A 52,564-nucleotide genomic window follows, 5' to 3' on the forward strand; every position below is an offset into this window, starting at 1 on the left:
AAAGAATGAATAATACTGCTGATTTCCGTTTCAGGTGGACGCGTTCCGCGGGGTGAGCGATGAGCCATCACCGTCGCTTGCGCGTCGCTGTGATGTCTCATCTGTCTCCCTCATCCCGCTGGAGTCGCCACCTTTCACTCCAATCAATTAAGTGAGTAGTACTCGATAAGAAGATTAGCAGAGCTTATCGCTAAGACGATAAGAGTAGACAAAGTTAATATAGGGATAAAATCGACTATTGAATAAATTAGGAAGAAATGAGATCTTCTTTTATATAGTGGTAAAAAGAGAATTAGTAAGTGTTTACTAAATAAAGAAGCGAAATAGCGAACGAAATTGCATCTTCAGGCCCGCACGATGCGGGTCAGGCAGTCGTTGCGAAATGTTTTTTTATTTTGCGACGAGCTTTGCGCAGGAGCACCACGATGTCGCGTACTTAGACTGTCATTAGGATAGTATCTTTTCTCTAGTTACCCAAAAATGAACTAACCCGTTTTTAAAAGTTGTAGAAGGGCGACGGACAGTTAATAGCCATAAGATTACCGAGAAAAAAAGATGCTGGTCGTGACTTCAGTCACGACCAGCATCATTAAAAAATCAAATGGTAATTATATAGCAATAAATCTGTACAAAGCCATTCGAAAACAGTAGAAAAAGGTTTAGATCCTAGAGGAACGGGCGTTTTTTTGCCTGGTTTTTCTGAAGGGATATATACCAATGGATTTACAGGATAGAATGAAGGTATATGTTAAGATTAAGCAATTGGTAAGGTAACTAGACGATCAACAGAAATTATTGAAAAAAAAGGTCGAGAAAGGATATGCAATGAACTTTTCGATGAATGAATCAAAGATGAAAAAATTATGTGGGGTAACAGCCTATAAAAAAGGAAAATCCTATTATCAAGCAGGAAAAGTAAAGGTAAATTCTTTTCAACCAGATGATTCGGTTATAAAAGCGACTGTGCATGCCGTTGAGGATGTTGAGGTTATGATCGTAGCAGATTCTGATGGAAAGTTTGGAGCTACATGTACTTGCCCACCTATAGGATTTGTCAAAACGTATTGTCAGCATATTGCAGCAGTATTATTTGTAGTGGAAGAAAAGGAAACAGAGGAACGTCTGGCAACAAGAATGCTTGATTTATTTGAAAATAGATCTGTACATCCAACTGCTAAGCAACTACATTTCGATAAAAGACAAACGCTACAGGTGGAATTTATATGCCGTCCAGTACCCCTAGAAAAAGGGGAATACGGATTTGGAATTCAGTTAAATGTCGGTCCAAATGTATTGCATAGTATTTCTAACGCAAAGAATTTTCTACAGAGTATGGAAAAAAAGGAACCATTTGAATATGCTCCAGGACAGTTCTATGTGCAGGAAATTTATAGCTTTGCAAAAGAAACGGATGCAGTTCTTCAACTATTAAAAAAAGGGAAGCATGAGCAGGGGGGACAGGTGGATACTTTACTCATTTCTGCATCCGATTGGGATCAGCTACTTCCATTATTGACGACAGTGCCACTAGTGAAATTCATGCACGAAGATAAAACGTATATAGGATTGCAGTTTGGCAAAGAATTGCCCCTACGTTTTGCATTTGATGAAGCAAATACGACGAATTACCAGCTGAATGTGGAAGGGTTGGACAAAATTATTGTATTTAAAGGCTATGGCTATACATTTTCACAAGGTGTTCTGTATAAGCTTCCTCCAGAAGAGTGTAAAAGACTAGCAGAATTAAAGGAAATGCTCGATCAATCTGGCAAGCATGAACTAGTTATTTCAGAGAGTCAAATCGATCAATTTATGGAAAGAACTATACCGGGTTTCATGAAACTAGGTCATGTTCATATAGCGGATTCCATTTCAAAAAGAATGGGAGAAACTCCACTTCGAGTTAAGCTATTTTTAGACCGAGTCAAGCACCGAATACTTGCAGGTCTTGAATTTCAATATGGACATCTTGTTCTTAACCCTTGTGAGGAGATAGAGCAAGAAGTTATGCATTATCCGGGTATGAGACGTCAGCTCAGTAAGGAACAGCAAATCATTGATGTACTTTTGGAGAATGGATTTACCCAAACGCCGGGTGGATTCTACTTATTCGACGAAGAGGCAGAGTATCACTTTTTATATCATGTATTATCAAAAATGGATAAACGGGTTCAAATTTACGCCTCTACAGCTGTTAAAATGCGTGTACAAAGAGGATATATTGGTCCGAGGATAAGAGTGGAAGTAAAAGAGCGAACAGATTGGCTAGAGTTTAAGTTTGATCTGAAAGAAATTCCGGAAAAGGAAATCAAGCGGTTGATGGCTGCCATCGAAGAAAAACGAAAATTTTACCGTATTCCAGGAGGCAATTTAGTTTCACTTGAGACTCCTGAATACCAAGCGTTATCTAGCTTTATCATTGATATGGGAATTACGACAGATACGTTTGATGATGAAATCCATGTTCCGTTAATAAAAGGAATGCAAATGATTGACTCTTTAGAGCAAAGCGACCTGGTGGAGCCGGGAGAGCAATTTGCTAAACTTATGAAAACCCTACACGACCCTGAAAACCTAGTGTTGGATGGTCCGATCCCTTTAGAAGGAATACTTAGAGAATATCAACAAGTAGGATTCCGTTGGTTCCAATTATTAGCGAAATATAAATTTGGTGGTATTCTAGCTGATGACATGGGACTTGGTAAGACGCTCCAAAGTATTGCCTTCATTGAATCTGTACTTCCAGATGTTCGTGCACGAAATTTACCAGTGCTAATAGTATGCCCTGCCTCACTCTTATACAATTGGAGGAATGAGCTAAAGAAATTCACGCCACATATTCAAGCACAGATAATAGATGGTGATAAAACGAAAAGAAGTGATTTGTGGAAACAGACTTCATCTGTAGATGTAATAATTACTTCGTATCCAACGCTTCGAATGGACATTGAGCTATACCGAAACCGACTTTTTCATACGCTGTTTGTAGACGAAGCGCAAGCCTTTAAAAACCCAGTTACCAAAACAGCAAAAGCGGTGAAGATGATCCAAGCAGAATACCGATTTGCCTTAACAGGTACGCCAATCGAGAACGCATTAGACGAGCTTTGGTCCATATTCCACGTTGTATTTCCAGAGTTATTGCCTGGTAGAAGAGCCTTTAGTGAATTAAGCCGTGAAAATATTGCAAAACGAGTTCGTCCATTTATCTTGCGTAGGATGAAACAGGATGTACTTAAAGAATTACCAGAGAAAACAGAAACGATGCTGTATTCGGAATTGCAGATGGAGCAAAAAACGTTATATGCAGCTTATTTGGCAGAACTTAAACAGGATGCATTGAAGCATCTGAAAAAAGGAAATCTCCAAAGAAATCGTATTAGAATTTTGGCCGGATTAACAAGACTTCGCCAGCTATGTTGTCATCCAGCTCTTTTCGTAGAGGGATATAAGGGAAGCTCAGCTAAATTCGAACAGTTGATGGAGCTCTTAAAGGAATGCCGAACATCAGGTAGACGAGTGCTCATCTTTTCACAGTTCACACAAATGATAGGTATTATTAGAGGACAACTCATACGAGCGGGGACCCCTTATTTCTACTTAGATGGCCAAACTCCATCTGAGGATCGAGTAGAGTTGTGTGATCGCTTTAATGACGGAGAAGGGAATTTATTTCTTATTTCGTTAAAAGCAGGGGGGACTGGGTTAAATCTGACTGGTGCAGATACAGTTATTCTTTATGATCTGTGGTGGAATCCGGCGGTGGAACAGCAAGCGGCAGACCGAGCTCATCGAATGGGTCAAGAAAACGAAGTACACGTCATTCGTTTAATAGCGAAGGGCACGATCGAAGAAAAAATTACTCAGCTGCAGCACAAGAAGAAAAGCCTTATTGATAAAGTCATTCACTCTGGTCAGGACACGCTGTCTACTATGACAGAAGAGGATATTAAAGAAATATTAATGATTGAATAAAAATATTAATCCAAGTTAAGCATACATTGCTTTTCTTGGATTTTTTGGTTTCTAATGAATGGAAGCTTTATTTTTAGAAGTTTATTGATATACCCTGTAATTCCAGCTTTAAATAAGGCCTTCTAGTGCCTTTCTACTTAAATATCTAGCAACTGATAGGTCTTAGATGGTTTATGCCTTAAAACGTGGTTTAAATGCAAATGGGAGCATATGGGTAACTAAACGCAAGTGATTGTCCTCTATATATCTAAATGAAAGGAAAGTGTTCTTGAGTGTATACAAGTATACGAAAAGTAAACGTTTTGTGTACAAGATAGCATACTTGTACACAAAAGAGTGTACAAGGCGTCGTATAGGGATGTACACAATAAAGATTACAAGTAAACAATTTAAGAATATTTGTATACGATAATAGGTCGAATGTTTACAGTTTGAATACAACTTTAGGTGGATTGACCAAGCTTTACCTGTAAGATAACCTTATAATGGTAGAACATATAGATGAAGGGATGATTTGATGAACACTTCAAGAATTTGTGCAATTGATGTAGGGAACGACTCCGTTAAGGCTATATTTGGAAAATTAGAGTATGAACTAAATATTCCTAATGTAATAGCAGTATCAACAGAAGATAGACCGGTTATAGGAATAGAGGATTTGAATGATAAAGATCCACTTGAAGGAATTCATATTAAAGTACACTCCCCTGCCCTTAATGAAAACAATATAATTTATCGTGTAGGTAGCTTAGCAACGAAAAGTGATAATGCAACTGAATTAGATCCTGGTAGCAACAAATCAGAGGAAGATCAAACACTAGTAATGTTATTTGCTTCATTAGCGTTAGATGCAGTTAGAAAAGAAAACGCAGAAGTATTTAAAAAGAATAATAATGTAATCGATGCAAACTATACGCTTGGTACAGGTCTACCACTTCGCGAAGTAAAAGAAGGAAAAGATGTAGGCTATCGTTCGCAGCTATTAGGATCGGTTCACCAAGTAGAATTTTTAGTAACACCTAAATACCAAGGGTTAAAAGTAAATATTAAATTTGATGAAGTGAAAATATATCCAGAGGGATTTGCAGCGTATATTAACCTAGTAATGGATAATGATTTAAACATTATTAATAGAGAGTTAGTAGACAAAAGTATCCTGATTCAAGATATTGGTGGTCTATCAACGGATGTTGCAGTCATTAAGAATCGTAATGTAGACGACGATAAAGCGCAGGGGTTCAATTTAGGGGTTTCTGAAGCACTAGAGTCCATTCGAGAAGAAATTAGATTGAAGCATGGTGTGGAATTAGATAGTCGTAGAGACGTTGTAGATATCATCACTAGAAAAAATGACCGAAATCATATTATGGTTAACGGTAGCCGTACAAGCGTTCATGATATTACTGACCGAATTCTTTTAGACTTAGCGAAGAAAGAATATCGTCACTTACGTAATGTTTGGCAAAAAAATTCGCAAACAGAAATCTGCTATTTTGTAGGTGGCGGAGCAATCGTATTAAAAGAGTATTTAAAAACACTAAATAACAACCTAAATGGCTATAATATTGAATTCTTTGAAGATGAAAAAGAGAGCATTTGGATGATGGCAAATGCTTATCATAAGTTAATCTCTGATTTTGTTAGAAAGAATAAAAAAGAAGTAAAAAGTAATGAAGTAATAAAACAAAAAGTATAAAAATAGGGTGATTTCGTGGAAAAATCGGGGAATTCCGGGATTCAAAGGGGGCAAGCTATTACATTTCGTCTCCCTTCTGACACTCCTGATCACATTATAAAGCAAATGCAAAAGTTAAAAGAAACTGAGCGCAGAAACTTTTCAAGTAAAATGGCGGAGTTTGTTTTGGATGGGGTAAGTAACTCTTTATCCAAGGATAGAGAAACTATCACCATTCCTATGCCGAAACAGTTAAGTAAGGAACAGCGTAACTGGCTTAAACACGCACATTCAGAAGCTATGCTGGGCAATATTGTCTATCAATTGTTGTCAGATCCTGTTCGTGCAATGTCTATTCTTGCCTCTCTTAACAGCAATGCCTTAGATATTGACCAAGCCCTATATTTACAAGCTGAGCCAACCGAAAAAGTAGAGGATGCGTATAATACCAATTCTGATATTTCGGCTGAACCAGAGGGGATTCAATCAGAATTGCCAACTGATGAACTGGAAGATGATTTGATGAACTTTAACTGGGAACAAGCAAAACAGGAACATGCTACTACGGAAGAAGATTCCGAACAGCATGTCGAAACTGAAACCTTAGATGATTTACTTGGAGATTTTCTTTCAAGAATGAATAAATAATACTAGTAGAATGTGTAGTAATACTTCTAATCTATTAAAGAAATTAGAATCTTCTTTGAACAAGTAAAAAGTGATTTAGATTAACATCTACTAAATAACGAGATAATTTTTAAATATACTTTATTAGTTTCGTGAGATTAGAAACCCCAAATAGTGGGCACTTAAAAAAGTGCTTTTACTTGGGGTTTTTTCGTTTTGTCCCTGTGTAAGAAACATTCATGTTACTTGAAACAAACTTGAATGTTAATACTTTCATGTTTGTTTGTTACACAAGGAATTTTTTTAAAGTGAGTGTTTTATTGCCCGTTAATGCAGGATAAATTTTGTTACATCTTTTTTTGCTTTTTTAATTATACTTCCTTATCAAGGTGAATTACTAAAATATGTAATGCCTAGTTTGCGTATAGAACAATATCTTTTAAGAAAAACTATTGTTTCGCATCCTAAGAAATCCTATTACTTAATAAATTCATAAATTTGGTATATTTGTCCATGCTATAAAACTATCTTTAGCATAATCTATAATATTATAATTGAAAGGAGGGTTATTATGGGAATTATTATGCCATGTAATTGTTTATCTGAATTAGCGTATATTTACAACTTAGATGCTCAAACGGTTGCGATAGAGGCGGATGTTAATTTTAGTACAAATGGTTTTCTGACGCCTGGAATTACGCATGCTTCTGGATCACCTTCGATTCTCGTCGCTACTGCGGGTATTTACGAGGTTACTTTTTCCGTGTCAGGTACAGAACCGAACCAATTTGCTCTTTTTCTAAATGGCAACCTAGTTCCGGGAACGATATATGCTTCCGGTGCCGGGACGCAGCAAAACAATGGTCAAGCAATATTCACAATAGGAGCCGGAGATGTTCTTACTCTTCGAAATCATTCTTCTGCAGCAGCAGTTGGCCTTGCTACTCCAATTGGAGGCACACAAGCGAGCGTAAACGCTTCTATTACTCTAAAAAAATTAGATTAATATGAAGGATATGGGAACTTCATAAAATAAAGTGAAGTTTTAAAGAAGTCTTCAACAATAGAAACCCTGATTTTAGCCGAAAAAGGCCGATTTCAGGGTTTTTACTTGTAACTAGACAAATAATTAGTGTTTTGTCCCTGTGTAAGAAACATTCAAGTTAATTCAAACAAACGTGATTGTTTATATTTTCATGTTTGTTTGTTACACAGGGTAATTTTTAATGTCTATTCTTGCTTCTCTTAACAGCAATGCCTTAGATATCGACCAAGCCCTATATTTACAAGCGGAGCCAACTGAAAAAGTAGAAGATGGGTTTAATACTAGTACTAACACTCATATTTCGAATGAACCAGAAGAAAATCAACAAGAATTATCAACTGACGAATTAGAAGATGATTTGATGAACTTTGACTGGGAGCAAGCAAAACATGAGCATGTCGCTACAGAAGAAGATTCAGAGGAACATGTCGAAACTGAAAGCTTAGATGATTTACTTGGGGATTTCCTTTCAAGAATGAATAAGTAATAGTAGTAGGATGCGTAGCAGTAATTTCAATCTATTAAAGAAATAAGAATCTCCCTAAAGCCAGTAACACCTGGTTTTAGGGAGATTTTTGTTTTAAGAAGATGAATTTATGAAATTTAACCAATTTAAGAATATTTATAATAATTTAAATTATATTTATATAAAATTCCCAAAATTTACCTCGCAATATAATTATTACCGAAAAAGTGCGGCTATTTGATTTGAAGAAGATAGGAATTATATTAACTGCATCTGCTTTATCGATGGTATATTTTCATCTGCAGCCAGTGCAGCGAGTACAGTAGAGGTACAGCCAGTAAAGGTGCCAGCTCAGGTGGCTGCCGCAGAGGAGTTTGTTACTAAGGAGGACTTGCTTAAAAAATTTAAAACTGCTTTTCCTGGGATTTTTGACTTTGTGAATGCGAGTGAATTTCATATGAGTTCCTATAATTTTCCGGAGGATACTGTATTATGGGTATTAATCTTTGCAATCGCAGCAGGGCTAGGGAGTGAAGCTGCCGTTCTTGGAATGCTATTTCACTCAATTGCTTATTTAGTAAAAGCAATTTCAGAGGCTTTTGAAGAAGTAGATAAGGGGATATTAGAGGCACTTACAGCAACTGTTGCTAATTGGTGGCATATTGTAACCCATGCTGTCTTACCTTCGACGTTCACATATTTACTATCTTGGACATTTTTGCGATTTGAAATTAATTTCTCTGTAGCTGTTGCAATGGGTGCAGCAGCAGGTGCAGGTGGTATCGGATTCGAATTGTTTATGGCTTCTGGATTCTATTTTGACATGCGAGAGGTCGGTTTAATCACTTACATGATCTTAATTCTAGCGATAGTCTTGGAATTAACATCTACCAAATTAAAAAGTCGTTATTTCCCAGCTACATCTACTAACTAATACGTTTATGTTTGCTTATGACGCAAGGTCACAAAAACCCCAAATAGTGTGCACTTTAAAAGTGCTACTATTTGGGTTTTTGTCATGAATCTTACTTTTTTGATTTTTAGGGAATTAGTAGCGAAATTCGAATAAAGTTGATTTCCACTTCAACGCACTTACCTGTTTCGAAGCTAGAACAGCGATGCAGAACAGGTAACCGATTTTCGTGGGCTTGTTCTCAATCACCGCGGGTCAAGGTTTTATCCGTTTGCTTCTTACACAGACGAATACGAATCTATACAAAAAAATATTTCTCTAATATTAAAAAAATATTTCATTATTTTTAATATTTTATAGTATAATATTTTAAAAGGTTAAATTAACAGATATTTTAGAATTTTCTGGGGGTGGGAAATGCTAGAGGATTATATACAAGGATTTGTTGATAACAAGAAAATTCCAGGTGCTATCATCCACGTTCAACGGGGGGAGGAAATTTTATTTAAACATAGCTGCGGTGGATATACGGCTAAAGATGGTTGTTATCGTTATATTACGGAAGATACTATTTTCGATGTCGCTTCTTTAACAAAGATAATAGCAACCTTACCTTCTGTCTTGTTGTTATTGTCAAAAGGGGATATAGCCTTAGAGGATCCGGTCCAGAAATTTTTACCTGATTTCCGATACGATTCGGTAACCGTTCAGCATCTTCTTCAACACAATAGTGGTTTACAGGCAGATCTAACACCGCCGGTTCAACGACATGAGAATAGAAACATACTGACTGAAGTTTACCAATCAAAACTAGGATATGTTACAGGGAAAGCAGTAGTCTATAGCGATTTAGGTATGATTTTACTAGGGGAAATCATACAAAAAGTATCTGGTAGATCTTTAGATAGATTTGCAGAAATGGAAATCTTTCGACCGTGGAAGATGCATCATACGAGCTTCAATCCACCAATGGAAGACTTACCCAATATTGCCTCTACTGAAATGGTTGATGAGCAATATGTTCAAGGAGAGGTCCACGATGAAAAGGCACTGTTATTATCAGGAGTTTCCGGAAGTGCAGGACTATTTTCAGATGTAAAGGACTTAGTGCTGTACGCAAAATACTGGCTAGGAATTTCAGATCAGTCAGTCATAAAGTCTGAATGGATGGATTTATGTCATACTCTATTATTCCAACATCGAGGCTTGGGCTTTGAGGTTTGGTCTGGTATTGAACCAGTCTTACCATGTGGTAGGAGGTGGAGGGTAGGCTCTTTTGGGCATACAGGATTTACAGGTACATCTATATGGCTAGAGCCAAAGGAGAAGTTATTTGTAGTTTTGTTAACAAATGCAGTTCATTACGGAAGGCACACTCATGTAAGAGAGCTAAGGCAAGGGGTTCATGATTTAGTTTATGAAATGTACAATTCAAATTAAAAGGGGCGTATTAAAAATGAGAAAAATGACAAGATATTTAATTCTATTTTTATTTGCAATGCTAGTTACAATTGTTTTAGCAGCTTGTTCAGATAGTGGCGATGAAACAGCAACAGATGCTAAAGACGGTAATAGTGAAAAAGAGGTGACGAGTTCAGAAGAAAAAGTAGAAGAAAAAGTAAAACTTACAATTGGTAGTTGGCGTACAGAAGATGGACCAAAATACGAAAAAGTAATTGCTTTATTCAACGAAACAAATCCTAATATTCAAGTTGAGTTTAGCCCAACTAAAAATACAGAATACAACACCATTTTAAATACTGCTTTACAAGCTGGAGAAGGTCCGGATATCTTCCACTTACGTCCATATGCAGCTGGGCTGAAGCTAGCTGATGCAGGGTTTGTTGAGCCGATTTCTGACATTGATGGATTGGATCAATATTCAGAGAATTATTTAGCAGCTTCTAAAGGAGCGGATGGAGAGCAGTATGGTGTTCCTTTAAACATTAGTTCAACTCAATTTTTCTATAACAAAAAAATATTTGCAGATCAAGGACTTGAAGTACCAGCAACATGGGATGAATTTATCGAAGTGAATGAAAAACTATTGGACGCAGGTATTACGCCAATTGCCATGGGAACTAAAGAAGGCTGGTTACTATCTTTAACACACGGAATAGTAGGGTCAGGTGTGTTAGATGGTAATGTCTTTGCAGATAAACTGGTTACTGGTGAAACTGACTTTTCAGATCCAGCGTTTGTTGAATCGATAGAAGCAATGAATGATTTGAAAAAATATTTCCCTGCAAATTCAGAAGGACTAGGAATGGATGATATTCGTACAATATTTGCGATGGAACAAGCAGCGATGTTCCCACTTGGAAGCTGGGAAATCCCGGTTGTGAGTGAATTAAATCCTGATTTAGATTTCGGCTTTTTCCCAATGCCATCTAAAAACGGTAATCAAAGCGTTACAACTTGGGTAGATGGATCATTTGCTATTAATGCAAAATCTAAAAACATTGAAGCAGCAAAAACATTCTTAGAATTTTTAACAACAAAAGAGTTTGGCGAACTATTTGTTGATGAGTTCAAAATGATCAGTGCAATTCCAGGAATAACATCAGATGATGAGCTTCTTGGCGAGTTAAGTAAAACAGTGGAATCTAGTTCAACACCATATTACTGGGTTGTTAACTTTGTTAGTGGAGATCCAACAACGAAAACAGTGCTAGAAACAGAATTACAAGGGATGTATTTAGGTGAGGTAACACCAGCAGAGGTAGCTCAAAAAGTGCAGGGAAATGCAGAAATTTCATTTGAGCCTTTTAAATAACAAAAAAGGAGGCTGTGAATGATGACGACTGTGCAAACAGCTTCAAAAAAGAAGGGAAGAAAAATAGGGAAAAGCTGGACTATCCACCTTTTCCCCATCCCTGCATTAATTATTTATGGTTTGTTCGTGCTATATCCTATATTAGCTGCATTATCCTATAGCTTTTATTCGTTCAATGGCTTTTCACGAGAGTCTTTTGTCGGTTTTGACAATTTCGTTACATTATTTACGACGGAGCCTTATGGATCTATGTTTATAAATGCTTTCAAGCATAACGTTCTTTACTTTGGACTTCAAATGGTAGCTATGAATGGATTGGCATTTATACTTGCTTTTATCATTTATAAAAAAGTGAAGGGTGCTGAGTTTTTCAAAATTGCCTTTTTCTTGCCTCGTTTATTATCCGTAATTGTTGTTGGTTTTTTATGGAAGCTTATCTTAAATCCTAATTTTGGTACGTTGAATATTCTGCTAGGCAGATTAGGACTCGAGGAATTACAAAGAGCTTGGCTTGGAGATCCAAATACAGCGCTTGTTTCCATCATTTTGGTAAATTGTTGGTTCGGTTTAGGATTCGGGGTCCTAATTTTTTTAGCAGGTTTTCAAAGTATTCCGGGTGAACTAATAGAAGCTGCTAGATTAGATGGTGCAAAAGGAATGACAATGCTTCGCAAAATTTATTTACCTTTAATGGTTCCTTCTATTATGATCATGACAGTATTAACGTTCATACAGTCTTTCGAGGCATTTGAACTCGTATATGCTATGCAAGGATCAATGGGAGAGCCGTATTATTCAACCGACACTCTAGCGGTATTCTTTTATCGTTTAGCGTTTGGTAGCTCCACATCTGGAAGTTCTGATGCTTTAGGAGTAGGTTCTGCTTTAGCGGCAGTATTATTTTTCTTTATCTTGATATGTACAATGATATTTCTGAAGTTTACCAACAAAAAAGAAGTAGAAATGTAAGGGTGAGTATATGAAGAATAGTTCAATGTGGTCGAAACCATTTTATTATGTCATTGTATTCGCTGTAGCGACTATCAGTTTGTACCCCATATTTTTAATGTTTTTGTCGTCGTTTAAAACAAGTGCCGAAATATTCAAGGATCCTTTAGGCTTACCTACTAAATTTACCTTAGACACGTATAGAACATTAATGGGCAAAGTTCCGTTCGATCAATATTTTATGAACAGTGTAATTGTTAGTGTGACGTCGGTTGTGCTGGTAGTCGTTTTTTGTTCGTTAGCAGCTTATTATATTGCACGCTTTAAATTTAGCTGGAACAATGCCATTTTCTTTATATTTTTATTGGGAATGATGATTCCGATTAAATTAGGGATAGTACCATTATTTATATTAATGCGTGATTTAGGTCTAATCAATTCTCTTTGGTCACTTATTTTTATGAATATCGCAACAGGTACTCCATTAACAATACTTATATTAACAGGATTTTTTAAAACGATGCCTATAGAGCTAGAGGAAGCAGCAAGAATGGACGGAGCAGGAAACTTACGTGTTCTTTGGAGTGTACTTCTTCCATTAATGAGACCAGCACTAGGTACCGTTGTAATTGTAAACTTTATCTCTGCATGGAATGATTTTTTCTTTCCATTAATATTTATAACAGAGAAAGCAAAGATGACAATACCAGTTGGCATGTTGTCGCTATTTGGTGAACATTCTGCAGATTGGGGCTCCTTATTCGCCGGGTTGACACTTGCTTCTTTACCAATGATGATCTTATTCTTTATTGCATCAAAACAATTTATGGAGGGACTGACTGCAGGTGCAGTTAAGTAAGAATTATTTTATCGGTGTAGATGGTGGAGGCACGAAAACAAGCTGTGTTATTGGCGATAGTACTGGTAGAATAATTGGCACAGTTGTAGGGGAAGGGTCAAATATAAAATCTACGAAACCTGAAAAGGTACGTATACAAATGTTTGAATTATTAAATAAACTAATAAAGACGTCTGGAATAAAAAAAGAACAAGTTTCCGGCCTATTTATCGGAACTGCAGGTGGTGATCGAGAATCAGATAAAAAAACCTGGTATGACTGGATGAAGAGCTACTTTTCACCACACCTATGTCCTATTCAGATTACAAATGATGCGCTCCCAGCTTTAGTTAGTGGAACCTTTAGCTTGAATGGGCTAGTCGTTATTGCAGGAACGGGCTCCATTGCTTATTTAGTGCAAGATAATGGAGGTAGAACTACACGTTCTGGAGGTTGGGGATATCTATTTGGTGATAATGGTAGTGGGTATTATATCGGAAACGAAGCACTTCGCTTTGTCACAAAGTATTATGACCAGCAAGGTGAGCTTGTTCAAGTGGAAAGGTTAACGCAAGCGGTTTTACAGCATTACAATCTACAAAATACCTCTGATATTATTACTGCGGTTTATGAACAAGAGAATCCGCGTACATCGATTGCTTCATTAGCTATGTCTGTACTAGATTTAGCTGAACGAAAGTATGAACCAGCAGTTGAAATAATCCATCAGGCGGTTAGCGCATTAGTCGAACTTCTTACTACCATTTTTAATAGAGAAAAGAATGCTAGAGAGTTACCTATCGTGCTTTGTGGAGGGTTATTTTCCAATGAACTATTTTTCGCGACATTTAAAGATGCGATGGGTAAGTTTGATAATGAATTGTATATACCTTCCCTACCTCCAGTTGTGGGCTCGTATTTATATGCACTAGCAAGTGAAGGCATAGCACTCACTCCAAAACTAAGAATAGAAGTTACTAAGTCATGGGCAAAAGTTATGGATGAACATAACCTCTGAAAGGTATGATATAAATGAACGAATTGGAAAAACTGGGAACTGAGAGTATCAACCCTAAAACAAAAAACCTAGATATCATGACGGTGAAAGAAATAATTAGCACGATGAACGAAGAAGATCAAACAGTTGCACTAGCCGTTCAGAAGGCTTTACCACAGATTGAGGAAGCGATTCATATTGTGCACAAAATGCTCTCAAATGATGGTAGATTGCTTTATATAGGAGCAGGGACTAGTGGTCGGATTGGGTTACTAGATGCAGTAGAGTGCCCTCCAACTTTTAGTACATCACCACAAATGGTGCAGGCTGTGCTAGCGGGTGGCTATGGTGCGGTTATGATTGCTGTGGAAGGTGCAGAGGACGATCACGAGCTGGGTAAACATGATTTAATGAAATTAGATCTTACATCTAGTGATGTGGTGATTGGAATTGCTGCTAGTGGGAGAACTCCCTACGTTATTGGTGCTTTATCATATGCGCAATCAGTAGGTGCTAAAACAATTAGTCTATCAAGCAATCTACAATCTGCTATTAGCCGATATGCCGATGTAGCTATTGAAGTAGAAACTGGTCCTGAAATATTGACTGGTTCTACCCGTTTAAAAGCTGCCACAGCGCATAAAATGGTTGTTAACATGATTTCTACTGCATCGATGATACAAATTGGTAAGGTATATAAAAATTTAATGGTAGATGTGCATGCTAGTAATTACAAATTAAAAGAACGGGCAAAAATGATTGTTTGTGAAGCAACAAATATTACATATGAAGAAGCAGAGAAAGTGCTTGTTGAAACTGAATTTAATGTAAAGCAAGCGATAGTAATAATTTTAACTGGTGCGTCAGCTAATGAAGGTGCAGATTTATTGGAAAAAGCAAATGGAAAAGTCCGCATGGCAATTGGAGAAAAGGCAAAGAAATAAAGATGTAGAGGTGTGAAATGACACAAAAAGTGAATGCGGGATTATCAATAATGGAAGAAATGATTGATCGTCTGCCTCGTTCAGAAAGAAAAATCGCTGATTATATATTAAAGTTTCCAAAGGAGTCTATTAATTTAACGGCTGTAGAATTAGGTAAAGTAAGTGGTACGAGTAGTGCCGCTGTTATCAGGCTTTGTAAGTCACTTCAAGTAAATAGCTTTCAAGATTTAAAGCTAAGGATTGCTGGTGACTTGCAGAATGAGCGTCAGGACCTACGGGATATTGAACCAAATGAAGCGTTTGAATCGATGGTTGAAAAAATCACACTTCAAAGTATAAGGTCAATACGAGAAACAACCAATATGCTCGATATGGTGCAATTAACAAAGGCTGTTGAAGCTATTTTGCAGGCATCTCATATTTATATTTTTGGCGTTGGTGCATCAGGCATTGCGGCAATGGATGTACAACAAAAATTTATGCGTATTAACAAGCATTGCTCCTATTACCCGGATGTACATTTAGCAGCAACCGCAGTTGCCAATGCGTCGAAAGAGGATGTAATTCTTGGTATTTCCTCTTCAGGTAATACACATGAAGTTGCAAAAATATTAGAAATTGGAATGCAAACTGGTGCTAAGACCATTAGTTTAACACGTTATGGTAATTCTCTAGTAGCAGATTTAGCAGAAATCAATTTGTTTACTGCAAGCTCTTTAGAACCTACATTTCGAAGTGGTGCGACATCTTCCAGACTGGCACAGCTACATGTAATTGATATGCTCTTTATGTGTATTGCAACGAATACATTCGAGCAAACAATTGGCTACTTGGATACAACAAGAATGGCAATAGACACATTGCATCAAAAAGTGCAGAAAAGAAAAGCTGTATATGAACAGGAACTAAGTGAATAAATTCTTATTATAGAAGATAAAAAAATAAAATGGTTATACGGAGCGCAATGGCTTATCTCAGCCTTTTAAGATTAGTTCATATTAGGAAAAATTTAATAAAAAACTTTGGATATAATTTTCATTACTCTGCTAAAAGTGAGAAGTAGTCCGAATAATGAACGACATAAAACACATCCTATCCCTGTGTATAGGAGGTGAATTTATGGCTAATCAAGGAAATAATCAAAATCAAAGAAATAACAAAAGTGTCGCAAAGAGCATTAAAAACACAGCAGGATCTGCATTTGAAACCGCGCATAATGCATTAGAAGCTACAGAAAATGTTGCAATGAACGCTGTTGATGCAACAAAAAACGCTGCAAACAATTTAACAGGTAACAACAAAAAATAGTTAGACAAAGAAATGTGCGACTCTTTATACATTGTAGGGTGGCTTCCTAGGCATACAAAAAAGCAGGTGTAGAAAAAGACATCTTTTTCTACACCTGCTTTAATTTAGGGCCAGTGTTTCATATATCTGCAATTTTTTTAAAATCATTCCCGGTTGGATTCTGGAACAATTGAATTCCAAACTCCGGTGCTACGGCAAAAAGATGGTCAAAGATATCTGCTTGAACCGTTTCATATACATCCCATTGTATATCATTTGTAAATGCATATATTTCTAATGGTAACCCGTTTTCGGTTGGCGCTAACTGTCTAACCATTAAGGTCATTTCCTGATGGATTCCAGAATGATGTTGAAGATAGGTGGTAATATAAGCTCTAAATACACCAATATTCGTAAGAGCTCTACCATTCACTCGATTGCTTTGATTAATTTTATTGCTCGTATTGTATTCTTCAATTTCACGTTCCCTATCCGTTACATAGTCGGAAAGATAGTCGATATTTTTATAGTTATTGATCATTTCCTCCGTACAAAATGAAATACTGTTTGTATCAATAAATAATGAACGCTTAATACGTCGTCCTCCAGATTTTTGCATCCCTCGCCAATTTATAAAAGAATCGGATATGAGGGCATAGCTAGGAATCATCGTAATTGTTTTATCAAAGTTTTGTACCTTCACTGTATTAAGGGAGATATCAATAATGTCTCCGTCTGCGCCATATTTTGGCATTTCAACCCAGTCCCCAACCTGAACCATATCATTGGTCGACAACTGAATCCCCGCAACAAGACCTAATAACGAATCTTTAAAAACCAACAAGAATACAGCGGAGAGAGCCCCAATTCCACTTAGAAGAATAAGTGGGCTCTTCCCGATTAGGTTCGCAATCAGTAGGATAATCCCAAGCGTTATGATAATAATTTTAAGGACCTGAATATATCCTTTAATAGGCTTAGTCCTAGATACTTCATAGGTTTGATAAATATCATTCATTGCATTTAAAGAGCTATTGATAATTACTAGCCCCATAATTATTAAATACGCAATTGCCCCATTTTCTATCAACTGTTGAATGGGTGATGGAAAAGTGAAAGCAAAATAATAAATAATAATCGCTGGAACTATATGTGATAGCTTATGAAAAACTTTCCTTTCTAAAAGAAGTTCATCCCAACGAAACTTAGTGTTTTTCACGACTTTAGAGATTATCCTGATTACTACCTTTTTAGTAATAAAATTAGCTACAAGACAGAGGGTCAATATTAAAAGAGTCATGGTAATAATGGAAAGATACCCGACTAAGATAGCATCCATGCCAAAACTTAAAAGCAGGTTACGAATGTAATTCATCTATTTCACCTCATTGTATGTATTATAGTTATTATCATTGTATGCAACTCATTTTTGTTATAAGTGTAATGAGGTAATAACCATTGTATCAGAAAAAACTGATCTTCACTTTCTATGACACTTCGCTAGGTAGTATTCTAAGAAATAAACAAATATAGAAATGGATAGAGGAGATAGCTATGGGTAATTGAAGAAGATTGCAGGTTGAACTTTTTGATGAATGAAACAAGAATAAATTAATTGAGCAGTAATGGGTTTAAAAACGTGTCTGAAAGTATATTATGTGGTATTTCAAACAAGAATCCCCCTGGAACAAGTAACACATGTTCCAGGGGGATTCTGATGTTTTATGAAACTGAATAATTGACTCATCTTAATTTGCCTTTATTACTAACGTCAAATACAAAACAATTAGTTCTCCTGAACGACTTTACTTTTTACTAAAGCTGCTTGATTGTTCTTTTTCTCTAATCTTAATTTATAGAACAGGAAACAGGCGATGAAAAAGCCTACACCATAGTACAGACCAACTCGCTGTGTCGGATCAAACGCTAAAAATACTAAGATCAGTAAACAAAACGCAATACAGAATAGCGGAACAAACGGATAGAAGGGAACTTTATAACCCAAATCTTCCAGTTTACCGCCATTCTTTATATATTGGCGACGAAACATTAATTGGGAAGCCGCAATTCCCATCCATGAAATAGTGACAGAAATCCCTGCGATCGACATTAACAATACGAATACTGTGTCGGCCTCCATTACACTTGTCAATAATGATAGTAAAGAAAAAGCCATTGTGAATAGTAAAGCAGTAAGTGGAACTTTTCGTTTAGATAGACGACCGAACACTTTCGGCGCCATGCCTTCTTTTGCCATCGACCACAATAAACGAGTGGATGCATACAAACATGAATTTCCCACGGACAAAATGGCAGTTAAAATAACAAAATTCATAATACTACCAGCGTACGGTATTCCAGCTAAATTCATTAACGTAACAAACGGACTTTCAAGCAATCCAAGTTCAGATGCTGGGAAAATAGCTGATAGTACAATAATAGATGCAATATAAAATACGACAATTCTAATAATAATAGTACGAATAGCTTTTGGAATATTCTTTTCCGGGTTTTCTGTTTCTCCCGCTGCAATACCAACTAACTCAGATCCTTGGTAGGAGAAAATAACATTCATCATTGTGAGAAAAACAATAACAATTCCAGCTGGGAACAACCCTGAAGGTGCTAAATTGGTCGCAAGTGGTGCCGCTCTTTCTTCCATTGGTATAATTCCAAAAATCGCTGCAGCGCCAATGATAATAAACAGAACTACCGCGACGACCTTAATACCTGCAAACCAAAACTCGGCCTCTGCAAAAGCTTTTGTTGTAAGCGCATTCAAAGCGAATAATAAAACCATGAAAATCGCACACCATATCCAGATTGGAATGTCAGGGAACCAATGCTGCATTAGTATTCCGGCAGCCGTAAATTCCACTCCAGCTGTTGCAGCCGAACCTACAAAATACATCCATCCTAGTGAAAATCCTGCAGATGGACTAATATATCGAGTCGCATAAGTCTGAAAAGAACCTGTTACCGGCATATGAACAGCAAGTTCTCCAAGACATACCATCACCATATATAAGATTAAACCACCGAATAAGTAACCAAGAATAGCCCCTCCCGGACCTGCCTGATTAATCGTATAACCTGCATTTAAAAATAATCCCGTCCCAATTACCCCACCAAGTGATAGCATAAACAAATGACGACTTTTCATCGAGCGATTTAATAGATTTTCTTGTGTTGAATCCCCAATATTAGACATAATATTCCCTCCCTTATGCAATTATTTAGCTAAACCAATGCTACTTCTCTGCTTTTCGATTAGTACGAAATCATTACGGATGCAGGCACCTGTAGTGATTCTAATTTTTTTTGTTAAGCTCTTAATGATAGGCAACTTAGACCACCGTCTTGTTTACGAACCTCTGACATATCCAACTCAATAGTTTCATAGCCTGCTTCTTTGAATTTTCGTTTCGTTTCGCTATATCCTTGTGGAATGATTACATAATCATTCACACGAATACAGTTTGCTGAATATTCATCCTCATCAGATATAACAATTTTGTCATAAGAATCAAATGCAGGGTGATCAACAAATTCACCTGCAACGACCATTTTGTTGTTTCCTAAATAAGCAATACCTGTTTTCAAATGGAAAAACTTTTGTAACGGGATGATTGTTACTTCAAATCCTTCGCTTTCTAGAATTTCTTTTAACTGCAGTGCTCCTTCTTCATTTGTGCGTTCAGAAATTCCAATATAAAAATTGTTATCTGCTTGTAAAATATCTCCACCATCAAGTGTTCCTGGTGATTTAATGTAATGTAACTTTTTATAAAAATCTTTTAAAACTCTTTCAATTTCAATAATTTCTCCATTTCGAGATTCCGCTCCCGGATTTGTAATTACGGCAAATTCTGATGTCAGCACGGCAGCATCTTCAACGAACGTTGAATCTGGAAATTCTTCGCTTGCTGGTAGTAGTGTTACTTCAACTCCACACTTTTTTAATGCTTCCACATATGCCTCATGCTGAACTAATAGTTTTTCATAATCCGGTTTCCCAAGATCTGAGGTTGTTAATCCTTCTACATAGCTCTTACCCGGTGTTTTTGCGATTACTTTTGTAAATTTACTCATTTTTATTTCCCCCTTAATTTCTAATGACTGGACTTGTTAGACATGTTGGACCACCGGTACCTAATATACTGATTTCTCGTCCTTTGTATTCATAAACCGTTGCTCCTGCATCCAGCAATTGTTGTTTCGTCGTTTCATTTCCTTCGATCATTACACACACACGTGGTGCAAGCGCTAGTACATTACATCCGAGATTATCGTACTCTGTCTTTAGAACTTCTATTAATTGAATACCATGCTTTATCAGTAACTGACGGAAAAATACTGGCATCAATTGTGAATGAACCACCGCCAAATCTTTATCAACCATGCTTATAAAAGACATCAAGTGTAAGCATTCCGCTTCTCCTTGATCATGCGGAAGCTGTACAACGATGAACTCCTCTACATACGGAGCTGTTATTTCTTTGAGTTGGCGAATTGCTTCGTCGTTTGTACGGTATCCTCGGCCGACAACAATTGTATGATCATCTAACCAGATGATATCTCCACCATCTGATACTGCTTCTCCAGTTAACTCTCCAATAATAGGAATCTCTTTTTCTTTGAGAAACTCTTTATAAACGGATGCCTCTGGCTGTCTTAATTTCTTACCTGATTTTAAAATAATGGCCCCAGCTGGCGTAAATTTCACCGGGTCATGCGCATAGATAGAATCTAATCCTACTTCGTCAGATACTGGAAGGTAGTCAATTTGCGGTACATGCTTTTCTAAAATCTCAATGAATTTTTTATATTCACGAACTGCTTCTTCAAAATTTGGTTTTTCTAGATAATTGAATACTTTCCATTCATCGGATAAGTGTTCTTGACTAATAAAGGCATCGTTTGGATGCTTTACAATTACTCGCTCTAACTTTTTATACATAGATGAGTTATAATCCATTTATATTCCTCCTTTTCCGCTCACCGGAAAACGTTTCCGTTTAACGGAAATATTATATTTAAAATATATGTGTTTTATGATAAACTGTCAATATATTTAGAATGTTAAATAATATTATTTTAGACTAATAAAAAAGGGGTGACTTACATGCAATCTATTATTCGTGCAATGACTGTTGCTAAAGTATTAGCAATTCATACCAATGAAAAAGGAGTAAGTATATCCGAGCTTTCTAAACAATGTGAGCTGCCACTTAGCACGATGCATAGATTACTACAAGCCATGATTAAACAGAGCATGGTGGAGCAAGATGAACACTCTAAGTTGTACCGTCTTGGCGTAGTTTGGCTAGAGTATGGTTTAAAGGTGTACGATACAATCGACTATGTGAGTAAAATTAGACCAGAGCTGGAACGCTTATCTAGAGAGGTAGAGGAGAGTGTCTATTTAAGTAAGCCTATTGGTGCAGAAGCGATGATTGTAGAAAGAATTGATAGCGAAAATAACCCAATCCGAATTTACGATCAACTAGGATTGCGTATTCCAATACATATTGGAGCAGCCAATAGGTCAATGCTTGCAGCTATGCCTAGATCCCAATCGGAAAGTATTTTGTCACAGCAATTGCCACCCGACAAAATACCAAAGTTTCTACAAACACTCGACCAAATTTCGAAGCAAGGCTATGCAACTAGCCACTCTGAGCGAACGGAAGGCACATCATCTATCGCGGTTTCTATCAAAGACAGTCTGGGTCAAATCATTGGGGCTGTCAGCATTGGCGTTGTCAGTTTCAACCTAACGGAAGAACGTCTCGCATTCCTAACAAGTAAAGTAATCGAGACCGGTAATAATATATCTTTGAGACTAAGATCTAATAGCTGAAACAGCTAATGAAAAATGTTGCTTGCCCTTGGATAGGGATTTAATTGCTTTTGATTTTTGTGATTTTAGATTTCAAGGTTATTACTGTATTAATTTCATTCAAATAGAAACCCGTTGGAACGAGTAACACTTGTTCCAACGGGTTTCTATTAGTTTCATGAAAACAAGTTTCTTCTTTTCTTCAACTAGGGATGTAGGTTTATTAGCTTATCTGATAATAATAGCCAGTCATTAAGAATACATTGTATGAAAGGGAGTTGGTTTTCCTAATATGTGCGAGTTTACAATGTTTTACATTATAGAGGGGGACAAGCATTGAAGAAGAAACTAATTTTGACCATCATTACTTTAATTATCTTGAGTATTGTTGCAGGTTGCGGCTTTGGGGGAGGAAAAGTACTAGATCGAATGGAAAAATCAGAAGTGCTGAATGTTGCATTTGAGGGTACGTATCCACCATTTAACTATTTAGATGACAATGATGAATTAACCGGATTTGATGTAGATATTTCAAATGAAATTGCGAAAAGATTAGGAGTGAAGGCTAATTTTGTAACATCTAAGTGGGAAGGTTTAATAGGCGGTTTAAAGGCGGATAAATTCGATATTATTATTGGGCAGATGACTGTAACAGAGGAAAGGAAAAAAAGTGTAGATTTCACTGATCCATATGTTATTACAGGCTCGGTGTTAATCACACGTGAAGAAACAAATGATATTAGTAAACTGGAAGATATTAAAGGGAAAAAAGTTGGTGTTGGTGGTGGAACTACCTTTGAAGAAATTGCAAACAGTGTGGAAGGTGCTGACGTCAAGTTATATAAAGCATTTAGTGATTATCTAGAGGATCTTAAAAATGAAAGATTAGATGTCATTATTAACGACCAACTGTTAGTAAGCTATAACATTAAAGAAAATAATCTGCCGATAAAAGTTGCGAGTGATATTCTTCAAGTAGATGAGATCGGAATGGCAGTTAACAAAGGTAACGAAGACTTTATTGAAAAGGTAAATGAGGCTCTAAGTGACATGAAAGCCGATGGAACCTATAAAGAAATATATATAAAATGGTTTGGATCAGACCCTGTTGAACAATAAATGAACAAAAGTATCAACATGATAAGGAGGGAAGGAAACCTTGCATATTGTCGTTTTAGGTACAGGGATGATTGGCACAACGGTCGTATGTGAACTTGCTAAATTTACGGAAATAGACTTAATCACTGCTGTGGATGTGAGACAAGAGAGTATTGATAAATGTTTAGAAATCTCCAATAGTCCTAAAGTTATTGGGAAAGTTGCTTCATTAGAAACGAAAGAAGATATAGCTGAAGTGTTGAAGGGTATCGATGTGGCGGTTGCTTGCCTTCCTCATTCTTTAAGTCTCGTTGCTATAAAAGCAGCAATAGAATCCAAATGCCATTTGGTAGATCTAGTAGGATCTATGTTCAAAGAAAAAATAGAATTACATGAATCTGCGAGGGATGCAGGGGTAATTATCGTTCCAGGCTGTGGAGTAGCTCCTGGAATAACGAACTTTTTGGCGGCTCAAGGAATTGAGATGCTAGATGAAGCAGAAGAAGCGATTATGATTTGTGGGGGAATTCCAAGACATCCAGTTCCTCCATTATGGTATCAAGTTGTTTTTCGACTAGAAAGTGTGCTGGGTCTTTATACAAAACCCGCTATTGCAGTTGAAAATGGGAAACTTGTAGAATTATCTCCTTTATCAGGTTTAGAAAAGATGACATTCCCTCTACCCGTAGGTAACTGTGAAGCTGTTATTACAGATGCTCATAGCACGGCTTATATACTAAAAGATAAAGTGAAAAACCTATACGAAAAAACAGTTAGGTATCCTGGACATTGGGGCAAGATGGATGTTTTGGGAGAACTGGGATTTCTCGATAATAATCCTATTGAAATAGAGGGAGTTACGATAACGCCACGAGCTTTTGCAGAACGAGTTCTGGCACCGAAAATGATTGGAGCCTCTAATGAAGATGTAACCGTGCTAAGAGTCGAAGTTAGTGGCATAAAGGATGGGAAACCAACCAAATTTACATGGGAAATGGTTGACCTATACGATCACGAGCGAAAAATTACGTCTATGGCCAAAACTACGGCCATTCCTGCAGCAATAATGGCGAAATGGATTGCATGTAAAAAGATTATAGAGACAGGTGTCGTACCAGTAGAGAGCTTAATCATTAGGGAAAGATACCAACCATTTATGGAGGAGTTAAATAATCTAGGAATTCAAATAGATTTTAAAGAGGATATTTTGAACTAAGGGGAATATCAACCTTGTAATTCGTCGGAAAGGAGGTTGATGTATGGATGTTACGATAATTATTGATTCATTGCCATCCTTACTTAAGGCAACTTTAATGACTATATTATTGGCTGCGATATCTATTGTAATCGCGCTCATTATTGGATTTTTCACTGCGATTGTAAGAATACTAAAAGTAAAAATATTAAATGGAATTGCAACGACGTATGTTTCCATTATTCGTGGAACTCCTCTGCTTGTTCAGATCTTTGTCATTTACTATGGTTTACCGCAAATCGGTATTTCTTTAGATCCGATATCTTCAGGAGTAGTGGCGTTAAGTTTAAATGCTGGTGCTTACTTATCAGAATCCTTTCGGGCATCAATACTTGCTGTGGATAATGGCCAGATGGAAGCGTCACTATCCATGGGAATGACGTATTCGCAAGCATTAAGGAGAATTATTCTCCCACAGAGCCTTCGAATAGCTATTCCTACCTTATCCAACACATTTATTGTACTTATCAAAGATACCTCTCTAGTCTCCGTAATAACCGTAACCGAACTACTGCAAATGTCGAGTTTGATCATTGCGAAAACTTTTGAACCACTTACCATCTATTTACTAGCTGCGGCTATTTATTGGGTATTAATAACTTTCTTCACAACCATTTTAGATAAACTAGAAGTTCGGTCGTCAAAATACTTGGTTCGATAGGTGTAACGTATTGAATACGAATGATAGGAGATGTCTATGAGTATCATTCAAGTTAAAAATTTGAAAAAAACCTTTGGAACGAATGAGGTATTACAAGGGATAGATTTAACAATTGCTAAAAGTGAAGTGGTCGTAATTATGGGACCAAGCGGCTCTGGAAAATCTACCTTATTACGTTGTTTAAATTTCTTAGAAGAACCAACAGAGGGAACTATTCGTATTGGTGAATTCCAAGTAGATGCAGGTGGCAATAAAAATCGCAAACGAAAAAAAGAAATAAGAGAACTTAGAAAGATAACCGGGTTCGTATTTCAATCGTTCAATCTGTTTCCACATAAAACTGCTATTGAAAATGTGATGGAAGGTCCAATAATTATCCATGGAACCAAAGTAGAAGAAGCAAGAATACTAGCGAAGGCTCTTCTGACAAAAGTTGGTCTTGGTGACAGATGTGATTACTACCCAGCCCAGTTGTCAGGCGGGCAACAGCAAAGAGTAGCTATTGCAAGGTCGTTAGCGTTAAATCCAATGGTTATGCTCTACGACGAACCTACTTCTGCTTTAGACCCCGAGCTTGTGAAAGAAGTTTTACAGGTCATAAAGGATTTAGCACGAGAAGGAATGACGATGATCATAGTTACACATGAAATGAACTTTGCAAAAGATGTCGCAGATAGAGTCATATTTATGGATAAAGGAGTAATTGTCGAACAAGGAACATCAGAAGAAATCTTCCTTAACCCAAAAGAAGACAGAACAAGACAGTTCTTATCGATAGTTGAGTGAACGAAATGAAAAGTAATAGGTTTAAAAGCTACTCGAAAATAAACATATACAAATAGAATCCCACTGGAACAAGTGTAATCGTTCCAGTGGGATTTTGTTTATTTCATATGCTACCATTAGTAAAGAGTATCAGCTATTCACGCATGGAGGATTTCAAATGATTGAAGTAATAACGGTAGTAAATATGTTAGTGGAAGTAAAAAATACGAAAGATTATGAAAAAAAAGTAGAAAAGATTTTGCGGCCCAGGATTCGATCGATTCAACATATAGAGACGATTAGTATGTCTGAACCAAATGAACAACTGATCGTAAGTGCTTTGGTAAAGTATAGAGTGCTCATAGAAGAAAGAATGGAAAACAAGTTTTTAGATGATTATGTGGGTCTCGTTCTCCCGATGTTTTATAATCGTTTTAAAGCGATGCCGGTAAGCAATCAAATTTATAAAATTTCGCGGGTCAAAAAAGAGCATGGTGCTCGGCGTTAATATTTGTTTGGCACATAGGGAACCTAAAAAGTTCTGATTATTAAATACTGGGGCTAACCATAGTATAAGTTCTGAGCACTTATCAACTCACAACAAGTTCCTTCTCAGTTTCCTCTGATTCTACCGGTTCTAGAAAAGTAGGTAATAAGGAAGGAAACGCGAATTTAAATGTCGTACCTTCTCCAACATCACTTTCTACATGAATTGTACCATTCATCGTGGAGAGGTATTGGGTACGATTTTCTTTTGAAATAGCATCATTTTGTAAAAGTCGAACAAAACCAATTGCAGCTGTCAACGGGTAAACGGGAAGGTAGAGTTTAAAAATTAGCATGAAAAATAAAAAAAAGTAGGACGGAGGTTTACTCTCCCTCCTACTTTTTTGGGGGAGACAGAGAGCCAGTCCCTGCGAGCCCCCTTACGTTTGGTTTAACTTAATTTTCTGGGACAAAGTATATAACAGAAGGGCCAGATGCACCGCCTGGAAGACTCGTAACAAAATCGTATTGATTTCCGTTGGCTCCAATTGTTTCAGTCGCAAACTTCCATGCATTTACATAGCTTAGAAACCCTGTAGTCTTAAGCTTACCGTTCCATTGCATAGCAAAATGACCAAATCCACCTGCGGGGTTGTCGTAGATGGAGAGTTGCTGTGGACGATGTAAAGCATTTTCCACTTTAACGTCTAAATTATATAAAACACCGTAGTTCCCATTGTTGATTACCGGTTTGTTTGCATCTACTACACTAATACCTTCTTCGTATTCTCCCGGTAATTTATCGCTCCATTGACCAGAAGCTGCAGAAGATAGTCGAATATATGCATTTCCTAATGCGGTATCATAAGTAAGTATACCCTCACGATCAAAATGTGGGAAACTTCCACGAACATGTGAATCAGGCGCTAAGACTTCAACAGAAAGTGGGTCAGCTGGTTTTTCTACATAGTTAAGTATGGTTGCGGTGACACTGGCCGGCTGATGACGGTGTTTCGTATAGACATCATATTGGGCAATCCCGCTAACTGTTTCTCCATCATCTGCATTTTTTTCCAGGTAATAGCTTTCGCCAGGTTGCAATGTTAAAATATATTTTTTTTCAGCCTTTTCTTCTAGAAATTGTACTAACGCTTCTTTTCCAGCTACGTCAGGATAAATACTCACTGAAGCTCCAACTCCTTTGGAATACAGCATCACTGGTTCGTCCGAAGTATTCGTTAGTGCTAGGCTGACGTTTCGATCCTCCCCACTAACATTTTGATGATGCCAAAATACACGGAATTCACCTGTAGCACTGTCTCGATAAAACGCACCATTGTCGGAGTAAGTTTCTGGAGAATCACTTAGTATCAGTTTTCCTCCTGTTTGTTTTAATTCTGGTTTTTCTAGATGAACCGCAGGCTTAAGTGTTTCAATTGGAACATAATTCTCATTGGCAAATGACTGATTAGGCAGAAGAAATGCTAATAGAATAGTACCTAAAACTAAAGCAGACTTTCTTTTCATTCGTTTTCCTCCTCTCAAATTTGCGAAATCCCAATAATCACTGACAATTTATCTGAAGAAGTCAAAAAGGGATCTCAATATTTATAATATTCTATATATAATGAATTTTTCCTCCTTTTTTAAAAATATAAGTGGATGGATTTTCTTTTTTATCTGAAGGATGAAAAAGGCAACTGCACATCTAGAAAAATGGTGAGTCGAGATATCAATCTTAGAACTCTCAACAAACTTGTTATAATATTGACGAATAGATTGAGATTTTGTATTCTGTAATTGGAGGAGAAATCCTCTTTCAATTTAAGTGGAGGAATATTTCTTCAAGTGGATTTAAGAACCAATATAAAGGAGAATTATTATGCCGAAGAATGAGAAAGTAAACCCTCTTTTAATTATTAAATCAGTTTATAACTCGCTTACGAAAACAGAGCAAAAGGTAGCGGATTATATTATGGTCAATTATGCGGAGGCTGTGTATTCCTCTGTAACTGATTTAGCGGAAGGCGTGGGGGTTGGTGAAACAACCGTCTTGCGTTTTTGTAGAAAGTTAGGATATAGAGGATTTCAAGAATTTAAATTAGCAATTGCACAAAATCTAATGGGAGTTGACGAACAAGTCTATGGAAAAATAGATGAACAAGATTCCGTTGATATAGTTGCGAAAAAGATAGCTACTCAAAATGTCAGTGCTTTAAATGATACGGTGGCATTACTCGCAGAGAGTACTTTGCAATCTGCGGTAGGCAAAATTAACAGTGCAAAGAAGATCTATTTCTTTGGTGTGGGTTCTTCTGGATTTACGGCTTTGGATGGTCAACATAGATTAATGAGACTGGGTTATAATACGGAACATGTTTCTGATTCACATATCATGTCAATGACTGCTTCGTTATTAGGTAAAGAGGATTTAATTATTGCTATCTCTTCATCAGGAAGTACAAAGGATGTTGTGGATGCAATTGAAATTGCGAAGGAAAACAATGCTTGTATTATTTGTATTACAAATCAAGCTAGGTCACCTATTACAAAATTTGCAGATTTAATTCTTTTGGCTGCAAATAAGGAATCACCATTTGAAGGGGGAATTTTTTCTTCCAAGATTGCTCAGCTTTTACTATTAGATGTTCTAGCAACGAATGCTGCTCTTCGCAATAAAGAACAAGCGTCCAAAGCGATAAAAAGTACGGCAGAATCAGTTCTTGATAAATTGTACTAACTAACTAATAGAAAAAGGTGAAAATCATGACTTCTTCAAATAATAAACTATTTGAAGTTCTTGAATATATTGTAGATTTAGTTCTATTAAACTTTTTATTCATAATATGCTCACTTCCATTAGTAACTGCTTACCCTGCCTTTGTAGCATTGGTAGGAGCTATTAAAGGTTTGTCTGAAGATAAACCAATACCAGCTTGGAAACAGTTTTTTAAGCTCTTTTATGATTATCTAAAAAAAGGAATTACAATCTGGCTTGTTCTTCTATTTGTTTCAGTTGTCATAATAGGGGATATTATGGCTGTTAATTATTTGCCAAATACATTACAGAATTTTCTTCTGCCCTTTAATATAATTGCAACTCTTTTATTCTTAGGAGTATTTTGCAATCTTACCAAACTATTTATATTAGGTGAACATCGTTTTAAAACATTATTTATTCGAAGTATTTTTCTATTCTTTAGACAGCCCCAAAAGCCATTACTTATCGTTTTCATCAATGCAATTATTGTCATACTATCCGTCTACCTAAAATTTGTTCCCTTTATTATTACTTTCAGTTTTCTTGCCTTTACCTGTTCTTCAATTTTGTTTGCTAAGGATCATGAAATAAATAATAGTTAGTTTAATATGAAAATGGAGATTTTTTTATTTTTTTTAAAAAAAGGTGGATTTAATCTCCAAAAAGTGTTACATTTCTAAATAGATAGATAATTCACTCATGAAAGCATTTCGCGAAAGCGCTTTCATGGAGATATCTAGGATCAAAATAAAAACAGTGGGGGGAAATGAATTGATTAAAGGTTACAAAAAATTATTATCATTAATTATGGTGTTTTTACTTATTTTAGGGGTCTTAGCTGCATGTAACTCTGAAAGTTCAGGAGTAAAGGATTCAGAAAAAGGGAAAGATAAAAAAACAACTGTTGAATTTTGGACAATTTCGCTTCAACCAACATTTAATGATTATTTCAATGAACTTATTGCAAAATACGAAGAAGAGAATCCAGGGGTGAAAATTGACTGGAAAGATTTTCCGTATGACGCAGTTCAGAACAAATTAATGACAAGTATTGCAAGTAAAAAAGCTCCTGACGTAGTTAACTTAAATACTGTAATGGCGAACCAATTGGCTTCGAAAAGTGCCTTAGTTGATTTCAATCAACAGTTAACTGACGAGCAAAAAGGAATTTATTTTGAAGGAATCTATAATTCTACTTTGCAAGGTGAAGGTGCATATGCACTTCCATGGTATACGGGTATTCCGGTTCTTTATATCAATAAGTCATTAGCAGAAAAAGCAGGTATTGATATAAATAATCCTCCACAAACAAAAGAAGATCTAGCAAACTGGGGTAAACAAATTGCAGACAAAACAGATTCTTTTGGATACGTATTCAGTATGGAGACTCGATCTATCCTTGAAGAGGGCTTCAAAATTGTAGAAGGTGATAAAGCGATATTCAATAATGATGAAGTAAAGGAATATATCCAAGGCAATATTAATTTAATCGAAGCTGGTGTTATTCCAAAGGATATTCCAGCATTTGATAAACAAGTTCAACTATTTGGTAGTGAACAAGTAGGTATGATCATCTCGAGTTCTTCGTTTATTAACCAATTAAAAACTGCTTCACCAGATGTATATAAAAATACAATCGCTGTTCCAGCACCAGTTGGAAAAGCAGGTATTCGTTTTACAAACACTATGAATCTAGTTGTTCCAAAGGAATCTAAGAATGTAGATTTTGCAACTGCATTTGCACATTATGTAACAAATGATGCGAATCAATTAGCATTCTCGAAAGCAGCAAACACGCTACCTTCTACTAAAGAAGCTGCAAAGGATGAACATTTCTATAAAAATGATGGAACATTAGAAGGTCAAGCTCTAACTGCTTCTGTTGAAAGTTTAGACAAAGCAACAGACTTTTACCTTGGTATTGAAAATGCAGGTGACGTGGATAGTGCAATAAATAAACATCTACAAAACATCTATATCAATGATCAAGATCTTGATGCTGAGCTTGAAGCAGCTGAGAAAGAAGTTAATGCTATCTTAGCTAGATAATATATGAAAAGTGAATGGGCAGATGAATTTCTGCCCATTTTCGATTAGGAGGAAAAACCGTATGGGAAAAATAAGAACTGTCGGTTTTAGCAGATTTTCAGAGGTTCAAACTGCCTGGCTTTTTATGGCGCCAGGATTAATATTACTTGCTGTATTTACCTTTTGGCCGATTATTTTCAGTCTACCTTTGGCATTTACGAACTATTCGGTTATTGGGGAAACGTCGTTTGTAGGACTTGAGAACTTTAAGCGTGCATTTTCTGACATTGATTTTATTGCGTCGATTAAAAACTCTCTACTATATATGATTATTGTGCCTTTTATTCAAATTATCTCTATCTTAATGGCTATTCTAGTGAATCGAAAAATAGCGGGCATAAAGTTTTTCCGGACTGCCTATTATATTCCGGTTGTTACTTCTATGGTTGCTGTTGCGATAATCTGGGGTTGGTTAATGAGCTCTAATGGGGTACTTAACTATCTCTTAATGTCTACTGGTCTATTAAGTGAAAAGATTAACTGGTTGTCTGATAAAGATACAGCACTATGGGCCTTGATGTTTATTACCTTATGGAAAGGATTAGGTTATTATATGATGATCTATCTTGCAGGCCTACAAGCTGTTCCAAATGATTGTATTGAGGCTGCAAGAATCGATGGTGCAAGTAACTTCGAAGTCATTACTAAGATCACTATCCCTCTGTTAAAGCCATATATGTTCTTCTGTACATTAATCTCTTTAATGGCAGCTATTCGTGTATTTGATGAAGTTTTCGTCTTAACGTCCGGTGGACCTGGTAATGCAACATTAACAAGTAGTGTGTATATCTACCAACAAGGATTTGAACAATTTGAATTTGGATATTCATCCGCCCTAGGATTAATTGTTAGTTTCATTATTATGTTCTTTAGTATTTTCATCTTCGTGTTTAACAGGAAGGGTGGTGTAAATCCATATTAATATGGATAAGCCAATGAAAAATACAAATCAACTAAAAAAATTAATCAGTAAGTTTTTTGTTTATGTGTTGCTAATCTTATTTGCCATTTTCATGATGGGACCATTCATTTGGCTAATAAGTGTATCTCTCATGCCTGGAAAGAATATTTTTGCATTTCCACCTGCAATATTTCCAACCTTCATTGATTTCAGAAATTATTTGGAAGTATGGGAATACATGGACTTTCTTAAATATATTTGGAATACGGTTATTATCACATTCTTAGGTGTAACCCTCAGTCTTTTATTCAGTGCTTTAACGGCATATCCGTTAGCTATTTTTAAATTTAAAGGTAGAAACTTTGTCTTCCTGTTGCTCATCTCAACGATGATTATTCCAGCAGCTGCAGGACTTGTAGTTAACTATTTAACGATTAATGCGATGGGATTAATTAATACCTTTACTGGTGTTGTCCTTCCAACACTTGTGTCCGTATTCAATGTATTCCTATTCAGACAGGCGTTCATGGGAATACCAACCGATATAAGGGATTCTGGAAAAATGGACGGAGCATCCGAAATTCGGATTTGGGGTCAATTAATGATGCCAATGATTAAACCAGCCGTTGCCGTTGTTGGGCTATTTGAATTTATGGCGAACTGGAATAGCTTCTTATGGCCAATTATTGTATTAAATACTGAAAAATACCCGTTAGCTTCTGCATTAAGCTTTCTAAATGGACAGTTTTCATATAACTTTGGTTGGATTGCTGCTGGAACGGTAATTTCAGTATTGCCAATCATCTTCGTATTCTTATTTACACAAAAATACTATATGGAAGGAATTTCAGGTGCGGTTAAAGGATAATACATCTGAAACGAAAAGAGCCAAGAAAAGGGAGATTTCGAATGTATAAAATTGCTTATATCCCATTAGACGAACGCCCCTGTAACTACTCCTTCCCAAACTTTCTTGGGGACAGAGGGACAGGTTCCTCGTCCCATGGAGAAGTGAATCTCATAAGACCAGATTTGAGCTTAATGGGGAATAAAAAAGTTCCAGGAAACATGGAAAAGATATGGGAATGGCTGTATGAGGAATCAGTAGATTCAGACGGACTAATTCTGTCATTAGATACATTATTATTTGGAGGAATCATTCCTTCTCGATTGCACTCTCTAACATTGGATGAATGCAGGAATGCACTCGCAAGGCTTTCCGGTATTAAGGAAATACATCCAGACGTAAAAATATATGCATCCAACTTAATCATGAGATGTCCCAAGTATTCAAGTAGTGACGAAGAGCCGGATTATTACGAAGACTGGGGAAGTGAGATTTTTCAATACGGGGAATTGCATCATCTGATTTCAGCCAATGTAGCATCTGAGGAAAATCATAAGCAGTACGAAAACTTAAAGCAACAAATACCACAAGAAATAATAGATGACTATTTATCTAGAAGGAAAATCAATGTAGAGGTCAATAAGCTTGTCCTTGAGTATGTGAATAACGGCTTGATTGATTTCTTGATCATTCCTCAAGATGATTCCGCACCTTACGGATGGACTGCGATTGATCAACAAGAAGTTAGAGGAGCGATTGCCTCTCATAATCTTGAGCTAGATGTGTATATGTATCCCGGCGCAGATGAAGTCGGCTGTACATTGTTGGCGAAAATGATCAACAGCTTTAAAGGGAAGAGACCATTGGTATATCCAGTTTTCTCAAGTACACAAGGTCCGTCTGTCACACCGTTATATGAGGATCGTCCTTTAATGGAAACTCTTAAATATCAAGTTTTAGCAGCAGGTGGACTTATTACCTCAAACCGGTCAGAAGCTGACTTTGCATTATTCGTGAATTCGCCAGTAGAGCCGATGATGGAAGCAGCCTACCAAGACAATCTTAGTACAAAATATCAGGTGAATCGAAATCTAATTGATTTTGTGGAACAACTTGATTTTACAATGAATGAAAGAAACATCCCATGTGTAGTGGCGGATGTTGCGTTTGCGAATGGCTCAGATTTGGCGTTCCTGAAACTAATGAAAAGAAAAAATCTTCTTTTTAAATTAGCTGGTTACGCTGGCTGGAATACGAGCTCAAATACGTTAGGAACATGCATTACACAAGGAATGCTTCACAATATATATGGTAACACCCAAAAACATACTAATTTTCTAGCACTGCGTTATGTAGAAGATGCGGGATATTGCAGTTTTGTCAGAAATAATGTCACGAATACCATCTTGCCTGAATTAGGTTATGACTACTTCCTTGTCGACGGAAAGAATGGAAGGGTTTCTGAAATTGTTCAGGAGCAATTGAAGGAGTTTATTAAGGAAAATCTCATCGATGAAGATAACGAGATAAAGATCAAAAAGTGTTACATGCCTTGGAGTCGTATGTTTGAAGTCGGTCTGGAAGTTGAGAATATACGTAGAGTTAAATAAAATGGGACAGATTCCTGTTCCGAGTATAAATATGGTGGAAAGACGGACCTGTCCGTGTGACCCACAAAGGAGTTGCCGGTAATGGGGAAGCAAGAATCTACAGATGTTGTGGTGATAGGCGGAGGTTTAGGTGGTTGTATGGCCGCATTAGCTGTTGCCAAAATGGGTTTAAAGGTCATTATTACGGAAGAAACAGATTGGCTGGGTGGACAGCTTACAAGTCAGGCGGTACCTCCAGATGAGCATAAATGGATTGAAAAATACGGTAGTACCAACACGTATCGAGAATTTAGAAATAGAGTACGTCAATATTATCGCGATAACTATCCACTTACAAAAGAAGCGAGAGAAAATGAAATACTAAACCCCGGAAATGGCTGGGTAAGTCGGTTAGCACATGAACCAAAGGTTGCCTTAAAGGTAATTGAAGATATGCTTGCCCCATACCTAAACAGTGGGAAGATAAAAGTTCTATACAACTATAAACCCTTAGATGCGAAGACAGAAGATGATATCGTAAAATCTGTCACCGTGACTCACATTGAAAAATCTCAAACAATTGAATTGATTGGTCAATACTTTTTAGATGCCACAGAATGTGGGGATGTTCTGCCAATTGCAGGGGTTGAATATGTGTCAGGTGCCGAGGCAAGAAACGAAACTGGAGAACCCCATGCTCTAGAGGAAGCAAATCCAATCGATATGCAATCTTTTACATATGTGTTTGCGGTTGATTATGTCGAAGGTGGCAATTTTACCATTGATAAACCCGAGCAGTTTGATTTTTGGCGCGAGTATATGCCAAGCTTCTCGCATCTGCCTCTTTTTAGCTGGTATGCAACAGATGCCGATGATACATCCAAGCTAAAACAATTTACGTTACTCCAAAATAATGAAGGAATTCCTTCATTATTTACCTATCGAAGAATACTAGATACAGAGAATATAGAAGGGGATTTATATGAAGGCGATATTTCCCTCATAAATTGGGCGCAGAATGACTATTTTCATGGTCCGATCTATGGAGTATCAGATGAGGAAATTGAAAAGAACTTATTCAATGCGAAACAACAAAGCTTATCTCTCTTGTACTGGCTACAAACAGAAGCACCGAGACTTGACGGTGGAAAAGGCTACCCTGGATTAAGACTCCGTAAGGATGTATTGGATACGGAGGACGGCCTTGCCAAATATCCATATATTCGAGAATCAAGAAGAATTAAGGCTGTATACACCATCACAGAAAAAGATGTCAGTAAAGAAATAAGAGGAGACCAAGGGATATGCGAGTATTTTGATAGTGTAGGTGTTGGAAGTTATCATCTGGATTTACATCATACAACGGTTTCCAAACGAAGCTTCTATATCCCAAATTATCCTTATGAAATTCCACTTGGTGCTTTATTACCAATCCGTGTAAAGAATCTACTCCCTGCTTGTAAAAATATCGGGACTACTCAAGTTACAAATGGATGTTACAGACTTCACCCAACGGAATGGAATATTGGAGAATCAGCAGGTTACTTAGTGGCGTATTCGTTATTAAACAATGTTATTCCTCATCAGGTAAGACAAGAGGAGGAATACCTAAAGGATTATCAAAAACTTCTAGTAAATAACGGCATTCAGCTACATTGGCCAGAAGATATTGACCTATAGGAAGGGTGAGAAAAGTGGACCAATCAAACATATTATGGGTGGATTTTTTAGCAAACGGTACTCGATTGTTAGAGCCGGATAAAATGAAAGAGCTAATTCAACATGCCCTTAAAAGTAAGATTACGCATCTTATAGTTGATGCAAAAATCCCATATGGATTTACAACATTTCCAAGTGAATTTGCCTATCATGTTAGTGAAATGAAGGACGAACAGTATCATGCTTGGAAGGGTCGAGATTTTCTTCAAGAAATGATCCTTCATGCAAAAGGCTCAGGTCTGAAAATAATCGCAAATGTCGATATATTTGCTGAAGGAAATGGAATAGAAAAAGAAGGAATGGTTTATGACAAGCCCGAGTGGCAAGTTGTTCATTATAACCAGTCCCTTTCTAATATGCCAACAGCTGAGGAAAATCACAATGATCCAACTGTCTTTGTTAACCCGATTCACCCGGAGGTTGAAGCATATGAACTAAATATTATTCGAGAAATTGTGAGTACCTATGATATAGATGGTGTTGTTTTAGATAGATGTAGATATCCAAACATCTATGGAGATTTTAGCAATTTAAGTAAAGGGAAATTTGAAGATTATATCGGCCAAGAACTGAAAAACTGGCCAGAGGATATTATGACTGTTGAGGAAAAGAAACCTATATTCGGTCCGCTTTTTCCAAAATGGGCAGAGTTCCGTGCTAAAAACATTAAAAACTTTGTTCAAAAAGCAAAAAGTGTGGTTAAAACAAAGAATTCAGATTTAATTTTTACAATATATGTGGGTTCATGGTATCCGCTATATTATAACGAAGGTGTCAACTGGGGGAGTGAAACCTTTCTCCCTTCATTAGAATGGGCTTCTGAAACGTATCATACAACGGGATATGCAGAGGAATTTGATTTTATCATGACAGGCTGCTACTACAATGAGGTTACGATGGAAGAAGCAGAGAGCAATGGGAGACCTGCTAGTTGGTATAGTGTCGAAGGTGCGATTGATATGAGCAAGGAAGTTATTAATGGGAAAATTCCGGTGATTGCTAGTTTATATTTGAAGGATTATACCAACAATGTTGAACAATTTAAGAAGGCTGTTCAGCTATGTAAAGAACGGTCCAACGGAGTAATGCTTTTTGATACGGTGTATTTAGAGGATTACAAATGGTGGAGCGAACTAGACCTTTAAAATAATAATCCTAGGGAGGAGTAGGTAACTGGAGTGCATGAAATGGATAACAAACAAGCGTTTTTTGACAAAATTTATAAAAAGTTAGTCGTGTCTTGTCAAGCATTGCCTCATGAACCTCTTCATAGCTCCTATATCATGAGCAAAATGGCGGTGGCTGCAACCCAGGCAGGCGCAAGTGGCATACGGGCTAATAGTGTAGAAGATATTCATGAAATTAAAAAAGTAACTGACTTACCAATTATCGGGATTATTAAACAGGACTATGACAATTCTGATGTTTTTATCACTCCAACAATGAGGGAGATTGATCTTCTTGTAAAAGAAGGGGTAGATATGATTGCATTAGATGCCACTATTCGAGTGAGACCTGATGGTTATACAATTACAGCGATTTTTCCAGAAATCAGAAGGAAATATCCACATCAACTATTTATGGCGGACTGCTCGACACTAGAAGAAGGTATTCAAGCAGAAAATTTGGGATTTGATGCTGCAGGAACAACATTATGTGGCTATACAGATTATACAAAGGGCGTAAAATTACCTAACATAGATTTGATTAAGCAGTTTGTTAATAATTTAACGATACCGGTAATTGCCGAGGGCGGAATCTCGTCACCAGAGGAATTAAAGGAAGTCTTTACAACTGGGGTTCACTCAGCTGTAGTTGGCTCAGCCATTACACGTCCGCAAGAAATTACAAAACGATTTTTACAAGTTATAGAGGACTAAGTCCCATTGAGGTGAGAGTGAAATGAAAATATTTGCTGCCGATATCGGTGGGACATCGATAAAAATGTGCGTAACCGATGAGAATGGGAATATAGTGTTCTTTAACGAAGTTGAAACGGAAAGTAAAAAGGGTGGACCTTCTATCATTCAAAAATTGGAGGATATAATCTCCAAGTACCCTGATATAGATGCAATCGGTATTAGTACTGCTGGACAGGTAAACAGTGAGGAAGGTTATATTATCTATGCAAATGACAATCTACCAAACTATACTGGTACAAGAATAAAGGATCTCTTAGAATCGAAATTTAACGTGCCTGTTAAGGTAGAAAACGATGTGAATGCAGCGGCTCTTGGTGAAAAATTTTATGGTACTGGTAAGGAGTATCGCGATTTTCTCTTTTTAACTTTCGGAACAGGCATCGGCGGCGCTATTGTGATCGACTCAAAGCTGCATCGTGGTGTTACTGGGATTGCGGGAGAATTTGGTCATATGAACCTCTACCCTAACGGTATCCATTGTGGTTGTGGAAAACGAGGGTGCTATGAGCAATATGGATCCACAACAGCCTTGCTAAGAGAAGTAAAAAAAATATATCCAAACTGCACAAATGGTAGACATCTGTTTGAAATGATACAAGGTGGCGACAAGAGGTTGTTTGAGTTATTAGATACTTGGACAAATGAAGTGGCACTTGGTATTGCCAGTTTAATTCATATCTTCAACCCTCCTTGTGTCATTTTAGGTGGTGGAGTTATGGAACAAGATATGTCGATCAAACTCGTTTCTGAAAAAGTTCAACAACACATAATGGATAGCTATTCAGATGTGAAAATTTTGAAATCACAATTTGGTAATAAAGCTGGACTGTATGGGGCAATTTCATTGCATAAATTTAGCTAAAAAAGGGGCTAAATACATTGAAAAAATGTAATCGTACATTTTATAGTTCTTATTTAAAGAAATCACTAGATTACATGGTTATAACTACTAGCGAGAATATTGAAGATGCTTATCTCTTATACGTTCAGGATGGCAAGGATTATTTAGAGCTGGGAGGACTAGAGAAGGCCATTCAGAATGTAGTGCGTCTAAATCCTGAACTGGCTGACCATCTCGTATTCGTTCTAGTTCATCCTGGCGATTCGATTGAAAGATGGGAATCGTTTAGTAGAAAAGGAGCTTCCTTTCCTAATTACCTGCGTTTTATAAATGATGAATTTATTCCTGATATTGAAAGTAATCTAGGAGTTGAGAAAATTAGTAAAAGAGGCCTTCTGGGAGATTCTTTAGCAGGTAATATTAGCTTAAATATCGCATTAGAAAAGCCGGAAATATGGACGCATGTATTGCTCCAGTCTCCGGCTGTTTCTGAGGGAGATATTAGACAGTTGGAGGCTTTAGATTTATCTACATGGAATGTCTATCAAACCGTAGGAATCTATGAGGATGAGTTTGAATCTGCGATATCTGAGGAAAAATTATATATTTTGACAAGGAATCGCCAATTGTATAGAAGCTTTCTTTTAAAAAGTGTAAATGTAAGTTATATAGAATCTGAGGCCGAGCATCTATGGAAGGTTTGGGAAAGGGATTTACCAGCCGCATTGCAATTTTTTGTGAAGGAGGTTTAACATGAAAATACATTTTACAGGTGATTTAACAGAGGTCATAGAAGGGATTGCAATCCTTAGTGATGAATTGGGAATACAAAGTGCTGAAGACGGATATCCAATTGAAGTGATAAATTGTCAAGGACATTTAGTTGTACAAAATAAAGATGGAAAAGGGCAAATCATCTTTGAAAACAAAATTCATTTTTTTAGAGGGTTAGGACTATGGCTTCAGCACTTTGAAAAATGCAAAGAATTCCATCTAACTGAAGAACCTCAATTTGAAACAAGTGGTGCGATGGTTGATGTTTCGAGAAACGCAGTATTAACAGTCGATGGAATAAAAATGCTATTGAGTAAAATGGCCGTAATGGGCTTAAACATGGTAATGGTTTATACAGAGGAAACGTATGAGGTTCCGGGAATACCTTATTTTGGATATATGCGTGGAAGATACTCTGAGGATGAAATTCGAGAATGTGACGACTATGCCTTCCAATTAGGAATTGAAATGATACCATGTATTCAAACATTGGCTCATTTAAAGGAAGCCTTAAAATGGGGCTTTGCGAATGATATAAAGGATACAGAAGATATTTTACTAGTCGGCGAACCGAAAACCTATGAATTGTTAAAGAGAATGATAGTAGCAGCGTCGAGGCCGTATCGTACGAAGAGAATTCATATCGGAATGGATGAAGCTCTGCAGCTAGGGCGTGGAAAGTACATTGAAAAAAACGGGTATCAGAATCGATTTGAAATAATGAATCAGCATCTTCAGGAAGTAGTATCAATCACAGAGGAATATGGGTTGCAGCCGATGATTTGGAGTGACATGTATTTCAGATTGGCTTCTCAGAATGGAAACTATTATGACTTTGATTCATCGTTGTTGGATCAAGTTAAACAATCCATTCCAAACGTAAAAATGGTGTACTGGGATTACTATCATTCCGATGAAAGCTTTTATGAGGAAATGCTGAATACCCATAAAAAGATCGTGTCAGATCCACTTTTTGCTGGAGGACTGTGGACCTGGAATGGAATCTCTCCAAACTACGCGAGGGCATTTAGGAACTCGGAGGCGGCTTTAAATGCCTGCAGAAAAACAGGAGTTAAAGAGGTCTTTGCAACAATGTGGGGGGATAATGGAGCTGAAACTCCAATCCAAACAGCTCTTCCTGGATTACAACTATTTGCTGAACATACTTATCATAAAGAAGTTAGTAGAGAGCATTTGGAAGAACGATTTACCTACTGTACAGGGTACAAGCTAGATGATTTTCTTTTATTGAATCAATTTGATGAAATCCCTGGAGTCATGGAGGATAACTTATATTCATCAAACCCTTCAAAGTTTTTACTATGGCAGGATGTGTTAGTGGGGCTGTTTGATGAAAATATAAAAGGACTTCCTATCGCTGAGCATTACAAAGGTTTAATGGAGCAAATAGCGGCGGTTAAAGTACGTAATCAGGGCATGGATTTGTTATTTAGCTTTTATGAGCAGCTAGCAAGGGTATTGAGCGTGAAAGCGGAGCTTGGTATTGATTTGAAGTCTGCCTATGATAAGCGGAATAAAATTGGAGTTAAGGTTTGTCTTGAAAAGCTTGAAATTCTTAAAGTAGAGGTTGATTCTTTACGAAAGGCACATAGAGAAGTCTGGTTTTCCGTTAATAAAGCGTTCGGATGGGAAGTTCTAGATATTCGCTATGGAGGCTTATTGACAAGAATCGAAACGGCAGAGTACCGAATACATGGTTGGATAGAAGGCAAAGTAACCAAACTAGAGGAACTTGAAGAAGAGCGCCTTCGTTATGATGGTCCCGAACAATTTCCTGATAACGTAACATTGGGCAGAGGCGAAACATACAGTCGAATCGTAACAGCGGGGAGCATTTAGTGGGACGGCGAACCTGTCAGATTGACCTAGAAAGAGGGATGAAAAGTGAAAGAAGAGATAAGATGGTACGACCCAAAGGATAAACCATTTCGTATTAGTGGCTTTGCGTGGTTTGGCAAGGAGGAACGTTATCGACGACTTCCCGCTCAATCTGTTTATGACATACCCGTATCCGTGGATGAATTAGCGACTAATACTTCCGGTGGACAAATTAGTTTTCGGACAAATGCTTCCAAGCTTGAATTAAAAGTAAAGCTAACTGATGCTGTAAGTTTGGGGAATATGGCTGCTTCAGGTCAATGTGGGTTTGATGTATACGTGGGGGAGCCTGGACAGCAAATGTATTATGCAACTGCCTTTCCATCTCTTCTTGAACATTCGTATGAGAAAACGATTTGGGAGTTTAACAGTAGTAGTCAACACAGTACGGAACAACTAAGAGAAGTGACGTTGAATTTTCCCTTGTATCAGGGGGTAGAGGAAGTACTGATAGGAACAAATCCAGAAGCAATCATTGAACAGCCTACTCCGTATTTATCAGATAAACGAGTGATTTTCTATGGTACTTCCATTACGCAAGGTGCTTGTGCAAGTAGGCCTGGTATGTCTTACACAAATATCCTCAGTCGAAGGTTTAATTTAGAATTTATTAATTTAGGATTCTCCGGAAGTGGGAGAGGTGAAAATGGGGTGGCATTAACCATCCGAGAAATTGAACGGCCAGCCTGCTTTGTTCTTGATTATGAGGCAAATGTTTCATACAAGGAATATCAAGATACACTAATTCCCTTTATCGAAACCTATCGGGAATATCATCCACTTGTCCCTATTATCATCATATCAAGAATTCCGTTTGTACGGGATAAAGCGTTAGGCGAGTACGAGGATTATCAAAACCGAAGAGAATACTCGAAAATAACTGTAGAAAAATTGAAGCAACAAGGCGATGAGAATGTTTCATTTATAGATGGTTCTACTTTGCTAGGTGAATTATGGCATGAGTGCACAGTCGATGGAATCCATCCGAGCGACTTAGGATTTATGGAAATGGTGAATCGTATGGAAAGTGCGTTTGGGTTTTTAAGGAATGTCGAGCTATAAGCATTTATGTTTGGGTCAGCGGGACACAGGTGTGGTTCTGTTCTCAGTGACTAGTTTGGAACAAAATAATAACTACTTGGAGGGTACATGGAGGGTTTCAAATGATTGAAGTAATAACGGTAGTAAATATGTTAGTGGAAGTAAAAAATACGAAAGATTATGAAAAAAAGTAGAAAAGATTTTGCGGCCCAGGATTCGATCGATTCAACATATAGAGACGATTAGTATGTCTGAACCAAATGAAAAACTGATCGTAAGTACTTTGGTGAAGTATAGAGTGCTTATAGAAGAAAGAATGGAAAACAAGTTTCTAGATGATTATGTGGGTCTCGTTCTCCCGATGTTTTATAATCGTTTTAAAGCGACTCCGGTAAGCAATCAAATTTATAAAATTTCGAGGATCAAAAAAGAACTTGGTGCTTGGAGTTTATATTTGTTTGGCTCATAGGGAACCTAAAAAGTTCTGATTATTAAATACTGGGGCTAAACAATATATACGAGGTGTTTTTAAGAGGAAATGGTTGTTTGCAATCGGGTTAATCCTTGTATCTTTGGGAGCATTCGTATTCTAATTTATCAGATGAAAAATAGTTATGAATCAATTAAAACAGACTTGTAATCGAAAATGATACAAGTCTATTTCTAGTATAAGTGCTAAGTGCTTATCGATTCATAACAAGTTCCTTCTCAGTATCCTTATCATCTACTGCTTCTAGAAGAGTAGATGATAAGGAAGGGAATGTAAATTCAAATGTCGTTCCTTTTCCAAGGTTACTCTCTACATGAATTGTACCATTCATAGCACGTACGATACTATACACTACCATAATGCCGAGGCCTGTCCCTTTGCTTCCTTTTGTTGAATAATAAGGCTCACCTAGACGGCTCACTTGTTCAAGTGTCATACCTGAACCAGTATCTTTAACGAGAATGCTTACAGTTGTTGGTGTGCTCTCAATTTCAACCGTTAATATTCCTCCTTTAGGCATTGCTTCTATTGCATTTTTCATGATATTTACAAAGCATTGATGAAATTTTTGTTTGTCTCCTTCAATCTCCTCTCCCATTGAAAAAATGGAAACTATTTTGACTGAATTTCGCTTTGCCAATGGTTGTAGCATTTGAACTACTTGTTCTAGTTCTTCCTTAAGAAGTAGGGGTTCCACCGATTTAAATTCAGGATTAGAGAAATTCAAATAATCTTGAATGACTCTTTCAGCAGATTTCAGCTCGCTTTTAATAATGGAGAGGTATCGAGTATGGTTTTCATTTGAGATAGCCTCATTTGACAAAAGTTGAACAAAACCGATCGCCGCTGTCAATGGGTTACGAATTTCATGACTAATAGCTGCACCCATTTGTTCAACAGCCTCTAAACGTTTGGATTTCATAGTGCGTCGGTGCAATTTAACAGTCATAATAATTTCTTCAATTATATAAGAAATAATTCCAACTCCAATTGGTTGAATGACTAGATAAGCGAACCAAACTTCGGTACTACTATGAGGTAAGTGCCAAATTCCCATAGTAAATGTTTGGGAAAAACTGAACAGAAACGCTACACATATGGAAAAAAGAATCCTTTGCATGGGGGAGCGCTTTAAAAACCATGGAGAGATTCCCCAGAAAAGAATAGCAAGCACTCCATAATAAAGAAATGTCATCCAAAACCCATAATCAATTCCCAAAAAACCTCTTACGATCATAATGAATACAGCTAAAAAAGGGCCTAAACCCATATACAAACCACCGATAATGAACGGAACTTTTCGTAAATCAAAAACTACATTAATGCCTTCTATTTGATAAGTAAAAATAAAACAGAGTATTAAACTAATTACTAAATAAATGATGAAAATAGCTCTGTAAGACAAAGACTCTTTCGACTTTCCTGCCCATAAAACTCCTAACAATAGTAATACGATTAATAGGGATAAGTTGAAAAAGAAATATACTGTTAACTCCAAGAAATTATCTCTCCAATCCTATTTAATGCGAAAAAAATCATCTTTTCTTTACCTTAGTTTATGGAGCTTAAAATGAAATTGGAAGATGGTGCCTTTTCCAATCTCACTTTGAACTTCAATTGTACCTCTCATAGCATGCAAAATACTGTAGGCAACCATCATACTTAGGCCAGTTCCCTTGGCACCTTTCGTAGAGTAATGTGGTTCCCCTATACGTTTAATTTGTTCTTTACTCAATCCTGCTCCTGTATCTTGTATAAAAATAATTACCTTTTTCTGAGTAGCGAGCGTTTTGATCAGTAATGCACCGCCGTTAGGCATGGATTCGATCGAGTTTTTCATAATATTAATAAAGCATTGGTGGAATTTCGATTTGTCTCCTTGGATCGTTACAAGGGTAGAAAAATCAGTAGAAATCTTTACTGAATGATAATTAGCCAGAGGGTGTAGTAATTTTATAATTTGAGTTAGTTCTTTCTGAATATCTAGTTCTTCTATTGGTTCAATAATTGGTTTAGAAAAAGTTAAGTAGTCTTGTATGATACTTTCGGCAGAATCTAAATCATCTTTTATAATGGAGAGATATTCAGTTCTTTTACTATTATCAATAGAACCTTGTTCGAGGAGCTCAATGAATCCAATTGCTGTAGTTAATGGATTTCTAATTTCATGAGATATTGCAGCTCCCATTTGTTCGACCGCTGCCATCTTTTCTTCGATTATTAACTGTTGGTGCAACTGTTGATTTTTTTCTCCTATTTCAATGAGGAATGAAATCACGGCAACCCCAAGCGGAGGTATTATTAAGTAGGCGATGAATAAGTCTAGCAATTGGTCAGAAGGCATTGTTTTTAATGCTATGAATAGGATTGCAACACTTATTAGTAACGTAATACCGGTGGAAATTAGTATTCGAATATTAGAAGTGAGTTTTAAAAACCAAGGAGAAATATACCATATAAAAAAACTAAACACGGTATAAAATACTACTGCTATAAAGAATCCAACGTCTATTCCGTGAAAAGCCCGAAAGAAAACAACCAAAAATCCTAGTATAGGACTGCATCTCAAATAGAGACCGCCCAATAAAAAAGGAATTATCCTCAAATCTACGACATACTCACTTTGTATAGGATTAGAAAAAAGAAAACAAAGTATTAATGAGGAAACAAAATAGAACAAGCCTGCTCTTTTGTGTAAAAGGATACTACCAACTCTCTTGTTTAATAGGATAAAAATAAAAAATAAAATCATTAATAAAGAAAGATTAAATAGAAAATGCATCGTGTTAATTCCCAATATATACCTCTTCTAATAATTTATATAAATTAATAGTAACGAAAGACTAAGGAATATACAATACATATTCAATGAATATTCCGAATATTATATCGAGTAATTTTATCAGGAAATTTACTTGAAAGTGGCATAAAGGGAAATAGTGGATGGTACCAGGTTTTAACCCACTTCTAAATGAAAAATCTACCCTGTGTAAGAAACTATCATGTTTGTTTCTTACACAGGGTCACTTAATCAATGATGATGTCAGTTTCAAACTAACGGAAGAACGTCTTGCATTCCTAACAAGTAAAGTAATCGAGACCGGTAATAATATATCTTTGAGACTAAGATCTAATAACTGAAAAAATGTATGAAAGCCCGGAGCAAGTAATACTTGTTTAGGGGTTTCTTTGGATGTATTCTGGGAAGAGAAATTACATTTAGCGATGAAAGGAACTAATATGATTAAATTAACCCTGACCGAATTAAAAAAAGAACTGAAACAATATGATCAAAAACAGTTGACGCAGTTAGTCGTAGATTTGTAAAAATTAAATAATGACGCAAAAAAATATTTAGGAACTCGTTTCAAAGGGGAAGAGGCAGTCCTTGAATTATTTGAGGCAGCCAAGAAGCAAATAAATAATGAGGCTAAGTGAAGCAAAAAACGCAATCTCGAAATTCAAAAAGCTAGCAAACGACGAATTAAAAACACTAGATTTAATGCTTTATTATGTCGAAGTCGGAACTGATTTTACAAATACATCTGACATAGAAACCATACTACCGTAAAACTTACCATCTATATCCCCGTAATGATTTCTATGCATTTGCATGAGAAACCAACTTGAATGTTCACACTTTCCTGTTGGTTTCTGACACAGTGAGACTTCTGAAAAGTAGTCTATCTCATCAACCGCTAATATTTTTCCGGTATGACCCACGAGGATAATTCCAGGATCTTCTACATTAATCTCCATTGAAACATTATTTTTCCTACAAATGTTAGAGATAGTTTTTGCATTAACATGCCATCTTCTTTCAAAGTGTTATAAAGCCGGTTGGAAGTAATAGTAATTGGAAATATTAAGTACTGATTTTCAATTCGAAATAAATAGAACGTACATTCTTTTGTGTTATAATAGCGATAAATACTAAACAATTGAATTTATGCAACTTTAAATATAGAGAAGAACTGAAAGAGGAGGAATAATAAAATGGTACTTGAAAAAGAAATAATGAAAACTTCTTTTACAAATTCAACTGATATAAAAAATGTATTGTCCCTTTTTTCAGGCTGCGGTGGAATGGATTTAGGTTTTGAGGGCAATTTTAATGTGCTTCAATCCTCTGTTAATCAAGAAATAAACTCACATTGGCTGATAAAAAACAGAGATCAAAACTGGTGTACTTTGCCTAAAACAATGTTTAACACAGTATTTGCGAATGATATAAGACCTGATGCTCAATTGGCTTGGACTAATTACTTTAAAGATAAAAATGTTAATCCTTCTAATTATCATCTTGAAAGTATAGTTGATGTTGTAAAGAAATATAAAGAAACAAAAATTAATCCATTTCCAGAAAACATTGATGTAGTTACAGGAGGATTTCCTTGTCAGGATTTTTCTATAGCTGGAAAGCGACAAGGACTTGAATCAAAGAAGTTACATGATGGATCCATATCTGAAAATGATGAACCAAGTATAGAAAGTAGAGGACAACTCTATATGTGGATGCGAGAGGTTATTTCGATAACTAAGCCAAAAGTATTTATTGCAGAAAATGTAAAGGGTTTAGTGAACTTAGGCGATGTGAAGGAAATAATAGAGAATGATTTTTCTCAGATTGGGAACGGATATTTAGTGATACCGGCAAGAGTATTAAATGCTGTTGAATATGGTATTCCTCAGGGGAGAGAACGTGTCATTTTTTATGGTTTCAGAAAAGATGCTTTAAAAGAGGAAGTTCTCCTAGAATTACAAAAAGAGACTATTGAATCTCTGTATGACCCTTATCCAGTCAAAACACATTATCTTCCAAATGGAGTCCCACAAGCAGGTTTGTTACCGCATGTTACAGTCGAAGAAGCCTTTGTTGGCCTGAAGGAGCCTGACGACAGTGAAGATCTTGCTCAGCAAAGTTTTTCCAAAGCTAAATTTATGGGTAAACATTGCCAAGGGCAGACAGAAGTTAATCTAAATGGTGTTGCACCTACTATCCGCTCGGAGCACCATGGAAATATTGAATTCCGAAGATTAGGTTTAGAAAATGGCGGAAAAAATTTGGGAGAGTTAAAAAAAGATTTACCGCAACGAAGATTATCCGTTCGTGAATGTGCAAGGATACAAACCTTTCCTGATGATTACGCATTTGTATGGCCAAAAAAAGGAGAACAAAAAGGCCTTTCTGCTTCCAGTGCCTATAAAATTATAGGTAATGCTGTTCCTCCATTATTAGGGTTCCACATTGCTAAAAGGCTTGAAGATATGTGGGATATCTATTTTAAGAGAGGGGAATAAAATGCTGATTTCTAAAAATTCTTCATCTTCATTAGATGAATTCTCAAGTTTAGTGATGAAAGTAGTCACTTATTTAAATGCAGATATACAAAAAGGTGCAGATCGAGAACTATACTATTTAACTAGAAATGGTACTAAGCTAGAGAATGATATTTACGAAATTCTGTCTAAATTAGCTGTTGGCACTTCCTTTGAAGGAACAATTGAGTTGATTTCAAATCAAAAGTTCCCAGACATAGTAGCAGGAAAGTATTTTGGTGTTGAAGTGAAGACTTCAAAATCAAGTTGGATCAGCACAGGTAGTAGTATTGTTGAATCTACCAGGATAGAGGATGTTGAGAGAATTTTTATGCTATACGGAAAGTTATCTGAACCGATAGAATTTCGTGCTAAACCGTATGAAGAATGCCTTTCGGAAATAGTGGTAACACATTCACCAAGATATAAAATTGACATGAATTTAACGGTAGAAGGAACCATATTCGGTAAAATGGGTATAGATTATGACAGTTTTCGAAAAAGTGATAATTCTATTGAACTTGTAAAAAAATACTATCGAAGTAAGCTAAAGGAAGGGCAAGAGCTTTGGTGGATGTCAGAATTAGATGTAGACAATTTAGCGCTTTCTCCTATTGTTCGTTTATGGAATACATTAGAACAAAGTGAAAAAAGAAGTTTTGAAATAAAAGGATTTGCTTGGTTTCCTGAAATTTTTAGTAATAGTTCAACAAAGTACAATCGTTTTGCATTATGGCTTGCAACACAAAACGGGATTGTTCCGACTTCGCTTAGAGATATATTCACAGCGGGCGGAAAAATGTCAGTACAATATGGAGAAAATGTTTGGACAGAACAGTCCCAAATAGTATATCGGTTGTCCTTACATATTGATGAGATAAGAGATGAAATAATGAGTGCTGAGGATTCTTGGATACGAGATATGTGGAATACTGATGTTGTCTTAGAGGGACCAGATAAAATAAAACAATGGATTGAGTTAGTTAACGATTACAGTCAAGATAACCTCAGGGAAATGTTGTATTTACTATTTGAAATTGAATGACTAGTTAACTAAGGAAATGCTCAAACGAGGGATACCTGGTGAGCGACCGATTCTAGGTTGTAATAGTGGGTGGGATTCCCACTGTGAAAGAACTAGGGGAATGTAGAAATACTTTTGACTTGATAAATAAGTATAAATTGGCTTCTTCTGAAGGAGTCAATAAATTTTCTAATAGAATGATTAGATTTGAAGTGATGAAAAAAATATATTTAGATGGTAATGATCTTGTAGAAAATCATTTAAATGATCTGGCTAAACAGCTATCATAACGTCCAGTGTATTTAATGCTAAAATAAGAATCTTAGCTCACTCCTGTTCTAGCGATAGGTAGGAAGACTAAACCTAGAAGATTTAATCGCCGCTATGGGGTCAATTCTTTCATTTAAGCATATAAAATAACCCATTCTTGAGATAGAAGCTTAGACCGATCGTTCATTAGTCTGCCGATTCCTCTTGTGGGAACAGCTATTATATTGACCAATTGATGTTGACACATCAATTGGTCTTTTTTATTGTACACAAATGTTGAACGGTAAAGTGGATATGGTTTTAATCACGAAGCATTTTATCGTTTTTATATTCTGTCAGAAGAAGAACAAATATTCTTGCCTCTTCACCCGCACCGGAAAAAATGATACTGTTCAAGGTAATCAAGGTACTATAATGCGAAATTTCTCAGTAGAAAAGAAGTTGTATATACGGAAAGTAAAATGAATTCAATAAATCAACCTATTGAATAGTGTTATTGTTCGTTTGAATAAATATTAGTACAACAAGCAGTACAGAAATTTTTGAACTAATCTATTTCAGGTTATTTTTTATTTATTATCGAGAGAGATCCCAATACAAATTAGTAAAAGAAATTACAAGTTACAACATAACAAAAACAGCTATTCATTTGTTTAATAATTCTAATGAGATTGAGATTACTAAGGGAATATTAATAGAGGCTAATGGCCTTAGTACTATCTATGATGAGGAAGAGCAAAGTTTTAATTTTGTATTATGGGCAAATTTGAACTAGATACGTTACTAGATACTCAATATCTTCGGATAGAAGTGTTGAAGGAAGATGAATTACGGCTATGCTCGGAGTTAGGGAATATAATGAATGAAGGATATTATTTTGAATATAATGGAACGCACAATTATAGTAGGAATTGCCTGGAGAAAGTTGTTACTTGGGAAGAGTATTTAGCGATATACGATGAGGGCAATGGAGATGCTTATTGGTCAAGTTGGGAATGAATATAGCAAAAAGTAGATATCTCCACATAAGTAGAAGTATCTACTTTTCTTTGTTTCCGAATCTCTTTGATAATCTAAATCTCTCCTAGGCTAAGATAGTTTGTAATATAAGCTTTAATAACTCTTCTGTTGTTTCTGGTAATTGTTCCGGTAAGCTTAATGGATGTTTCATTTCTGTTCCTCCTTTAATCTCGTATTCTATTAACAATATAGGCAATCTAGTTCAAGTTTATGCATGATATTATAAAAAAGTTTTTAAATCTCTTTAAATAAGATTTGGCAGGTTCCATTGACTAAAGTTCCTGTATGACGTTTTGGCCAATATTCTATATTATGATCTAGTACCAGTACTTGACCGGGAGAGGTTCATAGCTAGTGAGAAGTCACGAAAAATAAAAAATTCCGTGGAAATTAATTTCCACGGAATTTTTTTATTTTTGTTTCCTACGTTTAGATAAACGACCAACCACAAATGCTGAGACAGTTAAACCAATAGCGGTATTTGTTTTCTTGGTAAATACTTGTTTCGAAACAAGTGTTAGATTTTGTGGTCTTTCTGCAAGGCGACGCATGAAGTAACCATACCAGTCAACTCCAAAGGGAACGTATGTACAGATATTGTAACCTTCTTTAGCAAGTTGAAGTTGTAATTCTTTACGGAATCCATAAAGCATTTGGAATTCAAACTTGTCATTTGAAATATTATTGACCTTAACAAACTGCTTAACATGGTCAATTACATTGTGATCATGCGTTGCGATGGATGTAAATTTCCCATTCAATAAGTGATATTCTATTAGTTTAATATAATTTTTATCTATTTCGGACTTATCTTGGTAAGCTAAACTTGCAGGTTCTTTGTATGCACCTTTAACAATTCGTAAGCGGTAATTTTTAAAACGTTGAATATTTTCTTCGGACTCAAGGAAGTATGCTTGGATAACAGTACCAATGTTTTGGTGCTCTTTAGTTAGTTCTCCCATCAATTCAAATGATGGGTGCAGACGAGCATAGTCTTCCATATCAAAGTTTACAAAGATATTGTATTGGTCAGCTAATTCTACTATTTCTTTTAAGTTTTGTAAGCAGAAATTCTGGTCAATATCCAAACCTAATTGTGATGGTTTTAGCGAGATATGTGCATCCACCTCTTCATCATGAATTGCTTGGATTAAAGCTAGAATTTGATTTTTTGCTGTAGTTGCCTCTGATTTTTCAAAAACAAATTCACCTAAGTTATCAACAGTACATGAGATACCATGCTTGTTTAACTCTTTAATACTAGTAATTGTTTCTGAGATGTTAGTACCAGCAACGACACTTTGTGCACCCATTGTATTTTGCAAGAAAAAAGTACAAAGTATTGCAATGTTTTTTACAGAGTGTTGCCACCAAAGATATCTTCAATTTGAACGGGAGAGCGCATTAGCTAGGCGATAACTTTCACCAACATATGTAATAATATGAGCGTGATGTATTAAT

At 36.4% G+C, this 52,564-nt stretch carries 49 protein-coding genes and 1 pseudogene; 39 read left to right on the top strand and 11 right to left on the bottom strand.

The window, feature by feature from the left end; all coding sequences use genetic code 11:
- The first annotated feature begins 825 nt into the window (after positions 1 to 825).
- The 14 genes and pseudogenes from LDK52_RS13210 to LDK52_RS13275 all read left to right on the top strand — a co-directional run bounded on the left by LDK52_RS13210 (position 826) and on the right by LDK52_RS13275 (position 16,512).
- The gene (locus LDK52_RS13210) at positions 826 to 3,975 is read left to right on the top strand and encodes a DEAD/DEAH box helicase (RefSeq protein WP_277586426.1); all 3,150 of its coding nucleotides are present in this window, start codon (positions 826 to 828) and stop codon (positions 3,973 to 3,975) included.
- A 517-nt stretch (positions 3,976 to 4,492) separates the two neighbouring features.
- The gene (locus tag LDK52_RS13215; RefSeq protein WP_277586427.1) at positions 4,493 to 5,671 is read left to right on the top strand and encodes a ParM/StbA family protein; all 1,179 of its coding nucleotides are present in this window, start codon (positions 4,493 to 4,495) and stop codon (positions 5,669 to 5,671) included.
- A gap of 15 nt (positions 5,672 to 5,686) precedes the next feature.
- Positions 5,687 to 6,298, top strand: a complete 612-nt coding sequence (locus LDK52_RS13220; protein ID WP_277586428.1) for a hypothetical protein — start codon at positions 5,687 to 5,689, stop codon at positions 6,296 to 6,298.
- 550 nt (positions 6,299 to 6,848) lie between these two features.
- On the top strand, positions 6,849 to 7,283 hold the full coding sequence (locus LDK52_RS13225) for a BclA C-terminal domain-containing protein (protein WP_277586429.1): 435 nt from the start codon (positions 6,849 to 6,851) through the stop codon (positions 7,281 to 7,283).
- 220 nt (positions 7,284 to 7,503) lie between these two features.
- Positions 7,504 to 7,809 (top strand): hypothetical protein, encoded by a 306-nt coding sequence (locus tag LDK52_RS13230; protein ID WP_277586430.1) that lies wholly within the window; start codon positions 7,504 to 7,506, stop codon positions 7,807 to 7,809.
- A 463-nt stretch (positions 7,810 to 8,272) separates the two neighbouring features.
- A pseudogene (locus LDK52_RS13235) lies at positions 8,273 to 8,722 on the top strand (ABC transporter permease subunit); the annotation flags it as partial.
- Between the two features lie 396 nt (positions 8,723 to 9,118).
- A complete protein-coding gene (locus tag LDK52_RS13240) occupies positions 9,119 to 10,141 on the top strand; it encodes a serine hydrolase domain-containing protein (RefSeq protein WP_277586431.1) in 1,023 nt (340 codons plus the stop codon).
- Positions 10,142 to 10,157: 16 nt separating this feature from the next.
- Positions 10,158 to 11,477, top strand: coding sequence for an ABC transporter substrate-binding protein (locus LDK52_RS13245; protein ID WP_277586432.1), 1,320 nt, complete (start codon positions 10,158 to 10,160; stop codon positions 11,475 to 11,477).
- Between the two features lie 21 nt (positions 11,478 to 11,498).
- Positions 11,499 to 12,446 carry a carbohydrate ABC transporter permease gene (locus tag LDK52_RS13250; RefSeq protein WP_277586472.1) on the top strand — a complete coding sequence of 316 codons (948 nt, stop codon included), beginning with the start codon at positions 11,499 to 11,501 and terminating at the stop codon, positions 12,444 to 12,446.
- Positions 12,447 to 12,456: 10 nt separating this feature from the next.
- The gene (locus tag LDK52_RS13255) at positions 12,457 to 13,284 is read left to right on the top strand and encodes a carbohydrate ABC transporter permease (RefSeq protein ID WP_277586433.1); all 828 of its coding nucleotides are present in this window, start codon (positions 12,457 to 12,459) and stop codon (positions 13,282 to 13,284) included.
- Positions 13,271 to 14,281 carry an N-acetylglucosamine kinase gene (locus LDK52_RS13260; RefSeq protein ID WP_277586434.1) on the top strand — a complete coding sequence of 337 codons (1,011 nt, stop codon included), beginning with the start codon at positions 13,271 to 13,273 and terminating at the stop codon, positions 14,279 to 14,281. Before LDK52_RS13255 ends, LDK52_RS13260 begins: the two co-directional genes overlap by 14 nt.
- Positions 14,282 to 14,295: 14 nt before the next feature.
- Positions 14,296 to 15,204, top strand: coding sequence for an N-acetylmuramic acid 6-phosphate etherase (gene murQ, locus LDK52_RS13265; protein WP_277586435.1), 909 nt, complete (start codon positions 14,296 to 14,298; stop codon positions 15,202 to 15,204).
- A 17-nt stretch (positions 15,205 to 15,221) separates the two neighbouring features.
- Positions 15,222 to 16,121: a MurR/RpiR family transcriptional regulator gene (locus tag LDK52_RS13270; protein ID WP_277586436.1), complete on the top strand. Its 900-nt coding sequence runs from the start codon at positions 15,222 to 15,224 to the stop codon at positions 16,119 to 16,121.
- Between the two features lie 202 nt (positions 16,122 to 16,323).
- Positions 16,324 to 16,512, top strand: coding sequence for a hypothetical protein (locus LDK52_RS13275; protein WP_277586437.1), 189 nt, complete (start codon positions 16,324 to 16,326; stop codon positions 16,510 to 16,512).
- A gap of 118 nt (positions 16,513 to 16,630) precedes the next feature.
- Here LDK52_RS13275 and LDK52_RS13280 read toward each other — a convergent pair whose 3' ends face one another.
- The 4 genes from LDK52_RS13280 to LDK52_RS13295 form a co-directional block, all read right to left on the bottom strand.
- On the bottom strand, positions 16,631 to 17,866 hold the full coding sequence (locus LDK52_RS13280) for a mechanosensitive ion channel family protein (protein ID WP_277586438.1): 1,236 nt from the start codon (positions 17,864 to 17,866) through the stop codon (positions 16,631 to 16,633).
- A gap of 411 nt (positions 17,867 to 18,277) precedes the next feature.
- On the bottom strand, positions 18,278 to 19,702 hold the full coding sequence (locus LDK52_RS13285; RefSeq protein WP_277586439.1) for an amino acid permease: 1,425 nt from the start codon (positions 19,700 to 19,702) through the stop codon (positions 18,278 to 18,280).
- Positions 19,703 to 19,815: 113 nt separating this feature from the next.
- On the bottom strand, positions 19,816 to 20,583 hold the full coding sequence (locus LDK52_RS13290; protein WP_277586440.1) for a dimethylarginine dimethylaminohydrolase family protein: 768 nt from the start codon (positions 20,581 to 20,583) through the stop codon (positions 19,816 to 19,818).
- Between the two features lie 13 nt (positions 20,584 to 20,596).
- Positions 20,597 to 21,469, bottom strand: a complete 873-nt coding sequence (locus LDK52_RS13295; RefSeq protein WP_277586441.1) for a dimethylarginine dimethylaminohydrolase family protein — start codon at positions 21,467 to 21,469, stop codon at positions 20,597 to 20,599.
- 147 nt (positions 21,470 to 21,616) lie between these two features.
- Between LDK52_RS13295 and LDK52_RS13300 the strand changes: the two genes are divergently transcribed.
- From LDK52_RS13300 to LDK52_RS13325, 6 genes are all read left to right on the top strand, one after another.
- Positions 21,617 to 22,354 (top strand): IclR family transcriptional regulator, encoded by a 738-nt coding sequence (locus LDK52_RS13300; protein ID WP_277586442.1) that lies wholly within the window; start codon positions 21,617 to 21,619, stop codon positions 22,352 to 22,354.
- Positions 22,355 to 22,669: 315 nt separating this feature from the next.
- Positions 22,670 to 23,452: a transporter substrate-binding domain-containing protein gene (locus LDK52_RS13305; RefSeq protein ID WP_277586443.1), complete on the top strand. Its 783-nt coding sequence runs from the start codon at positions 22,670 to 22,672 to the stop codon at positions 23,450 to 23,452.
- Between the two features lie 40 nt (positions 23,453 to 23,492).
- Positions 23,493 to 24,647: a saccharopine dehydrogenase family protein gene (locus LDK52_RS13310; protein WP_277586444.1), complete on the top strand. Its 1,155-nt coding sequence runs from the start codon at positions 23,493 to 23,495 to the stop codon at positions 24,645 to 24,647.
- 43 nt (positions 24,648 to 24,690) lie between these two features.
- Positions 24,691 to 25,347 carry an amino acid ABC transporter permease gene (locus tag LDK52_RS13315; RefSeq protein WP_277586445.1) on the top strand — a complete coding sequence of 219 codons (657 nt, stop codon included), beginning with the start codon at positions 24,691 to 24,693 and terminating at the stop codon, positions 25,345 to 25,347.
- A gap of 36 nt (positions 25,348 to 25,383) precedes the next feature.
- On the top strand, positions 25,384 to 26,133 hold the full coding sequence (locus LDK52_RS13320; RefSeq protein ID WP_277586446.1) for an amino acid ABC transporter ATP-binding protein: 750 nt from the start codon (positions 25,384 to 25,386) through the stop codon (positions 26,131 to 26,133).
- 157 nt (positions 26,134 to 26,290) lie between these two features.
- Positions 26,291 to 26,620 carry a hypothetical protein gene (locus LDK52_RS13325; RefSeq protein WP_277586447.1) on the top strand — a complete coding sequence of 110 codons (330 nt, stop codon included), beginning with the start codon at positions 26,291 to 26,293 and terminating at the stop codon, positions 26,618 to 26,620.
- 82 nt (positions 26,621 to 26,702) lie between these two features.
- Here the strand turns inward: LDK52_RS13325 and LDK52_RS13330 are convergent, their stop codons facing one another.
- Positions 26,703 to 26,954 (bottom strand): hypothetical protein, encoded by a 252-nt coding sequence (locus tag LDK52_RS13330; protein ID WP_277586448.1) that lies wholly within the window; start codon positions 26,952 to 26,954, stop codon positions 26,703 to 26,705.
- Between the two features lie 100 nt (positions 26,955 to 27,054).
- The gene (locus LDK52_RS13335; RefSeq protein ID WP_277586449.1) at positions 27,055 to 28,125 is read right to left on the bottom strand and encodes a hypothetical protein; all 1,071 of its coding nucleotides are present in this window, start codon (positions 28,123 to 28,125) and stop codon (positions 27,055 to 27,057) included.
- Between the two features lie 355 nt (positions 28,126 to 28,480).
- Between LDK52_RS13335 and LDK52_RS13340 the strand changes: the two genes are divergently transcribed.
- The 14 genes from LDK52_RS13340 (at position 28,481) to LDK52_RS13405 (ending at position 43,449) form a co-directional block, all read left to right on the top strand.
- On the top strand, positions 28,481 to 29,338 hold the full coding sequence (locus LDK52_RS13340; RefSeq protein WP_277586450.1) for a MurR/RpiR family transcriptional regulator: 858 nt from the start codon (positions 28,481 to 28,483) through the stop codon (positions 29,336 to 29,338).
- A 26-nt stretch (positions 29,339 to 29,364) separates the two neighbouring features.
- A complete protein-coding gene (locus tag LDK52_RS13345; protein ID WP_277586451.1) occupies positions 29,365 to 29,961 on the top strand; it encodes a DUF624 domain-containing protein in 597 nt (198 codons plus the stop codon).
- Positions 29,962 to 30,130: 169 nt separating this feature from the next.
- Positions 30,131 to 31,408 (top strand): ABC transporter substrate-binding protein, encoded by a 1,278-nt coding sequence (locus tag LDK52_RS13350; protein WP_277586452.1) that lies wholly within the window; start codon positions 30,131 to 30,133, stop codon positions 31,406 to 31,408.
- Positions 31,409 to 31,469: 61 nt separating this feature from the next.
- Positions 31,470 to 32,369: a carbohydrate ABC transporter permease gene (locus LDK52_RS13355; RefSeq protein WP_277586453.1), complete on the top strand. Its 900-nt coding sequence runs from the start codon at positions 31,470 to 31,472 to the stop codon at positions 32,367 to 32,369.
- A 13-nt stretch (positions 32,370 to 32,382) separates the two neighbouring features.
- Positions 32,383 to 33,216, top strand: coding sequence for a carbohydrate ABC transporter permease (locus LDK52_RS13360; RefSeq protein WP_277586454.1), 834 nt, complete (start codon positions 32,383 to 32,385; stop codon positions 33,214 to 33,216).
- A gap of 41 nt (positions 33,217 to 33,257) precedes the next feature.
- A complete protein-coding gene (locus tag LDK52_RS13365) occupies positions 33,258 to 34,805 on the top strand; it encodes a DUF4127 family protein (RefSeq protein WP_277586455.1) in 1,548 nt (515 codons plus the stop codon).
- Positions 34,806 to 34,886: 81 nt separating this feature from the next.
- Entirely contained in the window at positions 34,887 to 36,464 is a 1,578-nt protein-coding gene (locus LDK52_RS13370) for an FAD-dependent oxidoreductase (RefSeq protein ID WP_277586456.1), read from the top strand.
- A gap of 14 nt (positions 36,465 to 36,478) precedes the next feature.
- A complete protein-coding gene (locus LDK52_RS13375) occupies positions 36,479 to 37,648 on the top strand; it encodes an alpha amylase family protein (RefSeq protein WP_277586457.1) in 1,170 nt (389 codons plus the stop codon).
- A 42-nt stretch (positions 37,649 to 37,690) separates the two neighbouring features.
- Positions 37,691 to 38,383, top strand: coding sequence for an N-acetylmannosamine-6-phosphate 2-epimerase (locus LDK52_RS13380; RefSeq protein ID WP_277586458.1), 693 nt, complete (start codon positions 37,691 to 37,693; stop codon positions 38,381 to 38,383).
- Between the two features lie 22 nt (positions 38,384 to 38,405).
- Complete coding sequence (locus LDK52_RS13385; RefSeq protein ID WP_277586459.1) at positions 38,406 to 39,287, top strand: ROK family protein; 882 nt, start codon at positions 38,406 to 38,408, stop codon at positions 39,285 to 39,287.
- Positions 39,288 to 39,304: 17 nt separating this feature from the next.
- Positions 39,305 to 40,018 carry an alpha/beta hydrolase gene (locus tag LDK52_RS13390; protein WP_277586460.1) on the top strand — a complete coding sequence of 238 codons (714 nt, stop codon included), beginning with the start codon at positions 39,305 to 39,307 and terminating at the stop codon, positions 40,016 to 40,018.
- 1 nt (position 40,019) lies between these two features.
- Positions 40,020 to 41,900, top strand: coding sequence for a beta-N-acetylhexosaminidase (locus tag LDK52_RS13395; protein WP_277586461.1), 1,881 nt, complete (start codon positions 40,020 to 40,022; stop codon positions 41,898 to 41,900).
- Positions 41,901 to 41,945: 45 nt separating this feature from the next.
- Complete coding sequence (locus LDK52_RS13400; RefSeq protein ID WP_277586462.1) at positions 41,946 to 43,001, top strand: SGNH/GDSL hydrolase family protein; 1,056 nt, start codon at positions 41,946 to 41,948, stop codon at positions 42,999 to 43,001.
- A 226-nt stretch (positions 43,002 to 43,227) separates the two neighbouring features.
- On the top strand, positions 43,228 to 43,449 hold the full coding sequence (locus tag LDK52_RS13405) for a hypothetical protein (protein ID WP_277586463.1): 222 nt from the start codon (positions 43,228 to 43,230) through the stop codon (positions 43,447 to 43,449).
- 214 nt (positions 43,450 to 43,663) lie between these two features.
- On the opposite strand, the gene LDK52_RS13410 is transcribed toward LDK52_RS13405, so the two are convergent.
- Together LDK52_RS13410 and LDK52_RS13415 are read right to left on the bottom strand one after the other, a co-directional pair.
- On the bottom strand, positions 43,664 to 44,968 hold the full coding sequence (locus LDK52_RS13410) for an ATP-binding protein (protein WP_277586464.1): 1,305 nt from the start codon (positions 44,966 to 44,968) through the stop codon (positions 43,664 to 43,666).
- Positions 44,969 to 45,016: 48 nt separating this feature from the next.
- The gene (locus LDK52_RS13415) at positions 45,017 to 46,039 is read right to left on the bottom strand and encodes a sensor histidine kinase (RefSeq protein WP_277586465.1); all 1,023 of its coding nucleotides are present in this window, start codon (positions 46,037 to 46,039) and stop codon (positions 45,017 to 45,019) included.
- Positions 46,040 to 46,659: 620 nt separating this feature from the next.
- On the opposite strand from LDK52_RS13415, the gene LDK52_RS13420 reads away from it, so the two are divergent.
- A complete protein-coding gene (locus LDK52_RS13420) occupies positions 46,660 to 46,797 on the top strand; it encodes a hypothetical protein (protein ID WP_277586466.1) in 138 nt (45 codons plus the stop codon).
- Positions 46,798 to 46,980: 183 nt separating this feature from the next.
- Here LDK52_RS13420 and LDK52_RS13425 read toward each other — a convergent pair whose 3' ends face one another.
- Positions 46,981 to 47,229: a hypothetical protein gene (locus LDK52_RS13425; protein WP_277586467.1), complete on the bottom strand. Its 249-nt coding sequence runs from the start codon at positions 47,227 to 47,229 to the stop codon at positions 46,981 to 46,983.
- Between the two features lie 237 nt (positions 47,230 to 47,466).
- Here LDK52_RS13425 and LDK52_RS13430 point away from each other — a divergent pair, with 237 nt between their 5' ends.
- The 4 genes from LDK52_RS13430 (at position 47,467) to LDK52_RS13445 (ending at position 51,082) form a co-directional block, all read left to right on the top strand.
- Positions 47,467 to 48,771: a DNA cytosine methyltransferase gene (locus LDK52_RS13430; RefSeq protein WP_277586468.1), complete on the top strand. Its 1,305-nt coding sequence runs from the start codon at positions 47,467 to 47,469 to the stop codon at positions 48,769 to 48,771.
- A gap of 1 nt (position 48,772) precedes the next feature.
- Positions 48,773 to 49,834, top strand: coding sequence for a hypothetical protein (locus tag LDK52_RS13435; RefSeq protein ID WP_277586469.1), 1,062 nt, complete (start codon positions 48,773 to 48,775; stop codon positions 49,832 to 49,834).
- A gap of 83 nt (positions 49,835 to 49,917) precedes the next feature.
- Positions 49,918 to 50,103 carry a hypothetical protein gene (locus LDK52_RS13440; protein ID WP_277586470.1) on the top strand — a complete coding sequence of 62 codons (186 nt, stop codon included), beginning with the start codon at positions 49,918 to 49,920 and terminating at the stop codon, positions 50,101 to 50,103.
- A gap of 736 nt (positions 50,104 to 50,839) precedes the next feature.
- Positions 50,840 to 51,082: a hypothetical protein gene (locus tag LDK52_RS13445; RefSeq protein ID WP_277586471.1), complete on the top strand. Its 243-nt coding sequence runs from the start codon at positions 50,840 to 50,842 to the stop codon at positions 51,080 to 51,082.
- A gap of 85 nt (positions 51,083 to 51,167) precedes the next feature.
- On the opposite strand, the gene LDK52_RS13450 is transcribed toward LDK52_RS13445, so the two are convergent.
- Positions 51,168 to 51,290, bottom strand: coding sequence for a hypothetical protein (locus LDK52_RS13450; RefSeq protein WP_255553287.1), 123 nt, complete (start codon positions 51,288 to 51,290; stop codon positions 51,168 to 51,170).
- A gap of 223 nt (positions 51,291 to 51,513) precedes the next feature.
- Positions 51,514 to 52,416: a proline dehydrogenase family protein gene (locus LDK52_RS13455; protein ID WP_277586473.1), complete on the bottom strand. Its 903-nt coding sequence runs from the start codon at positions 52,414 to 52,416 to the stop codon at positions 51,514 to 51,516.
- Positions 52,417 to 52,564 lie beyond the last annotated feature (148 nt).

The organism is Psychrobacillus antarcticus (assembly GCF_029533155.1).
GTDB classification, from domain to species: domain Bacteria; phylum Bacillota; class Bacilli; order Bacillales_A; family Planococcaceae; genus Psychrobacillus; species Psychrobacillus antarcticus.

Excerpts from the sequence above, each read along its gene's own strand:
- LDK52_RS13335 (WP_277586449.1), bottom strand. The coding sequence starts at position 28,125 with ATGAAAAGAAAGTCTGCTTTAGTTTTAGGTACTATTCTATTAGCATTT.
- LDK52_RS13250 (WP_277586472.1), top strand. The coding sequence starts at position 11,499 with ATGACGACTGTGCAAACAGCTTCAAAAAAGAAGGGAAGAAAAATAGGG.
- LDK52_RS13370 (WP_277586456.1), top strand. The coding sequence starts at position 34,887 with ATGGGGAAGCAAGAATCTACAGATGTTGTGGTGATAGGCGGAGGTTTA.
- LDK52_RS13225 (WP_277586429.1), top strand. The coding sequence starts at position 6,849 with ATGGGAATTATTATGCCATGTAATTGTTTATCTGAATTAGCGTATATT.
- LDK52_RS13430 (WP_277586468.1), top strand. The coding sequence starts at position 47,467 with ATGGTACTTGAAAAAGAAATAATGAAAACTTCTTTTACAAATTCAACT.
- LDK52_RS13230 (WP_277586430.1), top strand. The coding sequence starts at position 7,504 with ATGTCTATTCTTGCTTCTCTTAACAGCAATGCCTTAGATATCGACCAA.
- LDK52_RS13270 (WP_277586436.1), top strand. The coding sequence starts at position 15,222 with ATGACACAAAAAGTGAATGCGGGATTATCAATAATGGAAGAAATGATT.
- LDK52_RS13345 (WP_277586451.1), top strand. The coding sequence starts at position 29,365 with ATGACTTCTTCAAATAATAAACTATTTGAAGTTCTTGAATATATTGTA.
- LDK52_RS13325 (WP_277586447.1), top strand. The coding sequence starts at position 26,291 with ATGATTGAAGTAATAACGGTAGTAAATATGTTAGTGGAAGTAAAAAAT.
- LDK52_RS13340 (WP_277586450.1), top strand. The coding sequence starts at position 28,481 with ATGCCGAAGAATGAGAAAGTAAACCCTCTTTTAATTATTAAATCAGTT.
- LDK52_RS13455 (WP_277586473.1), bottom strand. The coding sequence starts at position 52,416 with ATGGGTGCACAAAGTGTCGTTGCTGGTACTAACATCTCAGAAACAATT.
- LDK52_RS13425 (WP_277586467.1), bottom strand. The coding sequence starts at position 47,229 with ATGGAGATTAATGTAGAAGATCCTGGAATTATCCTCGTGGGTCATACC.
- LDK52_RS13300 (WP_277586442.1), top strand. The coding sequence starts at position 21,617 with ATGCAATCTATTATTCGTGCAATGACTGTTGCTAAAGTATTAGCAATT.
- LDK52_RS13355 (WP_277586453.1), top strand. The coding sequence starts at position 31,470 with ATGGGAAAAATAAGAACTGTCGGTTTTAGCAGATTTTCAGAGGTTCAA.
- LDK52_RS13320 (WP_277586446.1), top strand. The coding sequence starts at position 25,384 with ATGAGTATCATTCAAGTTAAAAATTTGAAAAAAACCTTTGGAACGAAT.
- LDK52_RS13210 (WP_277586426.1), top strand. The coding sequence starts at position 826 with ATGAACTTTTCGATGAATGAATCAAAGATGAAAAAATTATGTGGGGTA.
- LDK52_RS13290 (WP_277586440.1), bottom strand. The coding sequence starts at position 20,583 with ATGAGTAAATTTACAAAAGTAATCGCAAAAACACCGGGTAAGAGCTAT.
- LDK52_RS13445 (WP_277586471.1), top strand. The coding sequence starts at position 50,840 with ATGGGCAAATTTGAACTAGATACGTTACTAGATACTCAATATCTTCGG.
- LDK52_RS13295 (WP_277586441.1), bottom strand. The coding sequence starts at position 21,469 with ATGGATTATAACTCATCTATGTATAAAAAGTTAGAGCGAGTAATTGTA.
- LDK52_RS13255 (WP_277586433.1), top strand. The coding sequence starts at position 12,457 with ATGAAGAATAGTTCAATGTGGTCGAAACCATTTTATTATGTCATTGTA.
- LDK52_RS13315 (WP_277586445.1), top strand. The coding sequence starts at position 24,691 with ATGGATGTTACGATAATTATTGATTCATTGCCATCCTTACTTAAGGCA.
- LDK52_RS13360 (WP_277586454.1), top strand. The coding sequence starts at position 32,383 with ATGAAAAATACAAATCAACTAAAAAAATTAATCAGTAAGTTTTTTGTT.
- LDK52_RS13435 (WP_277586469.1), top strand. The coding sequence starts at position 48,773 with ATGCTGATTTCTAAAAATTCTTCATCTTCATTAGATGAATTCTCAAGT.
- LDK52_RS13385 (WP_277586459.1), top strand. The coding sequence starts at position 38,406 with ATGAAAATATTTGCTGCCGATATCGGTGGGACATCGATAAAAATGTGC.
- LDK52_RS13380 (WP_277586458.1), top strand. The coding sequence starts at position 37,691 with ATGGATAACAAACAAGCGTTTTTTGACAAAATTTATAAAAAGTTAGTC.
- LDK52_RS13365 (WP_277586455.1), top strand. The coding sequence starts at position 33,258 with ATGTATAAAATTGCTTATATCCCATTAGACGAACGCCCCTGTAACTAC.
- LDK52_RS13280 (WP_277586438.1), bottom strand. The coding sequence starts at position 17,866 with ATGAATTACATTCGTAACCTGCTTTTAAGTTTTGGCATGGATGCTATC.
- LDK52_RS13215 (WP_277586427.1), top strand. The coding sequence starts at position 4,493 with ATGAACACTTCAAGAATTTGTGCAATTGATGTAGGGAACGACTCCGTT.
- LDK52_RS13285 (WP_277586439.1), bottom strand. The coding sequence starts at position 19,702 with ATGTCTAATATTGGGGATTCAACACAAGAAAATCTATTAAATCGCTCG.
- murQ (WP_277586435.1), top strand. The coding sequence starts at position 14,296 with ATGAACGAATTGGAAAAACTGGGAACTGAGAGTATCAACCCTAAAACA.
- LDK52_RS13245 (WP_277586432.1), top strand. The coding sequence starts at position 10,158 with ATGAGAAAAATGACAAGATATTTAATTCTATTTTTATTTGCAATGCTA.
- LDK52_RS13330 (WP_277586448.1), bottom strand. The coding sequence starts at position 26,954 with ATGCTAATTTTTAAACTCTACCTTCCCGTTTACCCGTTGACAGCTGCA.
- LDK52_RS13405 (WP_277586463.1), top strand. The coding sequence starts at position 43,228 with ATGTCTGAACCAAATGAAAAACTGATCGTAAGTACTTTGGTGAAGTAT.
- LDK52_RS13240 (WP_277586431.1), top strand. The coding sequence starts at position 9,119 with ATGCTAGAGGATTATATACAAGGATTTGTTGATAACAAGAAAATTCCA.
- LDK52_RS13395 (WP_277586461.1), top strand. The coding sequence starts at position 40,020 with ATGAAAATACATTTTACAGGTGATTTAACAGAGGTCATAGAAGGGATT.
- LDK52_RS13275 (WP_277586437.1), top strand. The coding sequence starts at position 16,324 with ATGGCTAATCAAGGAAATAATCAAAATCAAAGAAATAACAAAAGTGTC.